The 57,671-nt window shown below is 50.9% G+C and carries 53 protein-coding genes and 1 tRNA gene; 29 read left to right on the top strand and 25 right to left on the bottom strand.

Going from position 1 to position 57,671, the window contains the following annotated elements; genetic code table 11:
- Positions 1–111: 111 nt before the first annotated feature.
- The 3 genes from SK36_RS13765 to SK36_RS13755 all read right to left on the bottom strand — a co-directional run bounded on the left by SK36_RS13765 (position 112) and on the right by SK36_RS13755 (position 4,513).
- Entirely contained in the window at positions 112–927 is an 816-nt protein-coding gene (locus tag SK36_RS13765; protein ID WP_048221789.1) for a Cof-type HAD-IIB family hydrolase, read from the bottom strand.
- Between the two features lie 248 nt (positions 928–1,175).
- Positions 1,176–3,608, bottom strand: a complete 2,433-nt coding sequence (locus SK36_RS13760; protein WP_048221788.1) for a glycyl radical protein — start codon at positions 3,606–3,608, stop codon at positions 1,176–1,178.
- A 5-nt stretch (positions 3,609–3,613) separates the two neighbouring features.
- Positions 3,614–4,513: a glycyl-radical enzyme activating protein gene (locus SK36_RS13755; RefSeq protein WP_048221787.1), complete on the bottom strand. Its 900-nt coding sequence runs from the start codon at positions 4,511–4,513 to the stop codon at positions 3,614–3,616.
- Between the two features lie 130 nt (positions 4,514–4,643).
- Here SK36_RS13755 and fsa point away from each other — a divergent pair, with 130 nt between their 5' ends.
- Both fsa and SK36_RS13745 read left to right on the top strand, forming a co-directional pair.
- Entirely contained in the window at positions 4,644–5,306 is a 663-nt protein-coding gene (fsa, locus tag SK36_RS13750) for a fructose-6-phosphate aldolase (RefSeq protein WP_048221786.1), read from the top strand.
- Between the two features lie 177 nt (positions 5,307–5,483).
- Complete coding sequence (locus SK36_RS13745) at positions 5,484–6,425, top strand: Rpn family recombination-promoting nuclease/putative transposase (protein WP_048221785.1); 942 nt, start codon at positions 5,484–5,486, stop codon at positions 6,423–6,425.
- Positions 6,426–6,475: 50 nt separating this feature from the next.
- Here SK36_RS13745 and moeB read toward each other — a convergent pair whose 3' ends face one another.
- Positions 6,476–7,225 carry a molybdopterin-synthase adenylyltransferase MoeB gene (gene moeB, locus SK36_RS13740; protein WP_045441205.1) on the bottom strand — a complete coding sequence of 250 codons (750 nt, stop codon included), beginning with the start codon at positions 7,223–7,225 and terminating at the stop codon, positions 6,476–6,478.
- A complete protein-coding gene (gene moeA / locus SK36_RS13735; protein ID WP_045441206.1) occupies positions 7,225–8,460 on the bottom strand; it encodes a molybdopterin molybdotransferase MoeA in 1,236 nt (411 codons plus the stop codon). Before moeA ends, moeB begins: the two co-directional genes overlap by 1 nt.
- 201 nt (positions 8,461–8,661) lie before the next feature.
- Between moeA and iaaA the strand changes: the two genes are divergently transcribed.
- The 5 genes from iaaA to gsiD are packed head-to-tail and all read left to right on the top strand — an operon-like array spanning position 8,662 to position 14,933.
- Positions 8,662–9,627: a beta-aspartyl-peptidase gene (gene iaaA / locus SK36_RS13730; protein ID WP_045441207.1), complete on the top strand. Its 966-nt coding sequence runs from the start codon at positions 8,662–8,664 to the stop codon at positions 9,625–9,627.
- Positions 9,614–11,485, top strand: a complete 1,872-nt coding sequence (gsiA, locus tag SK36_RS13725) for a glutathione ABC transporter ATP-binding protein GsiA (protein ID WP_048221784.1) — start codon at positions 9,614–9,616, stop codon at positions 11,483–11,485. The genes iaaA and gsiA overlap by 14 nt, the downstream gene beginning before the upstream one ends.
- A 27-nt stretch (positions 11,486–11,512) precedes the next feature.
- Positions 11,513–13,051 (top strand): glutathione ABC transporter substrate-binding protein GsiB, encoded by a 1,539-nt coding sequence (gsiB, locus tag SK36_RS13720; RefSeq protein WP_045441209.1) that lies wholly within the window; start codon positions 11,513–11,515, stop codon positions 13,049–13,051.
- A gap of 47 nt (positions 13,052–13,098) precedes the next feature.
- Positions 13,099–14,019, top strand: a complete 921-nt coding sequence (gene gsiC, locus SK36_RS13715; RefSeq protein ID WP_045441210.1) for a glutathione ABC transporter permease GsiC — start codon at positions 13,099–13,101, stop codon at positions 14,017–14,019.
- A 2-nt stretch (positions 14,020–14,021) separates the two neighbouring features.
- Entirely contained in the window at positions 14,022–14,933 is a 912-nt protein-coding gene (gsiD, locus tag SK36_RS13710) for a glutathione ABC transporter permease GsiD (protein WP_048221783.1), read from the top strand.
- Positions 14,934–15,028: 95 nt separating this feature from the next.
- Here gsiD and rimO read toward each other — a convergent pair whose 3' ends face one another.
- Positions 15,029–16,336, bottom strand: a complete 1,308-nt coding sequence (gene rimO / locus SK36_RS13705; protein WP_045441212.1) for a 30S ribosomal protein S12 methylthiotransferase RimO — start codon at positions 16,334–16,336, stop codon at positions 15,029–15,031.
- A 225-nt stretch (positions 16,337–16,561) separates the two neighbouring features.
- On the opposite strand from rimO, the gene SK36_RS13700 reads away from it, so the two are divergent.
- Positions 16,562–16,747: a glycine cleavage system protein T gene (locus tag SK36_RS13700; protein WP_231593081.1), complete on the top strand. Its 186-nt coding sequence runs from the start codon at positions 16,562–16,564 to the stop codon at positions 16,745–16,747.
- Positions 16,748–16,800: 53 nt separating this feature from the next.
- Positions 16,801–19,251: a glycogen phosphorylase gene (glgP, locus tag SK36_RS13695; protein WP_048221781.1), complete on the top strand. Its 2,451-nt coding sequence runs from the start codon at positions 16,801–16,803 to the stop codon at positions 19,249–19,251.
- 10 nt (positions 19,252–19,261) lie between these two features.
- On the opposite strand, the gene SK36_RS13690 is transcribed toward glgP, so the two are convergent.
- A complete protein-coding gene (locus SK36_RS13690; RefSeq protein WP_048221780.1) occupies positions 19,262–20,209 on the bottom strand; it encodes a LysR family transcriptional regulator in 948 nt (315 codons plus the stop codon).
- 239 nt (positions 20,210–20,448) lie between these two features.
- On the opposite strand from SK36_RS13690, the gene bssR reads away from it, so the two are divergent.
- Together bssR and SK36_RS13680 are read left to right on the top strand one after the other, a co-directional pair.
- On the top strand, positions 20,449–20,832 hold the full coding sequence (bssR, locus tag SK36_RS13685; RefSeq protein WP_045441216.1) for a biofilm formation regulator BssR: 384 nt from the start codon (positions 20,449–20,451) through the stop codon (positions 20,830–20,832).
- Positions 20,833–20,934: 102 nt separating this feature from the next.
- Positions 20,935–22,044 carry a PQQ-dependent sugar dehydrogenase gene (locus SK36_RS13680; RefSeq protein WP_045441217.1) on the top strand — a complete coding sequence of 370 codons (1,110 nt, stop codon included), beginning with the start codon at positions 20,935–20,937 and terminating at the stop codon, positions 22,042–22,044.
- 20 nt (positions 22,045–22,064) lie between these two features.
- Here SK36_RS13680 and SK36_RS13675 read toward each other — a convergent pair whose 3' ends face one another.
- Positions 22,065–22,691, bottom strand: coding sequence for a glutathione S-transferase family protein (locus tag SK36_RS13675; protein ID WP_048221779.1), 627 nt, complete (start codon positions 22,689–22,691; stop codon positions 22,065–22,067).
- 319 nt (positions 22,692–23,010) lie between these two features.
- Here SK36_RS13675 and dacC point away from each other — a divergent pair, with 319 nt between their 5' ends.
- Positions 23,011–24,213: a serine-type D-Ala-D-Ala carboxypeptidase gene (dacC, locus tag SK36_RS13670; RefSeq protein WP_048222747.1), complete on the top strand. Its 1,203-nt coding sequence runs from the start codon at positions 23,011–23,013 to the stop codon at positions 24,211–24,213.
- Positions 24,214–24,258: 45 nt separating this feature from the next.
- On the opposite strand, the gene deoR is transcribed toward dacC, so the two are convergent.
- The gene (deoR, locus tag SK36_RS13665; protein ID WP_045441219.1) at positions 24,259–25,017 is read right to left on the bottom strand and encodes a DNA-binding transcriptional repressor DeoR; all 759 of its coding nucleotides are present in this window, start codon (positions 25,015–25,017) and stop codon (positions 24,259–24,261) included.
- 66 nt (positions 25,018–25,083) lie between these two features.
- Complete coding sequence (gene ybjG / locus SK36_RS13660) at positions 25,084–25,692, bottom strand: undecaprenyl-diphosphate phosphatase (RefSeq protein WP_045441220.1); 609 nt, start codon at positions 25,690–25,692, stop codon at positions 25,084–25,086.
- A gap of 319 nt (positions 25,693–26,011) precedes the next feature.
- On the opposite strand from ybjG, the gene SK36_RS13655 reads away from it, so the two are divergent.
- Positions 26,012–27,244, top strand: coding sequence for an MFS transporter (locus SK36_RS13655; protein WP_048221778.1), 1,233 nt, complete (start codon positions 26,012–26,014; stop codon positions 27,242–27,244).
- A gap of 44 nt (positions 27,245–27,288) precedes the next feature.
- Here SK36_RS13655 and SK36_RS13650 read toward each other — a convergent pair whose 3' ends face one another.
- The 3 genes from SK36_RS13650 to SK36_RS13640 form a co-directional block, all read right to left on the bottom strand.
- Positions 27,289–27,570, bottom strand: coding sequence for a hypothetical protein (locus SK36_RS13650; protein WP_045449517.1), 282 nt, complete (start codon positions 27,568–27,570; stop codon positions 27,289–27,291).
- A gap of 107 nt (positions 27,571–27,677) precedes the next feature.
- Positions 27,678–28,493: a Cof-type HAD-IIB family hydrolase gene (locus SK36_RS13645; RefSeq protein WP_045441222.1), complete on the bottom strand. Its 816-nt coding sequence runs from the start codon at positions 28,491–28,493 to the stop codon at positions 27,678–27,680.
- Complete coding sequence (locus tag SK36_RS13640; RefSeq protein WP_048221777.1) at positions 28,493–29,701, bottom strand: MFS transporter; 1,209 nt, start codon at positions 29,699–29,701, stop codon at positions 28,493–28,495. The genes SK36_RS13645 and SK36_RS13640 overlap by 1 nt, the downstream gene beginning before the upstream one ends.
- 85 nt (positions 29,702–29,786) lie before the next feature.
- Here SK36_RS13640 and SK36_RS13635 point away from each other — a divergent pair, with 85 nt between their 5' ends.
- Positions 29,787–30,335, top strand: coding sequence for a TetR/AcrR family transcriptional regulator (locus tag SK36_RS13635; protein ID WP_045441224.1), 549 nt, complete (start codon positions 29,787–29,789; stop codon positions 30,333–30,335).
- A 5-nt stretch (positions 30,336–30,340) separates the two neighbouring features.
- On the opposite strand, the gene SK36_RS13630 is transcribed toward SK36_RS13635, so the two are convergent.
- On the bottom strand, positions 30,341–31,255 hold the full coding sequence (locus tag SK36_RS13630; protein ID WP_045441225.1) for a LysR family transcriptional regulator: 915 nt from the start codon (positions 31,253–31,255) through the stop codon (positions 30,341–30,343).
- A gap of 102 nt (positions 31,256–31,357) precedes the next feature.
- Between SK36_RS13630 and SK36_RS13625 the strand changes: the two genes are divergently transcribed.
- A complete protein-coding gene (locus SK36_RS13625; protein WP_048221776.1) occupies positions 31,358–32,272 on the top strand; it encodes a DMT family transporter in 915 nt (304 codons plus the stop codon).
- A 15-nt stretch (positions 32,273–32,287) separates the two neighbouring features.
- Here SK36_RS13625 and SK36_RS13620 read toward each other — a convergent pair whose 3' ends face one another.
- Together SK36_RS13620 and SK36_RS13615 are read right to left on the bottom strand one after the other, a co-directional pair.
- On the bottom strand, positions 32,288–33,085 hold the full coding sequence (locus SK36_RS13620; RefSeq protein WP_048221775.1) for an SDR family NAD(P)-dependent oxidoreductase: 798 nt from the start codon (positions 33,083–33,085) through the stop codon (positions 32,288–32,290).
- Between the two features lie 277 nt (positions 33,086–33,362).
- A complete protein-coding gene (locus SK36_RS13615; protein WP_045441228.1) occupies positions 33,363–35,048 on the bottom strand; it encodes an aspartate:alanine antiporter in 1,686 nt (561 codons plus the stop codon).
- 270 nt (positions 35,049–35,318) lie between these two features.
- Between SK36_RS13615 and SK36_RS13610 the strand changes: the two genes are divergently transcribed.
- Positions 35,319–35,699 (top strand): inner membrane protein YbjM, encoded by a 381-nt coding sequence (locus SK36_RS13610; RefSeq protein WP_045441229.1) that lies wholly within the window; start codon positions 35,319–35,321, stop codon positions 35,697–35,699.
- Between the two features lie 34 nt (positions 35,700–35,733).
- On the opposite strand, the gene SK36_RS13605 is transcribed toward SK36_RS13610, so the two are convergent.
- Positions 35,734–35,997, bottom strand: a complete 264-nt coding sequence (locus tag SK36_RS13605) for a GrxA family glutaredoxin (RefSeq protein ID WP_045441230.1) — start codon at positions 35,995–35,997, stop codon at positions 35,734–35,736.
- A gap of 263 nt (positions 35,998–36,260) precedes the next feature.
- Here SK36_RS13605 and SK36_RS13600 point away from each other — a divergent pair, with 263 nt between their 5' ends.
- The 10 genes from SK36_RS13600 (at position 36,261) to rlmC (ending at position 45,124) form a co-directional block, all read left to right on the top strand.
- A complete protein-coding gene (locus tag SK36_RS13600) occupies positions 36,261–36,551 on the top strand; it encodes a DUF1418 family protein (RefSeq protein WP_048221774.1) in 291 nt (96 codons plus the stop codon).
- Entirely contained in the window at positions 36,535–37,257 is a 723-nt protein-coding gene (gene nfsA, locus SK36_RS13595) for a nitroreductase NfsA (RefSeq protein ID WP_045441232.1), read from the top strand. Before SK36_RS13600 ends, nfsA begins: the two co-directional genes overlap by 17 nt.
- A 59-nt stretch (positions 37,258–37,316) precedes the next feature.
- A complete protein-coding gene (gene rimK, locus SK36_RS13590) occupies positions 37,317–38,219 on the top strand; it encodes a 30S ribosomal protein S6--L-glutamate ligase (protein ID WP_045441233.1) in 903 nt (300 codons plus the stop codon).
- A 90-nt stretch (positions 38,220–38,309) separates the two neighbouring features.
- Positions 38,310–38,786: a type III secretion system chaperone family protein gene (locus tag SK36_RS13585; protein ID WP_045441234.1), complete on the top strand. Its 477-nt coding sequence runs from the start codon at positions 38,310–38,312 to the stop codon at positions 38,784–38,786.
- Between the two features lie 430 nt (positions 38,787–39,216).
- Positions 39,217–40,329 carry a spermidine/putrescine ABC transporter substrate-binding protein PotF gene (gene potF, locus SK36_RS13580; RefSeq protein ID WP_045441235.1) on the top strand — a complete coding sequence of 371 codons (1,113 nt, stop codon included), beginning with the start codon at positions 39,217–39,219 and terminating at the stop codon, positions 40,327–40,329.
- Between the two features lie 140 nt (positions 40,330–40,469).
- Positions 40,470–41,603 (top strand): putrescine ABC transporter ATP-binding subunit PotG, encoded by a 1,134-nt coding sequence (potG, locus tag SK36_RS13575; RefSeq protein WP_048221773.1) that lies wholly within the window; start codon positions 40,470–40,472, stop codon positions 41,601–41,603.
- A 9-nt stretch (positions 41,604–41,612) separates the two neighbouring features.
- Positions 41,613–42,566 carry a putrescine ABC transporter permease PotH gene (gene potH, locus SK36_RS13570; protein WP_045441237.1) on the top strand — a complete coding sequence of 318 codons (954 nt, stop codon included), beginning with the start codon at positions 41,613–41,615 and terminating at the stop codon, positions 42,564–42,566.
- Positions 42,563–43,408, top strand: a complete 846-nt coding sequence (potI, locus tag SK36_RS13565; RefSeq protein WP_045441238.1) for a putrescine ABC transporter permease PotI — start codon at positions 42,563–42,565, stop codon at positions 43,406–43,408. The genes potH and potI overlap by 4 nt, the downstream gene beginning before the upstream one ends.
- A 20-nt stretch (positions 43,409–43,428) precedes the next feature.
- A complete protein-coding gene (locus SK36_RS13560; protein ID WP_136345464.1) occupies positions 43,429–43,956 on the top strand; it encodes a YbjO family protein in 528 nt (175 codons plus the stop codon).
- A gap of 40 nt (positions 43,957–43,996) precedes the next feature.
- On the top strand, positions 43,997–45,124 hold the full coding sequence (rlmC, locus tag SK36_RS13555) for a 23S rRNA (uracil(747)-C(5))-methyltransferase RlmC (RefSeq protein WP_048221771.1): 1,128 nt from the start codon (positions 43,997–43,999) through the stop codon (positions 45,122–45,124).
- Between the two features lie 286 nt (positions 45,125–45,410).
- Here the strand turns inward: rlmC and SK36_RS13550 are convergent.
- From SK36_RS13550 to SK36_RS13540, 3 genes are all read right to left on the bottom strand, one after another.
- Positions 45,411–45,498, bottom strand: a tRNA-Ser gene (locus SK36_RS13550).
- 148 nt (positions 45,499–45,646) lie between these two features.
- Complete coding sequence (locus SK36_RS13545; protein WP_048221770.1) at positions 45,647–46,324, bottom strand: hydrolase; 678 nt, start codon at positions 46,322–46,324, stop codon at positions 45,647–45,649.
- A 16-nt stretch (positions 46,325–46,340) separates the two neighbouring features.
- Positions 46,341–47,201, bottom strand: coding sequence for a pirin family protein (locus SK36_RS13540; RefSeq protein ID WP_045441242.1), 861 nt, complete (start codon positions 47,199–47,201; stop codon positions 46,341–46,343).
- 108 nt (positions 47,202–47,309) lie between these two features.
- Between SK36_RS13540 and SK36_RS13535 the strand changes: the two genes are divergently transcribed.
- Positions 47,310–48,221: a LysR family transcriptional regulator gene (locus SK36_RS13535; protein WP_045441243.1), complete on the top strand. Its 912-nt coding sequence runs from the start codon at positions 47,310–47,312 to the stop codon at positions 48,219–48,221.
- Between the two features lie 78 nt (positions 48,222–48,299).
- On the opposite strand, the gene infA is transcribed toward SK36_RS13535, so the two are convergent.
- From infA to trxB, 5 genes are all read right to left on the bottom strand, one after another.
- A complete protein-coding gene (gene infA / locus SK36_RS13530) occupies positions 48,300–48,518 on the bottom strand; it encodes a translation initiation factor IF-1 (protein WP_002211347.1) in 219 nt (72 codons plus the stop codon).
- Positions 48,519–48,803: 285 nt separating this feature from the next.
- Positions 48,804–49,508 carry a leucyl/phenylalanyl-tRNA--protein transferase gene (gene aat, locus SK36_RS13525; protein ID WP_048221769.1) on the bottom strand — a complete coding sequence of 235 codons (705 nt, stop codon included), beginning with the start codon at positions 49,506–49,508 and terminating at the stop codon, positions 48,804–48,806.
- Between the two features lie 44 nt (positions 49,509–49,552).
- Positions 49,553–51,274, bottom strand: a complete 1,722-nt coding sequence (gene cydC, locus SK36_RS13520; protein ID WP_048221768.1) for a heme ABC transporter ATP-binding protein/permease CydC — start codon at positions 51,272–51,274, stop codon at positions 49,553–49,555.
- Entirely contained in the window at positions 51,275–53,041 is a 1,767-nt protein-coding gene (cydD, locus tag SK36_RS13515; RefSeq protein WP_048221767.1) for a heme ABC transporter permease/ATP-binding protein CydD, read from the bottom strand.
- Between the two features lie 114 nt (positions 53,042–53,155).
- The gene (gene trxB, locus SK36_RS13510) at positions 53,156–54,124 is read right to left on the bottom strand and encodes a thioredoxin-disulfide reductase (protein ID WP_045441247.1); all 969 of its coding nucleotides are present in this window, start codon (positions 54,122–54,124) and stop codon (positions 53,156–53,158) included.
- Positions 54,125–54,671: 547 nt separating this feature from the next.
- Between trxB and lrp the strand changes: the two genes are divergently transcribed.
- Together lrp and SK36_RS13500 are read left to right on the top strand one after the other, a co-directional pair.
- On the top strand, positions 54,672–55,166 hold the full coding sequence (gene lrp / locus SK36_RS13505) for a leucine-responsive transcriptional regulator Lrp (RefSeq protein WP_002439523.1): 495 nt from the start codon (positions 54,672–54,674) through the stop codon (positions 55,164–55,166).
- A gap of 134 nt (positions 55,167–55,300) precedes the next feature.
- Positions 55,301–57,671 (top strand): DNA translocase FtsK 4TM domain-containing protein (locus SK36_RS13500; protein ID WP_048221766.1); only part of this gene is annotated, 2,371 nt, incomplete at its 3' end.

Below are 57,671 nucleotides of genomic sequence, written 5' to 3'. Positions count from 1 at the left end.
TACATATGACAATATAAGTTATAAATAAGTTAATGCAAGTTTAATAATTTGATGAGGGGCGCAGAATGCAAAAAGAGAGAAAACCGGAGTGGAGTACTCCGGTAGACAGGCTCAGGCGTTAAAGGGGGAGGTGTTATCCAGCACGGCCTGAATCACGTTCAGAGCACCCTGATGGTTGTTATCACTGGTCTGATAACGGGCAATGGATTTGATGCTCTCGGCTGCGTTTGCCATGGCGAAAGAGTAGCGTGCCATTTTCAGCATTTCTGCATCGTTGCCGCTGTCGCCAATTGCTACCACGTTCTGCGGAGACAGGTTCCAGCGTTTTAGCAGGCGGCTGATACCATTCGCTTTGTGCAAACCTGGAATAATCAGGTCAATAAAGCCAAAGCCGCTGGTGACGGGCTTCATAATGCCGTCCAGCGAGGTATGCAGATGGTCAATTACCAACGGGATTTGCTGATCGGGCAGATTTAGTGAGAACTTAAACAGCACATCATCGATATCCTGATAATCTTTTACCGGTTTCAGCCGGTGATAGTGTTTCGACATCAGGGAGACAAAGGCGTCCGGCGCATTTTCACTGACGTAGGCGCTTTGCAGACCGCAGGCTACGAAGTTGAGCTGTTTATCTTTTAGGAGCTCGCCAATGACGATACGGGATTCATGGCGGGTAAGCTCGCCGTGAAACAGCTGTTTACCATGCTCATACACCAGCGCACCGTTCTCTGCGACAAAAGAGATCTCATCTTTGAGTTCCGGGAAAAAGGAAATGAGCTGGTAATACTGGTTACCGCTGGCGACAACAAATTCAATGCCTTGTTTTTTCAATTGCTGATACTGCGCCATAAATCGTTCACGATCGTATTGCTTGGCGTCGTCGAGAAAAGTTCCGTCCATATCGGTGACGATAACTTTGATGGTCATAAATGCTCCTGGCTTTCACTGCAACCAGCAACATTCTAATAACAATGTGACCTACAGCACAAATTTAATTTCGAATGAAAGCTTCCACATCGTCTTTCACGCCACAGGTGCGTTGGCAGTGGTGGTTCGCCCCAGTCGCTTACTGATGTAAGCGGCTGGAGACGTACCGCCTTGCCGCGTTCCTGCAACTTGAAATCCATTGGGGAATGGTTCAAGACTGGATAAACACGGTAGTTATCCGAGTGGTGCTACAGCATATGTTCCGTACGGGCGATGATATCGTCCTGCGCATCCGGAGACAGGGCGGTGAAGAAGGCGGAGTAGCCAGCGACACGCACCACCAGGTCACGATACTGATCCGGATGTTTTTTGGCTTCCAGCAGCGTTTCACGGGAAACGATGTTGTACTGAATATGCCAGCCTTTGTGCTCTTCAAAGAAGGTGCGCAGCAGGATCATTAGTTTCTGCTTATCAGACTCATTCTCCAGCGTCGCTGGATTCAGTTTCTGATTGAGCAGTACGCCGCCGAGAATCGAGCCGGTAGGCAACTTGCCAACCGAACCAATAACCGCAGTCGGACCGAGATGATCGGTGCCGGAGGCCGGGCTCGCGCCTTCCGCCAGCGGAGTATGGGCTTTACGGCCATCCGGCGTCGCCATAGTTGCTGCACCAAACGGCACGTTTGCGGAGATGGAAGAGGTACCGGCATAGTAATTGCCACCAACCGGGCCACGGCCGTAACGTGGGTTATGGTACTGTTTCAGTTCGTCGATATAGGTCTGATAAGCGCGGGCCAACAGAGTATCGACGCTGTCATCATCATTACCGTATTTTGGCGCACCGTTGATCAGACGCTGGCGTAACTGCTCATGAGTCAGACCGTCAAAGTCATCTTCCAGTGCGGCAGCCAGCTGTTGCTGACCAATAACCCCCTGTTCGAAGACTAACTTTTTCACTGCCGCCAGACTGTTGCCGAGGTTAGCAATACCGACCTGCAAGCCAGATACCCAGTCATACTTTGCGCCGCCTTGCTTAATGCTTTTTGCACGCTCAATACAATCGTCTACCAGTGCGGAGCAGAGAATGTCATGGACATTTTCCTCCAGCATGGTATCGACTACGTACTCAATCTCGATGGATTTACGTGTGTAATAGCGGATCTGCGTATCCCAGGCAGCCATTACTTCGTCGAAATTATCGAAGTTACCCGCGGAGAGTGCTTTTTCCTGTGGCAGGAACACTTTCCCGCTGGTGGCATCACGACCACCTTCCAGTGCAGCCAGCATTACGCGGGCAAAGTTGATAAAGCTCATTCCGGTGCAGCGGTAGCCCCACTTACCGCCAACGGCGGTTTCGATGCAGCCAATCGCCGCATAGTCGTAAGCGTCCTGAGGTTCAATACCGAGCTTAATGAATTCCGGGATGACGATTTCATCATTGTTAAAGGCCGGCATCCCGAAACCGCAGCGAATTACCTGTACGCAGGCATCAAGGAAATCGTTACTCATTCCCGCGTGATAGCGCACGCTGAGGTTTGGCTGAGTTGAACGAAGACGACCGCAAGATTCCAGAATGGCATAAGAGAGCGGATTGACCGCATCTGTTGGTTGACCGTTAAGCAGATTTTGCCCGCCAATGGTAACGTTTTGATATAACGGGCTGCCTGCTGACGCTTTTGAGTGGGATCCGGAGCGGATTTTGTTCACTTCCAGCAGTTTCAGCCAGCAGCTGTGCAGCAGTTCAATGGCATGCTCACGATCCAGTGACTGGTTCAGCTCCACGTCACGACGATAGAACGGATAGAGATACTGGTCCATGCGACCAAACGATACCGAGTGACCGTTTGATTCAATTTGCAGAATCAACTGGATGAAGTAGCACAATTGCAGCGCTTGCCAGAAGGTCTGCGGTGGCTGGTGGGCAATAACATCGCAGTTTTCCGCTATTGCCAGCAGTTCATCGCGGCGACTTTCGCGGGTCTCTGTGGCCGCCATTTCACGCGCCAGGTCGGCAAAACGCTCAATGTGCAGACTCACCGCATCGAGGACGATATCAATGGCTTTCAGGAACTGATCGCCATGCAGGTCTTCCAGGCAGGTGAGGTTAATGCGGGCACGACGCTCGTCGACTTTGTGGCGCAGACCATCAAGACCTTTTTCCAGCACCAGCGGGAAGTTTACCGCCAGATGCGCATCACCAGAGGTCATGTTGCCTTCGGCTTTGATAATACCGGTTTCCAGCAAACCTTTTTGTTCGTCGGTGAACATACCGTAGCAGCGATCCTGCACGGTCTGACCACGCCACCACGGGCAAATTTCATGCAGTACCCGCTTGTTTTCTTCGCTAACCGCAAAGCCTGCGCCCGGGCGATCCGCCAGGTCGTCGATCTCTTTTTCAATCCAGGAAACGGTATATTCCGGGAAGATAGGCGCGGCGCGCACTTCGCTTGCCTGGTTACCTATAATCAGCTCGTCATGCTTGATCCAGATTGTTCGTTCCGCCAGATGATGCGCTAGTGCCAGCGCGCGCCGAACCGGGACAGGCTTATCCAGATGTTGCTGATACATCTCGGTGTAGTGTTGGGCGCGCTCAGTACAGACTGGCGGTTTCACGATGTGGATCAGGGCCGTTTTGTGCGCTTTGATACGATCGCTGAGTATATCCAGTTTCAGTGTGGTCATGGCGGTTATCCTCGTAGGGTCGCGGTTAAACCTTTATGGCAGGCATACTGCTCGGCAAATTCAAGCAATGCAGGCGCATCAAGCGGTTTATCCGGGGCGTTGTAGGGTTGACTGAGTAAGTGGTATTTGTTGATGCCCAGGGTGTGGTAGGGCAAAAAATGAATCTCACCGACGTGAAGTTCATCGGCGGCAAAATCGGTAATGGCTTTGATGGCTGCTTCGTCAGCGTTGAATCCCTGAATTAACGGCACGCGGATAATCATTTTTTTACCGGCCGCGGCCAGTTTTTTCAGATTTTCCAGTACGCGTGCGGCGCTACCATCGGTCCACTGTTTAAACGGCGCATCGGCCACATGTTTTAGATCGGCAAGAAACAGATCGATGTCTGGTAATGAAGGTTCAATATACTTCCAGGGTACATGCAGACAGGTTTCGACTGCCGTGTGAATACCTGCGTCGTGGCTGGCTTTCAATAATTCTGCTGCCAGTTCCGGCTGCATAAACGGTTCGCCGCCGGAAAGCGTTATCCCGCCACCGCTGCGATCGTAAAACGGTTTATCGCGCAGCACGGTGGACATGATTTCTTCCACACTTTTGACTTCGCCGCAAACGGTCAGTGCCTGAGTTGGGCAGCAGTGGGTCAGTGCAGTGATCGCTTCATCACTTAGTTTTTCGCGATGGATTAACAGTCCGTTCAGCGCACGTTCAATCACCGCGGGTGCGGCCTGAGCACACAGGTCGCAGCCGTCCAGGCACAGACGCGCGTCGTATAACAGATCCTGTGTACGGGCGCGACTCTCTGGATTCTGGCACCAGCGACAGCCCAGGGAGCATCCTTTAAGGAACACTACGGTACGGATACCGGGACCATCGTGAGTGGAATAGCGCTGAATATTGAAAATCATAAGCGGCCTCTTTTCTTTCATATAAAGATTAAATTACTTTCGAATGAAAGTTATATTGACGTGCGTCAACTAACTGCGAGGTTTTGCCGTGCTACCTTTTATCCAGGCAAATATTCGTTGAGGAAAGGTTATGGAACTCTATTTAGATACGTCTGACATTGACGCGGTGAAAGCCCTGGCGCGTATTTTTCCGCTGGCAGGAGTGACCACAAACCCGAGCATTGTGGCAGCAGGCAAGAAGACGCTGGAGGTGTTACTACCGGCTTTGTATGACGCGATGGGAGGCCGGGGGCGTCTGTTTGCTCAGGTAATGGCGACGACCGCTGAGGGTATGGTTAGCGATGCGCGTAAACTTCGGGCCATTATTCCTGATATCGTGGTGAAAGTGCCGGTCACAGCAGAAGGTCTGGCGGCGATTAAGTTACTGAAGGAAGAAGGGATCCCGACGCTGGGCACGGGAGTATATGGTGCGGCACAGGGATTGTTAGCTGCGCTGGCGGGAGCAGAATACGTTGCACCTTATGTTAACCGCGTGGATGCGCAGGGGGGCGATGGGATTCAGATGGTGGCCGATCTGCAGAACTTACTGAAAATGCACGCTCCGCACGCCAAAGTTCTGGCTGCCAGCTTTAAAACGCCACGTCAGGCGCTGGATTGCCTGCTGGTCGGCTGCGAAGCCATCACACTGCCGTTGGATGTTGCTCAGCAGATGATAAGTTCCCCAGCTGTTGATGCCGCTGTAGCCAAGTTTGAGCACGACTGGCAGGGGGCGTTTGGTCGGACATCTCTTTAAGCCGAATATGCCGGGTTGGCCCGGCATTTCTGCGTACACTATCCCGCAAAAATGAATCCGTTACAGTTGAGGCGGTTTATCTCCGAACTGTGTTCGTATATCCGATAAAGTCTGGGTGTTATCCGTCATGATGGCGAGTACAGTCGCGTCATTATGTGAATCAGGTGACGGACCACCATGAAGAAATCGCCCACTTCCACACCGCACGATGCGCTATTTAAAACATTTTTAAAGTATCCGGAGACTGCCCGCGACTTTATTGAAATTCATCTTCCCTCCAGGTTACGTACATTATGCGATCTCACGACATTAGAACTGAAACCCGCCAGTTTCATCGAAGAAAACTTGCGCGCCTATTATTCCGATGTGCTCTGGTCGATGGAAACCAGTGAGGGTGATGGTTATATCTATGTGGTGATTGAACATCAAAGTAGTCCCGATATTCATATGGCGTTTCGCCTGATGCGTTATGCGATAGCGGCAATGCAAAGCCATCTCGACGCTGGGCATGACACGTTACCGTTAGTGGTACCGATGCTGTTTTATCACGGCATCGACACGCCTTACCCTTTCTCGTTGTGCTGGCTGGATGAGTTCGATAATCCGGCGTTGGCACATCAGCTTTACCTGTCGGCATTTCCATTAGTGGATATCACAGTCGTTCCGGATGATGACATCATGCAGCACCGACGCGTAGCGCTTCTGGAGCTGATGCAAAAACATATTCGTCGGCGTGATCTGATGGGGCTGGCAGACAAAGTGGCCTCGCTCCTGACTACTGGAACCACTAATGACAGCCAGCTAAAAGCGCTGTTTAATTACCTGCTTATCCAGCACGGACACAAACCGAGATTTAGTCGATTTATGCGTAAACTGGCGCAGCAGGTACCCGGATACAAGGAGAGTACAATGAATATTGTAGAAAAAATACGCAGGGCGGGACAAAGGAAAGGGCTGCGGGAAGGTATGCAACGTGGTCTTGAAAAAGGTTTAGCCGAAGGGCGCCGTGAGGAAGCGTTGCGTATTGCTGGCTCAATGCTGGAAGACGGTCTTCCACGGGAGTTGATCGTCAGAATCACCGGGCTTTCTGAGGATGATGTTAAATCACTGAGGCATTGAACACTGGCTTTATGCAGCCCCGGCGAGCGTGTGTCACCGGGGGCTACATATTACTGCCCGCACACCTCGCAGCCTGGGTTACGCATTAGCTTCATTTCGCGAAACTGGCAGGTCATTGCATCGTACATCACGATCTTTCCTGTCGCTGGTTTACCGTAGTTTGCCAGTAACTTAATTGCTTCCATTGCCTGCAATGAACCGATCACGCCAATTAGCGGAGACATCACCCCGGCTTCCACACAGGTTAAGGCGTTTTCGCCAAACAGTCGGCTCAGGCAGCGATAGCAGGCCTCTCCGTCCTGCCAGGTAAATACGCTGATTTGCCCTTCCATGCGAATTGCCGCACCGGACACAAGTGGAATCTTAGTGGCAAAACAGGCGGCATTTAGCTGATTACGCACCGCGACATTATCGGTACAATCCAGCACCAGATCATGCTCAGCAATTAGCGTATGAATAGCGGCATCATCCAGCAGCGCATTGATTGGAGTAATCGTAATATGTGGATTGATCCGCGCCAGTGCGTCTCGAGCAGACTCTACTTTTGGCATCCCTACCGTAGCATCGCTGTGAAGCGTCTGGCGCTGGAGGTTAGAAACTGAAACGGTATCAAAGTCGAGCAGGGTCAAATGCCCGATACCCGCACCCGCCAGGTACTGGGTAGCAGCACAACCAAGTCCTCCCAGACCAACGACCAGTACCCGCGCCTCTTTAAGCGCTTCCTGACCTTCAAAATCAAAGCCGCGCAGGATGATTTGCCGGTTATAGCGCATCATCTCCTGGTCGCTGAGTTCTGCCATTACAGGCCTCCAAACAGTGCGTTAAACGGTTCGACCTCTACCCACTCTCCGGCCTCCACGTTACCGCGGTCGCGCTCCAGTACAATAAAACAGTTACCCTGGCTGAAGGAGCTAAAAATATGCGAGCCCTGATGACCGGTGGTGGTGACCTCCAGTTCGCCCTCTGCCGTGCGCTGCAATACTCCGCGTTGGAAATCCAGGCGCCCTGGTGTTTTTTTCAGGCGTGATGCGGTGCGCACGCGCTGGCGAGGTGGAAGCCCGCTGGCCGTATTACCACTGAGTTTCGCTAAAAGTGGCTGCACCAGTTGATAGAAGGTGAGGGCTGCAGAAACCGGGTTGCCCGGCAGGCCGCAAAACCAGCTATTGCTTAGTTTACCGAAAGCAAATGGCTTGCCTGGCTTGATCGCCAGCTTCCAGAACGCGATCTCTCCCAGTTCTTCCAGTATGGTTTTGGTGTAGTCTGCTTCACCCACAGAAACACCGCCGGAACTGATAACCACATCGGCCTGGCTGTCAGCTTCGATAAACGCCGCGCGTAACGCATTTGGATCGTCGCGGATAATGCCTAAGTTGATTACTTCGCAGCCCAACTGTTGCAGCATGAGATGCACGGTCAGGCGGTTGGTGTCATAAATTTGTCCGTCGCCCAGCGGTTGGCCTGGCAACTGCAATTCATCACCGGTGGAGAAGAGTGCTACGCGCACTTTGCGAACCACCTGGACCTCAGCTATACCCAGCGATGCCAGCACGGGGAGTTCAGCCGTCGTCAGGCGAGTTCCTGCGGGAAAGACAACAGCGCCGTTGGAAATATCTTCGCCGCGCCGACGGATATTTTGCCCGGTGCGGACATCCGCAGTAAAACGGATGCCGCCGTCAGTTTGTTCGGTTTGTTCCTGCATCACCACCGCTTCACAACCGGCAGGAACCGGTGCGCCAGTCATAATACGAATGCAGGTTCCCGCTGGCCATTCACCATGGTAAGGCTGACCGGCAAAGGCTTTACCTGCAACAGTGAGCGGCTGACCGGATTGTAGATCCTCTACACGTACCGCGTAGCCGTCCATTGCCGAGTTATCAAATCCCGGTACATCACAAGGGGAGACTACGTCAGTTGCCAGAATACGACCGAAGCATTGAACCAGGGGCAACGTTTCGACTGCGGTGAGTGGGGTAATAGACGACAGCATCTGAGTGAGTGCCGTTTCGAGCGGCATCAGTCCGGTGGTAAATTCCATGAGAAGACTCCTGCGAGGCAAAATCGAATCTGGCCATTATGTCAGAAAACAGGCGTCGACAGTATGCCACCTCAGTCTTAGGTGCGGGGCTTTATCTTTACATGACGTCTGCATCTTTCTATATTCAAAAATCGAATCAATAACTCACAGAATTTCTGATATTTATAACCCCGATACCAGCCACCTTAATGGACGATAAAAATGAGCAAAGCAGTCATTGCAATTCACGGTGGTGCTGGCGCAATAACCCGCTCACAACTGAGTCAGGAGCAGGAGTTACGTTATATACAGGCGCTGTCAGATATCGTTGAGGTGGGGCAACGGATGCTTGAAGCGGGTCAAAACGCGCTGGATGTCGTCACCGAAGCCGTACGCCTGCTTGAAGAGTGCCCTCTGTTCAATGCCGGAATTGGTGCGGTGTTTACCCGTGATGAAACCCATGAGCTGGATGCTTGCGTTATGGACGGTAATACGCTGAAGGCGGGAGCTGTTGCCGGGGTTAGCCACCTGCGAAACCCGATCCTTGCTGCTCGTCTGGTGATGGAGCACAGTCCGCATGTCATGATGGTGGGGGAAGGGGCGGAAAATTTTGCCATTGCGCAGGGAATGACGCGCGTTGCTGCCGATATTTTCTCTACACCAGAGCGTTTTGCACAGCTTGTGGCGGCGCGTACGGCGGATGAGACGATACTTGATCATAGTGGTTCGCCATTGGACGAACGCAATAAAATGGGGACCGTCGGTGCGGTAGCGCTGGATCAGTACGGCAATCTGGCTGCTGCGACATCAACGGGTGGTATGACCAACAAATTGCCGGGGCGCGTCGGTGACAGTCCGCTGGTCGGTGCGGGGTGTTATGCCAATAATGCCAGTGTTGCTGTCTCCTGTACGGGAACTGGCGAAGTATTTATTCGTGCGCTGGCTGCTTATGACATTGCGGCGCTGATGGATTATGGCGGTCTGAGCTTATCAGAGGCGTGCGAACGCGTGGTGATGGAGAAATTACCGGCGTTGGGCGGCAGCGGTGGGCTAATCGCCGTCGATCATGAAGGTAACGTCGCTTTACCGTTTAATAGTGAAGGCATGTACCGTGCATGGGGATATGCCGGCGATACGCCAACTACCGGTATTTACCGGGAGAAAGGAGATACCGTTGCCACACAGTGATGAGCTTGATGTCAGCGATGTGCTGGCGGTCAGCAACCTGAATATTGCCTTTGAGCAGGAGCAGCAACGTATCAGCGCGGTGCGTAATCTGTCATTTCGCCTGAAGCGTGGAGAAACGCTGGCGATTGTTGGCGAATCCGGTTCAGGGAAATCAGTAACTGCTTTGTCACTAATGCGTCTGATAGAACAGGCGGGCGGTGAAGTAAGTTGCGATGAGATGCTGCTTCGGCGACGTAACCGACAGGTAATTGAGCTCGGTGAACAAAGCGCCTCGCAGATGCGTCATGTACGCGGTGCGGATATCGCGATGATCTTCCAGGAGCCGATGACGTCACTCAACCCGGTGTTTACCGTTGGCGAACAGATTGCCGAGTCTATTCGCTTACATCAGGGCGCAAATCGTGAAGATGCGATGGCGGAGGCCAAACGAATGCTCGACCAGGTGCGTATTCCCGAGTCGAGGGCCATTTTATCGCGCTACCCGCATCAGCTTTCCGGCGGCATGCGTCAGCGGGTGATGATTGCGATGGCGCTCTCTTGCCGTCCTGCGGTATTGATTGCTGATGAGCCGACAACTGCGCTGGATGTCACTATTCAGTCACAGATCCTTCAGCTGATTAAAGTGTTACAGCAGGATATGTCCATGGGGGTGATATTTATCACCCACGATATGGGGGTTGTTGCCGATATAGCCGATCGTGTGCTGGTAATGTATCAGGGGGAAGCTGTAGAAACCGGCAGCGTTGAACAGATTTTTCACGCCCCCCAACATCCCTACACTAAAGCGCTTCTGGCAGCCGTACCGCAGCTTGGAGCGATGAGCGGGCATGACCTTCCGCGTCGGTTTCCGCTTATTTCCCTGCATGATCCTGACCATATTGAACCAGAGACTGAACAGGACACCGTGGTTGAGGGGGAGCCGATTTTGCGGGTACGCAATCTGGTGACGCGTTTTCCATTGCGTAGCGGCATTCTTAATCGCGTAACTCGCGAAGTTCATGCAGTAGAAAACGTCAGCTTTGATCTCTGGCCCGGTGAAACGCTATCGCTGGTTGGGGAGTCAGGCTGCGGTAAGTCCACCACCGGGCGCGCGTTGTTGCGTCTGGTGGAGTCCCAGCGTGGGGAGATAACGTTCAACGGCCAACGTATTGATACGCTGGCGGCCAGCAAGCTGCAGCCGCTGCGCCGGGATATACAATTTATCTTCCAGGACCCTTATGCATCACTGGATCCTCGCCAGACGGTGGGATATTCGATTCTGGAACCGCTGCGGGTTCATGGTTTACTGCAAGGCGATGCAGCGGCAAAACGCGTGGCATGGTTGCTGGAGCGTGTTGGGTTGCTTCCTGAGCATGCCTGGCGTTATCCGCATGAATTTTCGGGCGGGCAGCGTCAGCGTATTTGCATTGCCCGGGCGCTGGCGCTGAATCCGAAAGTGATTATCGCCGATGAGTCTGTTTCCGCACTGGATGTCTCAATTCGTGGACAGATTATCAACCTGTTGCTCGACCTGCAGCGCGAAATGGGTATTGCATACCTGTTTATTTCTCACGATATGGCGGTAGTAGAGCGTATCAGTCACCGTGTGGCAGTGATGTATCTGGGACAAATTGTAGAAATTGGGACCCGGCGGGCGGTGTTTGAAAATCCTCAACATCCCTATACCCGAAAATTGATGTCGGCAGTACCAGTCGCCGACCCATCTCATCACCGGCCGCAGCGCGTACTGCTGTCGGATGATATCCCCAGCAATATCCGCAAACGCGGTGAAGAAATCTTCCCCGTCTCACTCCAGTTAGTTGGGCCGGGGCATTATGTTGCGCGTTCGCAAGCGGATAATGCGCTTTCGCGTTTATAACAGGCAGGCAGGGTTCAGGAGAATAACATGACAAAAATTGTTGCTCGAAAATGGCTGGTTGCTCTGGGGGTAGCCTCTGCACTGGCTGCGTCTCCTTCCTGGGCTGCCAAAAATGTGGTGGTGGCGGTAGGGTCTAATTTCACTACGCTCGATCCGTATGATGCGAACGATACGCTGTCACAGGCGGTGGCGAAGTCGTTTTATCAGGGATTGTTCGGTCTTGATAAAGAGATGAAACTGAAAAACGTGCTGGCGGAAAGCTACACCGTTTCCGCCGATGGCCTGACGTACCTCGTCAAACTGCGCCAGGGCGTGAAGTTTCAGGATGGGACCGACTTCAATGCCGCTGCGGTAAAAGCCAACCTTGATCGAGCCAGTAATCCGGAAAACCATCTTAAACGCTACAATTTGTATAAGAATATTGATAAAACCGAGGCCGTCGATCCGTCTACGGTGAAGATCACGCTAAAACAACCGTTCTCTGCATTTATCAATATCCTGGCGCATCCGGCAACGGCGATGATTTCACCAGCAGCACTGGAAAAGTACGGCAAGGATATTGGTTTCCATCCTGTTGGTACCGGCCCTTATCAACTGGATACCTGGAATCAGACCGATTTTGTTAAGGTGAAGAAGTTCCCAGGCTACTGGCAGCAGGGATTGCCAAAGCTTGATACGATTACCTGGCGTCCGGTAACGGACAACAATACCCGTGCGGCAATGTTGCAGACGGGTGAAGCCCAGTTTGCTTTCCCGATCCCTTACGAGCAGGCTGCGTTACTGGCGAAGAACAAAAATCTGCAACTGGTTGCCAGCCCGTCAATAATGCAGCGTTATATCAGTATGAACGTCACGCAAAAACCGTTCGACAACCCGAAGGTGCGTGAGGCGCTGAATTATGCCATCAACCGTCAGGCGCTGGTGAAAGTAGCTTTTGCCGGTTACGCGACGCCAGCGACAGGTGTTCTTCCTCCGGCGATTGCCTACGCACAAAGCTATACGCCGTGGCCTTACGATCCGGCAAAGGCACGTGAATTGTTAAAAGAGGCGGGTTATCCCAACGGGTTTACCACCACACTGTGGTCGTCGCATAACCACAGCACCGCGCAGAAAGTTCTGCAATTTACGCAGCAGCAGTTAGCGCAGGTGGGCATTAAAGCACAGGTCACGGCGATGGATGCCGGACAGCGAGCCGCCGAAGTTGAAGGGAAGGCGCAGAAAGAGAGTGGGGTGCGGATGTTCTACACCGGCTGGTCAGCGTCTACGGGCGAGGCTGACTGGGCGCTGTCGCCGCTGTTTGCTTCACAAAACTGGCCGCCAACCTTGTTTAATACGGCGTTCTACAGTAACAAGCAGGTGGACAGCGATTTATCGGCAGCATTGCAGACCAACGATCCGGCGCAAAAAGCGCAGTTGTACAAAGACGCGCAAGATATCATCTGGAAAGAGTCGCCGTGGATCCCGTTAGTGGTGGAAAAACTGATCTCTGCGCACAGTACAAATTTGACCGGATTCTGGATTATGCCGGATACCGGATTTAGTTTTGATGATGCGGATTTGCAATAAGCTATTCATTTGGCCCCTGAACAACGGGGGCCGCCGAAGGGAGTCTGATGCTTAACTATGTTTTCAAGCGCCTGCTGGGGCTAATTCCAACCCTGTTGATTGTCGCGGTGCTGGTGTTTTTATTTGTCCACCTGCTGCCAGGCGACCCGGCCCGACTGATTGCCGGGCCGGAGGCCGACGCTGAGGTTATTGAACTGGTGCGCCAGCAGTTGGGTCTGGACCAGCCGCTGCATGTTCAGTTCTGGCATTACATCACTAACGTTTTGCAGGGCGATTTCGGGACATCAATGGTCTCCCGTCGGCCGGTGGCTGAAGAGATTGCCAGCCGCTTTATGCCGTCCCTGTGGCTGACGATCGCCAGTATGGCGTGGGCGGTTTTATTTGGTATGACGGCGGGGATCATCGCCGCCGTATGGCGCAACCGTTGGCCGGACAGGGTGAGCATGGCGCTGGCGGTAACGGGGATATCTTTCCCGGCCTTTGCGCTTGGTATGCTGTTGATGCAGATATTCTCCGTTGAGCTGGGCTGGTTACCGACCGTTGGCGCAGACACCTGGCTGCATTATATCCTGCCTTCCATCACTCTCGGTGCAGCGGTGGCGGCGGTGCTTGCACGTTTTACCCGCGCCTCGTTTGTCGATGTGCTTAGCGAAGATTACATGCGCACTGCTCGTGCGAAAGGGGTAAGTGAAACCTGGGTGGTGTTAAAACACGGTCTGCGAAACGCAATGATTCCGGTCGTTACGATGATGGGATTGCAGTTCGGTTTTTTGCTTGGTGGCTCAATTGTGGTTGAGAAAGTGTTCAACTGGCCCGGGCTTGGGCGATTGTTGGTAGACTCTGTTGAAATGCGAGACTATCCGGTGATTCAGGCCGAGGTTCTGTTATTTTCTCTGGAGTTTATTCTTATTAACTTAGTGGTGGATGTGCTCTATGCCGCCATTAATCCCGCTATCAGGTACAAATAAGGATGCGATTTTTTAACTGGCGCCGGCAGGCGATTTTAAATGCGATGCCCCTCGTGAAGCCTGAACAGATCCGTACGCCATGGCATGAGTTCTGGCGTCGTTTTCGTCGCCAGCACGTGGCGATGATCGCCGGGATATTTGTGCTGGCCTTGATCCTGGTCGCGATATTTGCCCGCTGGCTGACGCCGTTTGATGCCGAGAATTACTTCGATTATGACCGTCTGAATGACGGCCCGTCGATGATGCACTGGTTTGGCGTCGATTCACTGGGTAGAGATATTTTCAGCCGCGTGTTGGTCGGTGCGCAAATCTCGCTGGCTGCGGGAGTCTTTGCCGTCTTTATTGGCGCGGCGATAGGGACGGTATTGGGACTGGTGGCGGGCTATTACGAAGGCTGGTGGGATCGGCTGATTATGCGCATCTGCGATGTGCTGTTCGCCTTTCCTGGTATTTTGCTGGCAATTGCGGTGGTGGCGGTGCTGGGAAGTGGCATTGCTAACGTCATCATTGCTGTCGCAGTCTTCTCCATTCCGGCCTTCGCCCGTCTGGTGCGAGGGAATACGCTGGTACTTAAGCAACAGACGTTTATTGAGTCGGCGCGTAGCATCGGCGCCAGCGATACAACTATCATCTTCAACCATATTCTGCCGGGAACCGTCTCCTCGATTGTGGTCTTTTTTACCATGCGTATCGGGACATCGATTATTTCAGCCGCGAGTTTGTCATTTCTTGGGTTAGGTGCTCAGCCGCCAACGCCGGAGTGGGGGGCTATGCTTAACGAAGCGCGGGCAGATATGGTGATCGCGCCGCACGTGGCGATTTTCCCGGCAGTAGCTATATTCCTGACGGTACTGGCGTTTAATATGTTGGGAGATGGCCTGCGCGACGCGCTGGACCCTAAGATAAAGGGATAAACCGTAGGCCTGATAAGATGCTTTAGCATTGCTATCAGGCATTGCCAGATGTCAGCATAAATGGCTTATCCGGCCTACGGTTCTGTTACGTGTGTTTAGACGCGGGAGCCCCACAGATCGTATTCGTCTGCGTTTTCAACTTTCACGCGGATGATATCGCCTGGTTTCACGTTGGTTTCCCCATTCATGTACACCGCGCCGTCGATTTCAGGTGCGTCTGCCATGCTACGGCCAATGGCGCCTTCTTCGTCAACTTCATCAACGATGACCATAATTTCGCGACCTACTTTTTCCTGCAAACGTTCAGCAGAGATCTGCTGCTGAAGTTGCATAAAGCGGTTCCAGCGCTCTTCCTTCACCTCTTCCGGGATTTGATCCGGCAGATCATTTGCGCCAGCACCCTCAACTGGGCTGTACTTAAAGCAACCAACGCGATCCAGGCGAGCTTCTTTCAGGAAGTCGAGCAGCATCTGGAAGTCTTCTTCTGTTTCACCCGGGAAGCCGACGATGAATGTCGATCGCAGAGTCAGCTCAGGGCAGATTTCACGCCATTGTTTAATACGCGCTAATTGTCTGTCCACAGAGCCAGGTCGCTTCATCAGCTTGAGAATACGCGGGCTGGCATGCTGCAGTGGGATGTCCAGATACGGCAGGATTTTACCTTCCGCCATCAGTGGAATTACGTCGTCAACGTGCGGGTACGGGTAGACATAATGCAAACGGGTCCAGATACCCAGTTTTGACAGTTGCTCACACAGGTCAACCATGCTGGTTTTTACTGGTTCGCCGTTATGAAAACCAGTGCGATGCTTCACATCCACGCCGTAAGCAGAAGTATCCTGGGAGATTACCAGGATCTCTTTCACACCAGCATCAACCAGGCGTTTAGCTTCGCTGAGTACGTCGCCGATCGGACGGCTCACCAGATCACCACGCATAGATGGAATAATGCAGAATGTGCAGCGGTGGTTACAGCCTTCTGATATTTTCAGATAGGCGTAGTGACGCGGTGTCAGTTTGACGCCCTGCTCAGGTACCAGGCTCTGGAAGGGGTTATGCTTCGGCTTTGGCACATAGTGGTGAACATGCTCAAGAACCTGTTCGTAGCTATGTGGCCCGGTGATTTCCAGCACCTTCGGGTGAACTTCACGGATCTGATCGACTTTCGCGCCCAGACAGCCGGTGACAATCACCTTGCCGTTTTCGTTCAGCGCTTCGCCAATCACTTCCAGTGACTCTTGTACCGCACTGTCGATAAAGCCGCAGGTGTTAACGATAACCATATCCGCGTCGTCGTAGCTCGGTACAACATCATAACCTTCAGTACGAAGTTCAGTCAGGATGCGTTCGGAATCGACGAGGTTTTTCGGACAACCTAGTGATATAAAACCAATTTTTGCCATTTTCTTATACTGTACATTGCTCGTAATCGGGGGATTATACAGATGCCTTCACGCTACATCTATATCTGATAGCGAGAAGACGAACAGAATAAAGGGGAATTAATAGAATATCTGCTGGTGAAAGGTGTTTAGAGAGTCTAATTCCGGCTTTAAGTGCTACTTCTTGGCTATAGAAACGCATTGGCGTAAATTTTATTCCGTCGAGCGTTATCAATGAGGTTAAATTTGAAAGATATTGTTTTGCAGGCCAAACTTGAAATGGCTAAAACACTTTATGCTAATGGCGTGAGTTTATATTATATCTCTCTCGCGACAGGTCTAACCTGGCGTATTTTAATGGCAGAATTAAGTTTTATTACTCGCCACGAAGTTATCCTGCAAAAAAGTAAAACTCGAAAACCTGAGCTTTAAATAATTCGCCTGTCGATGTCTCATCCTACAATATTCTGAAAGGTAATGTTGATATGTATATTTCGCCACTTCCGGTCGCTGCAGATTCTGATGTTGATAAACTTAGAGATGATATTGCGAATAAACTCTTATTTACGATTGGTAAGGATCCCGCAATCGCGACAAAACGGGAGTGGCTAAATGCAACGTTATACGCCGTGCGCGATCGAATGGTCGAACGCTGGCACCGCTCTAACCGGGCCCAGTTTTCTCAGGATGCCCGCCAGGTTTACTATTTATCGATGGAATTTCTGATTGGACGCACTCTTTCCAACGCGTTGCTTTCTTTAGGTCTGTACGATGAAGTGAACTGCGCGCTTGAAGCTATGGGGCTGGATCTGGAAGAACTGATCGATGAAGAAAATGACCCTGGGTTAGGTAATGGCGGTCTCGGACGTCTGGCTGCCTGTTTCCTCGATTCGCTGGCGACGCTTGGGCTGCCGGGATGCGGATATGGTATTCGTTATAATTACGGTATGTTCAAACAAAATATCGTAAATGGAGTGCAAAAAGAGTCTCTGGACTATTGGCTGGAATACGGGAATCCGTGGGAATTCAAACGACATAATACGCATTATAAAGTGCGTTTCGGTGGTCGCATTCAGCAGGAAGGGAATAAAACCCGGTGGATTGAAACCGAGGATATTCTGGCTGTGGCGCACGATCAAATTGTGCCCGGCTACGCGACAGACACCACCAATACATTACGCTTGTGGAATGTGCAGGTTAACAGCGAGGTTAACTCTGGCAAACTGAATCTGAATGATGATTTTTCTATTGAAGTGGAAAACAAATACCACTTTGAGAGGATCTCGCGGGTGCTATACCCGGACGACTCTACCGATGCTGGCCGTGAATTACGCTTACGACAGGCTTATTTCCTGGCGTCCGCAACAGTTCAGGATATTCTGAGTCGTCATTATCAGTTGCACAAAACCTACCATAATCTGGCAGATAAAATCGCAATCCATCTTAATGATACTCATCCGGTACTGGCGATCCCTGAACTGATGCGTTTATTGATCGATCAGCATCAGTTTTGCTGGGAAGATGCGTTTGATGTGACCTGTCAGATCTTTTCCTATACCAATCATACCCTGATGAGCGAAGCGCTGGAGACATGGCCGGTGGAGATGCTGAGCAGACTCCTGCCTCGTCATTTGCAGATTATTTTTGACATTAACGATCGGTTCCTGAAATCGGTGAGCGATAAATATCACGATAATAGTGAGTTACTAAAACGTGTATCGCTGATTGATGAATCTAATGGTCGCGTGGTGCGTATGGCCTGGCTGGCCGTAGTTGTCAGCCATAAAGTCAATGGCGTGTCGGCATTGCATTCAAAACTGATGACGGAATCCTTGTTTGCTGATTTCGCACGTATTTTCCCTATGCGTTTTACTAATGTAACTAATGGTGTTACGGCCAGGCGTTGGCTGGCCCTGGCGAATCCTCCACTTGCCAGCGTGCTGGATGAGCATATTGGTCATACCTGGCGTACCAAACTTATTCAGCTTGGCGAATTGAAGCAGTACATCGATTATCCGTCCGTGAATGAGGCGGTGCATCGGGCGAAGCGGGAAAATAAACAGCGGTTGGCACACTACATTGCCACACAATTTGGTGTGGTAGTGAATCCTGATGCTTTGTTTGACGTGCAAGTAAAGCGTATCCACGAGTACAAGCGGCAATTACTGAATGTGCTCCACATCATCACCCGTTATAACCGCATTAAAGCTGCGCCGGATGCCAATTGGGTACCTCGTGTGAATATTTTTGCGGGAAAAGCCGCTTCGTCGTACTACATGGCGAAACAAATTATTCGCTTAATTAACGATGTGGCGCAGCGGGTCAATAACGATCCGCAAATTGGTGGCAGGTTGAAAGTGGTGTTTATACCGGATTACAGCGTCAGTCTGGCGCAATTGATCATTCCGGCCGCAGATCTGTCTGAACAGATTTCGTTGGCCGGTACTGAGGCTTCCGGGACCAGTAACATGAAGTTTGGGCTTAATGGCGCGTTAACAATCGGTACGCTGGACGGGGCGAACATTGAGATGCGGGAGTATGTCGGCGAAGATAACATCTTTATCTTTGGGAATACGGCACAAGAAGTAGAAGCCTTACGACAAAGCGGTTATAGCCCCAGAGCTATTTTTGAGAACGATATTGAGCTGCACCAGGTACTGACTCAAATAGGTACTGGCATGTTCAGTCCACAGGAACCAGGGCGATATCAGAATATACTGGATTCGTTGATTAACTTTGGCGACCATTATCAGGTTTTAGCGGATTATCGTAGCTATGTAGATTGCCAGGATGCGGTGGACGATTTGTATTGTAATCCTCGTGAATGGACGACAAAAACGCTGCATAATATTGCCAATATGGGTTACTTTTCTTCAGACAGAACGGTACAGGAATATGCTGATAACATCTGGCGTATTACCAAAATACACGTTTAACCTTTAATGACTACAGGTGCCCTTCCAGGTTTTCAGGACCGGGAGGCGCTTGTAATTCAGCCAGAATGGGAGCCAGTATCTTATGGGTACTGGTTTCTTTACGCGATGAAGCATAAATACTAAATTGCGGTAACGGGAATGGTGTGTTTATTTTTTTTAACCCGTAAAGTTTTGCGTGAGTGTTAAATACTTTTTCCGGGATCACGCCTACACATTGTGTATTAGATACAATGGTGAGTATTGCTGTAAAAGAAGAGGTTAGCAGGCAGCGCTCTCCAGTTCTGAATTTCTTATCAACGATGCTTCTGTGGTAAATAATCTTTTCATTTTTTGTGTTATAGCCGACGAGATTTGCGCGTCGGAACATTTCTTCACTAATCGAATTCTCATACAACGTATTATTCTGTGAAGCGGCCAGTACCAGGCGCATATCACATATTTTTTGGCAGGAGATCCCCCCTGATTCAACCGAAAAGGTTGAAAAAACAACATCCGCCTGCCGCATGTTTAACAACTCAATAATGCTTTGCTCATTTAAATCGGCGGTAAGATGCAGGAGGCTAATATCAGCGTCAGTGTTGATTATTTTGGCTGTGACATCGGGAATAACGATCGGAGAAATAAAAGATTCAGTGTACAGAGTGAGTCTTTTTTTTGTTGCCGGGGACGAATGTGGCATCAGCAGTGAGAGTTTGTCGATAATTGGGATCGTATTGTCATAAAGCTCGTCGGAATAGACTGTCGGCAACAGAGCATTGCCGCTGCGGACAAATAAGTTATCCCCCATTAATTCGCGTAGCTTCCTTAATGATTGGCTGACGGCAGAGGGCGAAATATTCAGCATGTCAGCGACCCTGCTGATACTGCCTACGCTATAGATCAAACAGAAAATCATCAGCAGATTGAGGTCTATCTTTGATAGCGTGCGTATTTTTTCTGCATCATTTGCTTTTGACATAGTCCCCTCATGCTAAGCGTCGCGCAGTAATCCCACAGGTATAGCAAAAAATGACCGGTAAGTCAGAGATCTGAGGGAGGTTGTCTCTCCGTGAGCACAACGACTCTGTCCGCAGCTACAGGTTGTAACATTGTAAATTATGTTAATCAATTAGGGTTTATTGATATAGAGCATCAATTTGTTCAAAAAACAACCATACTATTAAGTTGCACTATGGTTGGAAAGAGGAGGAACAAAGTATGGTTGTTGACAGACTGAGAACCGATCTTCTCAACAAGTTGATAAACGCCCGCATCGACCTCGCCGCTTATCTGTTGTTGAGGAAGGCGAAAGGCTACATGTCAGTCAGCGAGAACGATCGTCTGCGTGATGGTTTTTTTGCACTGAATCGCGAACTACACGATCAATCACAGCTCCACGGTATGCATCTTGATCAGGAAGAGTGGAATGCCCTTCATCGTGCTGAAGGGGCGTTAGCCGCCGCCGCTGTTTGTCTTATGAGTGGACATCATGACTGTCCAAATTTTATTGCTGTTAACGCAGAGAAACTTGAAAACTGCCTGACAACGCTGACGCTGAGTATCCAAAGCTTGCAGAGCTACTCAACATTGGAACACGTCTGAACCAGGGGGAGGGTGCTCCCCCTTTTCGTTAATATTATGTAAAAGTAGCAGGATATCTCCTCCTGCTGGCTACGCTTTATGCAGAGCCATTAAGGAGGTGTTATGCGTCGACTCTTTCTCTGTGTTGCCTCGTTTGCGTTACTTTCCCCTTTTGCCGGTGCTGAACTGTCTGCTGTGAAGGTTGAAGTGTTGCAAACCAAACTTGACCATCCCTGGTCACTTGCTTTTTTACCTGATAATCGCGGCATACTCATTACGCTTCGGGGAGGACAACTTCGACTCTGGCAACCCGGTAAGGGGCTTTCAGATCCGCTGACCGGTGTGCCAAAGGTTTGGGTAAATGGCCAGGGAGGATTACTCGACGTGGTGTTAGCGCCGGATTTTGAACACTCCCGGCGGGTTTGGCTCAGTTATGCTGAAGCCAACCATGAAGGGAAAGCAGGGACAGCCGTAGGCTACGGACGACTGAGTGATGACCTCAAGCATCTGGAGGGATTCAAGGCGATTTTTCGCCAAATGCCTAAACTCTCAACCGGAAACCATTTTGGCGGACGCATGGTGTTTGATGGCAAAGGTTATCTGTTTATTGGACTGGGAGAGAATAATCAGCGTTCTACCGCTCAGGATCTGGATAAGTTGCAAGGCAAGGTTGTGCGTCTGACCGAGCAGGGCAAAATTCCGTCAGACAATCCCTTTGTGAATCAGGCTGGTGCTCGTCCTGAAATTTGGTCGTACGGCATTCGTAATCCGCAGGGCATGGCGATGAATCCCTGGAGTGAGGTGTTGTGGTTAAATGAGCATGGTCCACGCGGAGGCGATGAAATTAATGTCCCCGAAAAAGGTAAAAACTATGGCTGGCCGATAGCGACCTGGGGTGTTAACTACAGTGGTTTTAAAATTCCGGAATCACAGGGCGAAATAGTCGACGGTACTGAACAACCCGTCTTTTACTGGGAAAAATCTCCCGCAGTCAGCGGAATGGCTTTTTATAACCGCGATACCTTCCCGCAGTGGCAGCAGAAACTGTTTATTGGCGCGTTGAAAGAACAGGACGTGATCGTGTTAAGCGTCAACGGGAATAACGTGACGGAGGACGGACGCATTTTGCGGGAAAGGGGGCAACGGATCCGTGATGTGCGTGTCGGACCAGACGGTTATTTATATGTGTTAACCGACGAGTCCGACGGGGAATTACTTAAGGTGAGTCCCTGAACATTGCATCATTGACGCTATTAGCTGACTGGGATCATGACCACTTTCTGGAATGCCGGACGCTCGGTGAGCTGCTGATACCAGCGTTCAAGATGAGGTCGGTGGGTCCAGCTCAGGCCGACGTTAAACAGGTTATAGATGAACGGTGCGACGGCAATATCGCCGGTACCAAATTCAGCCCCGGAGAACCATGGTTGGTTTGCCAGCGCGTCGTCAAGAATGCTAAGCAGGTTATCGCAAACCTTCGCCCCTGCGTCGATGGCTGCCTGGTCACGTTGTTCAGCCGGTGTTCTGACCAGACCGAATAAAATCACCCGGTGTGCAGGACTCAACGTCTGGTTAGCCCAGTCCATCCATTTTTCGCCTTCAGCGCGCTTTGCCGGAGCATCAATCCACAAACGCTTTTGCCCGTACTGGGCAGCCAGATAGCGGACAATGGTGTTGGATTCCCACAGTAATACGTCGGTTTCATCATCGCGCAGTAGCGGAACCAGGCCGTTGGGATTCATTGCCAGATAGTCCGCATCGTGGTTAATGCCATGCTGCCCGCCCGCCAGGATTTGGGTATACGGTAGTTCCAGTTCTTCGAGCGTCCACAACACTTTCTTTACGTTGGTCGAGTTATTTCGACCCCACAGTGTAATCATAGTAACTCCGCAAATTAATTGAGCAGCTTTATGTCTGCATTCAGCATCTGACAGGTTCACATGGTGGGGTAAACCTAATATTTACGCAACAAGGTGTAAAAAAATCGTGATGGGGGCAGCGCAGCGCAATGTTATTGCATAAACTTTAAAAACTTTACCAACTTACGGTTTCTTTAAGCTCGTTAGTGCGTTATTACTCACCGCACTTATTTTACACGTCATCCATCAGGCCTCTTCTGCGTTGGTTGGGCCGATGCAGTTTGTGTAAACACGGTGTGTTATGACGTGGTTTTTTGGAATGGATACTCGGGTGGCATTTATGACGCAATACTTCTCTTCCCTTCGCAGCCTGGCTGCAGGTTCAGCACTCTTATTCCTTTTTGCACCAACCGCACAGGCGGTGGAGCAACCAACGGCCCCGCCGAGCGTGGATGCGCGGGCGTGGATCTTAATGGATTACGCCAGCGGCAAGGTTCTGGCGGAAGGCAATGCTGACGAGAAACTGGACCCAGCCAGTCTGACTAAAATTATGACCAGCTATGTGGTTGGTCAGGCGCTGAAGGCGGGGAAAATTAACCTGACTGACATGGTGACCGTGGGGAAAGATGCCTGGGCGACGGGCAACCCGGCCCTGCGTGGATCTTCGGTGATGTTCCTGAAGCCTGGCGATCAGGTAGCGGTGTCCGATCTGAATAAAGGCATTATCATCCAGTCCGGTAATGATGCCTGTATCGCTCTGGCAGATTACGTGGCCGGTAGTCAGGAATCCTTTATTGGTTTGATGAACGGTTACGCGCAAAAACTGGGACTGACCAACACCACTTTCCAGACGGTACATGGTCTGGATGCGCCAGGGCAGTTCAGTACCGCGCGTGATATGGCGTTGCTGGGCAAAGCGTTAATCCACGATGTGCCAGAAGAGTACGCCATCCATAAAGAGAAAGAGTTTACCTTCAATAAAATTCGTCAACCGAACCGCAACCGCCTGTTGTGGAGCACCAACCTGAATGTTGATGGTATGAAAACGGGTACCACTACAGGTGCAGGATATAACCTGGTGGCCTCCGCAACGCAAGGTGATATGCGCCTGATCTCCGTGGTGTTAGGGGCGAAAACCGATCGTATTCGTTTCAATGAGTCAGAAAAACTGCTCACGTGGGGCTTTCGTTTCTTTGAAACCGTTACACCGATCAAGCCGGATGCAACTTTCGTGACCCAGCGCGTCTGGTTTGGTGATAAGAGTGAAGTCAATCTGGGGGCTGGAGAAGGCGGATCTGTGACTATCCCACGTGGTCAGCTTAAAAACCTGAAGGCCAGCTTTACTCTGACTGAACCGCAATTAACCGCTCCGTTGAAGAAAGGCCAGGTTGTCGGAACTATCGACTTCCAGCTTAACGGGAAATCTATTGAACAGCGTCCGTTGATGGTGATGGAAGCGGTTGAAGAGGGCGGATTCTTTAGCCGGATGTGGGACTTTGTGATGATGAAGTTCCACCAGTGGTTTGGTGGCTGGTTCTCTTAATTTCAGTCATTGCCGGATGGCGTTATCGCTGTCCGGCAAACCCCATCAATACATCAGCTTAATATGCTGTGCTTTAGCGTAATTAACAAATTCATCGTCAGGACGGTTATCACTGATGATGGTATTAAAGCGTTTTAATTCTCCCATCCGTGCGGGACGCACCTTGCCAAATTTACTGTGATCTACCACCAGAACGTGATATTGCGCCATCGACATCGCCCAATGTTTAACCGGTAACTCTTCCAGGTTAAAACAGGTCGCGCCCTTGTCAATATGAACGCCAGCGGCGGAGTAAAAGGCAATATCCGGGCACAGGTTATTCAGTGTTTCCTGGAAATCGAGTGGTTTGAAAATCGCATTGCTGGCATGGAATTCACCCCCACACAGGATGACGCGACACTGTGGTTTTTCCTGTAGTGCCAGAAACGTATTCAGCGAGTAACAGATAGCTGTGAAGGGCAGTTCATTATCTATCGCTTCGATGATCCACGGCGTAGTTGTACCGCAGTCAAAAAAAATTGTCTGATGCGCCTGAACGAGGCTTGCAGCCTGCTGCGCGGCGCGCCGTTTTTCATCCACCAGGCGGGATTTTTGGTCGCTGATTAGGTAGTGGCTGGCGCTACGGGGTTCCAGAACAATATAACCCCCAAGCAATACCACAGGGGCATTGTTATTGTTCAGATCGCGACGGATGGTCATCTCAGATACGCCCAACAGCGTCGCGGCTTCTTTAAGGTGTAATTTATCGCTGCGTTTCAGTGCCTGCAGCAATTGACCAATACGCTCGTCGCGTCGTGTTTCCATATTTCCCCTGATGAGTAGAGTATGCGATCAGTATCGCGCGCCTAATACTACTCTTTTTACCAAGGGTTAGTCACGCACCCAGCCCTTACGGATGGGCAGGGCGAAGCAGGTGCGATAGCACGCTTGCAAACCGTTATACAGAGGGTCGCCAAATCGTTGCCAGATCATCTGTGCACTCAGGCAGCCGATCAGGCCTGCCAGCAATCCGCCCAGCATATCCAGCGGCCAGTGTACGCCGAGGTAAACCCGCGACCAGGCAATTGCGACAGCGATGACCATCAACAGTGCGCCAGACCAGAGGCGATGCCAGAACAAAAACGCCAGCGCAAAGGTAAAAATGACCGTACCGTGATCGCTTGGGAAAGAGTCATCAGGCGCATGGTGCAGGAAGTTGTAACCGATATGGTTAACGAACGGACGATCGTGCGGGAACAGATGGCCCATCAGCCACGAAATGGTTAAACCGACGATCAGCGCGATCGCCATTTTTATAACCAACTGACGCTGAATGATAACACGGCTACGCGGGCCCCAAAGCCAGAGTACAACGGCTAATATCGGTACGATATTGATCAGATCTTTGGCGATAAAAATGGCAAGCGAGATCGCCCACTGCGCAGAGTCTGGCGTGGCGTTGATCAGGTAAAAAAGCGAGTTATTCAGATTTTCCAGCATAACATCCAGACTCAGTACAGTGTTTAAAAAAAGGGCGAGCAATGCGCCTCATATCCGTATCAGACAGATCATAAAATCGCGGCCACCTGAGAAAAAGTGGTTTTGTCTTATTTATCTGTTAAATGAAGAGTTTTAATACAGCTATTGAGATTTAATCACCATGATAACGACTTCAACTTAAATTAACCTTAACGCGGGAGGATATTGTGAAAACGAGTGTAAAAATGTGCGCATTTTGCTTTCAATTCACATAATTCACTATCACCAGTTCGGCGCATTTATTACACTTTGCGCGTTTTTTCATTTGTTAAGAGACTGCATGCAGAACCGTTTATCTTCAGGCGCCCGTTTGGGGCGTCAGGCATTACTTTTCCCTCTCTGTCTGGTGCTTTACGAATTCTCTACTTATATCGGTAACGATATGATCCAGCCCGGAATGTTGGCAGTAGTGGAGCAATATCAGGCTGGATTAGATTGGGTTCCAACTTCCATGACTGCTTATCTGGCTGGTGGCATGTTTTTGCAATGGCTGCTTGGGCCGCTGTCGGATCGCATAGGCCGTCGCCCGGTGATGTTAACCGGTGTTGTCTGGTTCATTATTACCTGCCTGGCGACGCTGTTTGCGCAGAATATTGAGCAATTTACCTTCCTGCGTTTTTTGCAAGGGATCAGCCTGTGCTTTATTGGCGCGGTGGGCTATGCCGCAATTCAGGAATCCTTTGAAGAGGCGGTCTGTATTAAAATTACCGCACTCATGGCGAATGTGGCGCTGATTGCACCTTTGTTGGGGCCGTTAGTCGGAGCCGCCTGGGTGCATGTTCTTCCGTGGGAAGGGATGTTTGTTCTGTTTGCGGCACTGGCGGCCATCGCCTTTTTTGGCTTACAGCGCGCGATGCCTGAAACGGCAACCCGGCTGGGTGAAAAGCTATCCATTAAAGAGCTTGGCAAAGATTACAAACTGGTGCTTAAAAACGTGCGTTTTGTCGCCGGAGCACTGGCGCTGGGCTTTGTCAGCCTGCCGTTACTGGCCTGGATTGCGCAGTCCCCGATTATCATTATTAGTGGTGAACATCTCAGCAGCTATGAATATGGTCTGTTACAGGTGCCGATTTTTGGTGCGCTGATTGCCGGGAATCTGGTGCTGGCTCGTCTGACGTCGCGGCGCACAGTACGATCGCTGATTATTCTGGGCGGTTGGCCAGTTGCTGTGGGGTTGATTATCGCTGCGGCAGCCACGGTGGTTTCTTCCCATGCTTATCTGTGGATGACGGCAGGTTTGAGTATTTATGCTTTTGGTATAGGTGTGGCGAATGCAGGTCTGGTGCGCCTGACACTGTTTGCCAGCGAAATGAGCAAAGGGACTGTTTCAGCCGCAATGGGCATGCTACAGATGCTGATTTTTACCGTCGGTATTGAGTTGAGCAAACATGCGTATCTGATCGGTGGAAACGGCTTGTTTAGCCTGTTTAATCTGGCAAGCGGTATAATTTGGCTGGTCCTGATGTTTATCTTCCTGAAGGATAAACGGGTCGGAGATTCCCGGGAAGGATAGGAATTCAATGCCTGATAGTTGTTCGCTATCAGGCATTCAAAGCGTTAGTGATGGTCGTCGATTTGATGTTCGATAATCATCCCTTCGCCAACGCTGGCAACATGACGTGCATAAGGATGCGCACGATAAACGGGAGCAGGTGCGGGGGCCGGTGCAACATAGACCGTTTGCGGTGCGGTCGTGACGCTTACCGCCTGTGGAACACTCACGGAAGAAGGGACCACCACCACTTTATACCCGTCTGGCACATCAACGGTTACGCTCTGCGCCATTGTCGTTCCCGCAACCCCCAGCAACAATGCTGCCATCAGTACACTTTTCTTCATCATCAGTTCACCTGAAATGTTCACTGGAGGTAATTATCCAGCGGGTTAATTTGATGCGGATTATGAAGAGATCATCCCAACGTTTTGTTGCCGTCCGTGCTAAGAGATTATTGTGTAAACGGCGCTTCGTTTTTGAGCACACGATCGATAATATCCAGCACGCCTTCTTCGTTATTTGAACCCGCGCGATATTTTGCCGCCGCGACCACCGTGTCTTTGGCGTTTGCCATCGCAAAACTAAAGCCCGCCTGGCGCAGCATCTCAATATCATTTCCACCATCGCCAAATACCACGACTTCATCGTCGGTAATATTCCAGCGTTTTTGTAGCAGACGCAGACCGTTTGCCTTATGCACTCCTGGAATAATTAAATCAATGCTGCCGTAGCCCGTATGAACCGGAACCATAATATCGCCAATTGCGTTATGGAGGTCCGCCTGAACCTGGGGGATACGATCGTCTGAGATATTCAACCCGAATTTGAAGAATACGTCGTTGATGTTGTCAAAGTTATCTACAAATTCAAGACGATGATAGTACATAGCCGCGACCGATTTTAGTTCATCACTGTATTGCTTCAGTGTGTAGGCGCTGCTTTTCCCGCAGGCAATAATGTCGATGTCCGTTCGCGTCAACAAATGTTCCACGACGACATCAAAATCATCCTTTGCCAGCTCACCGTTAAATACATCTTCCTCTTCGCTGACCACCCAGCCGCCGTTTTCCGCCACAAATGAGATTTCGTGAGCCAGTTCGGGGAAAAAGGAGATTAACTGGTAATACTGGTTACCGCTGGCGACAACAAAGCGGATCCCTTGTTTTTTCATCTGATGATACTGCGCCATGAACCGCTCACGGTTGTAGGTCTTTTGGTCACTTAAAAAAGTACCGTCCATATCTACCGCAATTAACTTGATACCCATTAGCCGTTCTCCATCGCAGTTTGAGTTTTTGAATCTGGTTTGGCGACAGCTTTCGCCACGATAGCCGCTACCAGCACCAGTGCCAGCACGACTAACATTGCGTTGCGTAATCCGTAGTGTTCACCCAGATAGCCCAACAGCGGCGGTCCAACCAGGAAGGCCAGGTAGCCGGTAGTCGCAACCACGCTCACGCGGGTTGGGGCATCGGGACCGGTATCACTGGCCGCCGAAATAGTCAGTGGGAAGCCAAGCGATGCGCCAAGTCCCCACAGGATGACGGAAACGCCCGCTAACCACGAGCTATCAACAAAAATAATCAGGCTAATCCCAAGCGCCCCCATTAGCGCGCTGGCACGCACGACAGCGACGCGGCTGTAACGGTCGATAAACCAGCCGCCAGTGAACCGTCCGACGGTCATTCCCAGCGTAAAACCGGCATAAATCAATGAACCGGATGTCGGGCTAAAGCCATGTCCGTCCACCATCAATAGAGGAAGCCAGTCGTTGGCGGAACCCTCGGCAAAAGCCATTGCCAGAACCACTACGCCGATGAGCAACAACTGGATATCACGGTAAAAAGGTAGCCCCTTTTCGCTCGAATGAGATCCGTCGGTGGCATTTTTGCCCGTGCCGTCAGGAATGGCTTTTATGGCGATGAATATTGGGGTAATCGTGACTACCGCCGCCAGCAGAATATGTACAGTCGCCGGTATGCTAAGGGCGGTAAGAATCATCCCGACGCCGGCACCGGCAAGAGTTCCCAGACTGTAAAAGCCATGCATCATCGGCAGAACGGTTTTGTTCATTTCGCGCTCAACTGCCGCGCCTTCAACGTTAATGGCAACTTCTGCGGCACCAAAGCTGGCACCAAATACGGCCAAACCAAATGCAAAAAACCATGGTGAGTGCAACCATAGCGCCAGGCTGAGGACCATCATTCCTGTGACTGCGCAAGACATGGTGGTGCGAATCACCTTTCGTGTGCCAAATCGTTTCACCAGCCAGGCCGAACATAGAATGCCACTCATCGAACCAATAGAGAGTCCAAACAATACTGCGCCCATTTCCGCAGTGGAAATGGAGAGGATATCTCTGATGGCTGGGGTACGCGTTGCCCAGGAAGCCATTAATAATCCTGGTAAAAAGAAGAATGTGAATAGCGCCCAGGTACGGCGTCTTAGGGCTTTGCGTGATGAGATGCCTGTCATGAATTCGAGCCAAAGAGAAGAGGAAAGAAGACAACATTAGCAAGGTTGTGTACATTTGTACATAAATGTACTCAGAGGAAATACAGTGCGACGCGCGAACGATCCGCAACGGCGGGAAAAAATAGTTCAGGCTACTCTGGAAGCGATAATAACCCATGGTATTCATGCGGTTACACACCGCAAAATCGCAATAATTGCTCAGGTACCCTTGGGTTCTATGACTTATTACTTTTCGGGAATGGATGAGCTTTTAATGGCGGCATTTGGTCGTTTCACTGAAACCATGTCGCAGCAATATCAGGCATTCTTTGATGACGTTTCAAATGCGTCGCAGGCCTGTCATGCCATTACCAGTATGATCTACAGTTCACAGGTCACCACGCCGGACAATATGGAGCTAATGTACCAGCTTTATGCTTTTGCCAGCCGAAAACCAGCACTGAAAATGGTGATGCAAAACTGGATGCTACGCAGTCAGCAAACGTTAGAGCAGTGGTTCGATCCGGCCACGGCTCGGGCTCTGGATGCGTTTATTGAAGGGATGACTCTGCACTTTGTGACGGATAAAACGCCACTGCGTCGAGAAGATATTCTGGTTATGGTTGAACGTATTGCAGGGCTGCCGCAGGCGTGATTTTCTTAAAACGAACTGTCGAGGCGGGTAATCGCCTGACGTAAAAAGTCGATGACTCTCCGGGTTTCTGTTGTCAGCGGTTGATTCGCATTTGTCACGGTCCCGACATCCATATACGTAATAAAATCATCAATCGTTCTGCGCATGACGCGTAATCCGTCCAGCGACCAGGGGCGATATACCAGATCTGATAAAATAGTTATTCCTCTGCCTTTGGCGACCAGGCTGCGTATCGCCTCAAAAGAATTACTGCGAAAACAGATGTCAGGCGCGTAGCCACGCTGTTGCCAGTAGTCTGTGATGACGTCGGGATACTTGTCGGTTTCCAGCAGTAAAAACGGTAGCTTCACGACATCTTTCAGACGGATTGCTGGCTGGCTTTGCAACGGGTGCCCGATTGAGCTCCACAGGCGTCGTTGTGAGCGAATGAAGGTTTCGATTTTCAGGTCAGCGTCGTGGCTGATATTCGAAGTCAGTAGCAGGCAAAAATCAACGTTCTTTTGTCGCAGCGCCTGAACTAACTCTGGCGCTGTATCTTCATGAAAAATGATCTCCAGCAGCGGAAAACGGCGTTCAATGTCATCAAGTATATCCGGGATAAGATAGGCGGAGAGTGTTTCGGCAACCCCAATACGCACCGTACCGCAGAGGAGATCACTCCTGTCATGCAGGGCGTCAACGGCGGCCCGGCTACTGTTGATGATGTTACAGGCATGAGCCAGAAAGCGCTCGCCCTCAGCGGTTAGCTTCACACCTTTGGGATATCGTACAAATAATTGTGCATCTAATGCTTCTTCCAGGTTCCGCATGGCGATGGTCATCGATGACTGAGAGATATGACAACGTGCTGCTGCTTTGGAAATTTGTAATGTTTCGGCGAGCGCGATGTAAAACTCAAGTTGCCTTAGCGTGAATTTCATAGTTTTAATCTATGCACATGGATGAAAACGTTATATTAGCATTCATTCGGACACCGCCGTAGCCTTGTTGTTATACCGTGAATGTAACAAAAAGGCTTATTTATGCCCTATATTTTACTCAGTCTGGCAGCCTGTTTTTGGGGCGGGAATTATGTAATCGGCCACATACTGGTCGCTGACGTTAATCCTGTTGTTTTATCTGCGGTGCGCTGGATAGCTACCGCACTATTATTGATGACGCTTTATTTTCGCCAGGTTACAGAGCAGTGGCCGGCGATGAAAAAAAACATGAGTACTATCGTTTTCCTCGCGTTATGTGGTCAGGTCCTTTTTCCGTTGACCTTGTACATCGGCCTACAATATACGACATCTCTGAATGCGGCGATTTATATGTCGACCACACCAGCAATAGTCCTGCTAATCAATAAACTCTTTTTCAAGGAGAGGATCTCTTTGCGTAATATTGCTGGTGTGATACTCAGTACTGTTGGCGTTATCTGGCTAATATTGCAGGGTAATCTGATGCATCCGGAGGTGTTTAGTCATCTGAACCAGGGCGATATATGGACTATGGGCTCAGCGCTTAGTTGGGCTGTCTACTGTGCTTTTCTGCGAATTAAACCTCGTGAGGTTAAGGGAAATGCATTCGTCGCTGTGAGTGCACTGATAGGCGCAATTGTTCTTCTTCCGGTGCTAGCTATAGAACTGATGCGTGATGGTGTTCCGGACTGGAGTGGTTATGTGAATTCTGCAGTTATTTCCGGGGTCATGTACCTTATTATTTTTCCGTCCTGGCTGTCGTATTTACTCTGGAACAAAGGCATTAGCGCCATCGGGGCCACGCGTGGAGAAATATACTCACACCTGATCCCTTTGAGTGGAGGATTATTTAGCGTGGTATTTTTGCATGTGACGCTACATTCGTATCATCTGGTCAGTGCGCTGGTTATCGTCTTCGGTATTGCGCTCTGTTCACGCCCGGCAGTGCACAGGATAACGGAGCAACATACGGTGTGAGGGGGAAGAGCTACATTAGCTGACGGTGGCGCCACTTGTTACATTCACCACCGTAGCAGTCATTGCACTAGCATGATCTGATGCCAGAAATGTTATAACTTCGGCGATTTGTAACAGAGTGGGCAGGCGCTTGAGCATAGTGCTTTGTGCGGCGCCACCCAGCCATTGTTCCACGGTTAACCCCATTGACTGAGCTTTTGTGGTGAATATTTCCTCTGTGTAAGAGCCGGCCTGTATCGCATCCACAATTGCATGCGATCGCACGCCGAGGACTCGAATATTCTGTGGGCCAAGTTCACTGGCGAGCGCTTTAATAAAGGCTTCGGTTCCCGCGCAGCCAACGATGTGGCCCAGATGTCCTGGCATTGCCATCGGTGCCGCAGGAGCTACGACGGTGATAATACTGCCTGCACGTTCACCGCCCATATACGGAGTGACGGCCTTTGATATATTGAATTGTGCGGAGAGAAAAGGGGTGATGCCACTCATAAACTCAGCCAGAGATAACGCTTCTATTCTTTTGCCCTGTTCGTGTAAAAAGCCAGTTGCGTTTACCACCACGTCAATACCACCGGCTTGCTGAGCCAGTTGCGCAATATGTTGAGTTGTGGACTGTTCGTCAAGTACATCGACGATGAAGATTTCAGCCGTGCCATCGGCCATGCGGATGCTGTCGGCAGCGCAGTCTAGCTTTCCCTTGCTACGTGCACCAAGGAACACATTCGCCCCTTCACGCGCCATAGTGCGTGCAACCGTACTACCGGTCGCGCCACTTCCGCCGAAGATCACTACGTTTTTGCCTGAAAGCAACATTATGAATCTCCATCACCAGAAAGCATCAATCAAAAGTATGTGCCATAAACGGCATGCTGCAAATTGCGCGGATTATGGGGGGAATGTGGTATTTGAGGGGCGGGAGCTGAATTTCAGACAACAAAAAACCCATCAACCTTGAACCAAAACGGCGGGGTTGATGGGCTCCACAAATTGGGGACATCAAAGAAAAGCAGTGGCAATAGTTATGACTGACACCTTGAAGAAAAGTTCTGCTTACCTGCAAAAAATTTTCACTTAAGGATAATTATCAGTCTTAACCGAGGCCTGGCCAGACAATGACAATAAGTGTCCCTGCCAGCGTCAGCAGGACGTTAGCAATTGCATAAGTGCCCGCATAACCTAAGGCCGGAATGTTACTGCGCGCCGTGTCGCTGATGATTTCCATTGCCGGAGCACAGGTACGCGCCCCCATCATGGCCCCAAACAGCAGGGCGCGGTTCATTCGCAATACGTAAGCACCAAACAAGAAGCAGATAACAACCGGAACCAGACTGACAATCAAACCGGCAATCAGCATTTGACCACCCACGGCACCGAGGCCGTTGCCAATACCGCTGCCAGCGCTTAAACCGACGCCTGCCATAAATACCATCAGGCCAAACTCTTTCACCATATTCAGCGCACCCTGCGGAATATAGCCAAACGTAGGATGGTTGGCGCGCAAGAAGCCAAGCATGATCCCGGCGAACAGTAATCCGGCTGCATTCCCAATGCCGAAGCTGAAATTACTGAACTGGAAGGTGATCATCCCGATCATCAGACCGATGATAAAGAAGGCGCAGAAGGCAAGGAGGTCGGTCACCTGACTATGGATTGAAATAAAGCCGATACGATCAGCAATGGTTTTGACACGACGGGCATCACCGCTGACCTGCAATACGTCGCCTTTATTGAGTACAACGTTGTCATCGATTGGCATCTCAATCTGGCTGCGGATCACGCGGTTAAGGAAGCAACCGTGATCGGTTAGTTTCAACTGTGCCAGACGACGGCCGACGGCATTGTGGTTTTTGACAACAATCTCTTCGGTGACGATACGCATATCGAGCAGATCGCGATCGAACACCTCTTTGCCATTACGAAAACTTGGGTCGAGACGGGCATGCGCATCCGGGTAACCCACCAGGGCAATCTCATCACCCATTTGTAGCACTGCGTCACCATCAGGATTCGCCAAAATGCCGTTGCGACGGATGCGTTCAATATAACAACCAGTCTGGCGATAGATGCCCAGCTCACGGAGATTTTTACCGTCAGCCCATGCGACCAGTTCCGGACCGACACGATAGGCCCGAATCACGGGCAGATATACCTTACGGTTAGCGTCAGTGTCCAGACCGCGTTCACGTGCGATTTGTTGTGCGCTGGTTTGCAGATCCTGATGTTGCAGTTTCGGCAGGTAGCGTGCGCCGACGATCAGGCTGACCAGTCCAATAAGATAGGTGAGGGCGTAACCCAGACTCAGATTATCAAGGGCACTTGAAAGCTGAGTACCTGCCATTCCTGAATGCCGCAATGTGTCGCCTGCGCCTACCAGCACAGGTGTAGAGGTCATTGAGCCAGCCAGCATACCGGCTGTCAGGCCGATGTCCCAGCCAAATAGCCGACCCAGCCCCAGGGCGATCAGCATTGCACTACCGACCATTACCAGAGCAAGCATTAGGTAATTTTTACCATCGCGAAAAAAAATGGAAAAAAAGTTGGGACCCGCTTCCACTCCGACACAAAAAATAAACAGCATAAAGCCGAGATTTAATGCATCAGTGTTAATACTAAAGTGCTGCTGCCCTAATAATAGGGAGACTACCAAAACGCCAATGGAATTACCGAGTTGGACTGAGCCCAGACGTAATTTACCCAGACACAGGCCCAGCGCCAGGACCACAAATAATAACAGGATGTAATTCCCATTTAACAAATCTGCGACGTTTATATTCACGGAGGCTAACTTCTTGTTTACTAGTAAGCTATTGAAAGAAATGGCAATTTACGCTAATGTTTTTGCCAGAAATTAAGGGGCGACAGCTTCGTATACAGCCCCAAATAAAAGCAGCATAACAATATATGTGGCTAGTTTAATCTCATTACGTATCAACGGCTATAAGAATCGTGTGGGTGTGTTTTTGGCATGGAATGCCGAGTAACTTTATCTGACTGGACGCCTTTGGGCGAAAAGAGTGTTCGATAGAGAAAAAGTCAGGAGGAACGGTTGAAACATAAGCAAGGTTGGGCGGGTGCGATCTGCTGCTTTGTGCTTTTTATTGTGGTGTGTCTTTCATTAACGCTAAACGTGAAAGGGGCATTTAAAGCGGCTGGACATCCTGAAGTCGGGTTGTTGTTTTTTATATTGCCAGGTGCAGCGGCAAGCTTTTTCTCCCACCGTCGGGAGGTGCTCAGACCTCTTCTTGGTGCAATGTTGGCGGCACCATGTTGCCTGTTGCTGATGCGGTTCGTCTTTATGCCCACGCGTTCGCTGTGGCAAGAACTGGCATGGCTGTTTAGTGCGGTGTTTTGGTGCGCGCTTGGCGCATTGTGTTTTTTATTTATCAGTAGCTTATTTAACCAACATCAACGACGTAAAAAAAACTAACGACGCCCTCCAGCGGAGGGCGTTGAAACACTAATCAGGCGAACAGGTTCGCATTTTCTTTTGCCCACGCTTCAAAATCCGTGCAGCCGCCGATGTGTTTTTGATCGACAAAAATCTGCGGTACGGTTTCAACAGGCTTACCTACCGTTTTTTCCAGATCCGCTTTGGTAATACCTTCAGCGTGGATATCAATGTAGCGGTAGTTAAAATCGTCATGCTCATTGCTCAATTTTTCTGCTAATTCTTTTGCGCGCACGCAATACGGGCACCCTGGGCGACCAAAAATAACAGCAAACATCTCTTTCTCCTCGAACTTATCAGGCCGGATGGCGAATTACCGTTATGATGCCGCGATTTACGATAGATGGAAAGCAGGTTGAGCCTGTTGCTTTGATATCCTTAGTCTATACCCTTTGTCTTTCAGGCTACATTTTGTGGTCTGCATCCGTTCACACCTGCCATAGAGTTATCTATGCTGCTGGAGATCACGGGCTTGCCGCTTCAGTACAACCCGAAATTCATAGTGTATACACTAAGTACCACTTCACCGGGAGGCCACTTATGCGCACAATTGGTGTGTTACCCAGGAGCGTATTGATTCTGGAAATGATTGGTATGGTATTGTTAGCGCTGGCGTTGCTGTCGCTTAACGATTACCTCACCTTACCCGCGCCGTTTAACAGCTCAGTAGCCTGCGTCGTGATGATCTTTTTGGGTGTATTGCTGATGCTTCCTGCGGCGGTGGTGTTGATGTGGCGCATTGCACGACTGCTTGCGCCGCAGTTGATGTCGCGTTCATCCGACGCGACTTCCCATTCAATCAGAGATAAAAGAGATGACTCCAACCATTGATTTAATTCGCGGTCACCGCTCCATTCGCCATTTCACCGACGAGTCGATTTCGGATGCACAACGAGATGCGATTATTGCTGCTGCCCAGGGAACTTCAAGTTCCAGCTTTTTACAATGCAGTACGATAATTCGGATTACCGATAAAACTCTGCGCGAATCGCTGGTTACCTTGTCTGGAGGGCAAAAACATGTCGCCCAGGCTGCTGAGTTCTGGGTGTTTTGCGCTGATTTCAATCGTCATTTACAGATCTGCCCGGATGCTCAGTTAGGGCTGGCGGAACAACTGCTGCTGGGCGTGGTTGATACGGCTATGATGGCGCAAAATGCGCTAACGGCCGCGGAATCGTTGGGACTCGGAGGCGTCTATATTGGTGGCCTGCGCAATAATATTGAGGCAGTCTCCGAGCTCCTGAAACTCCCGCAGCACGTCTTACCGTTGTTTGGTCTTTGTCTCGGCTGGCCTGCCGATAACCCGGACATCAAACCGCGATTGCCTGCTGCAATCGTCGTGCATGAAAATCAGTACCAACCGCTCGATAAGGACATTCTGGCGCAATATGATGAACAGCTCGCGCAGTACTATCTGACCCGTGGCAGTAACACGCGTCGCGATACCTGGAGCGATCACATCCGCCGTACCATCATTAAAGAAAGTCGCCCCTTTATCCTGGAATATTTGCATAAACAAGGTTGGGCGACGCGCTAAAGATTCTAACCCGGTGTATGATACGTCAGCTTTTACCAGGTCTTTCAGAGAGGTGCAGGGTGAAAATTGCCATTTTGTCCCGGGACGGAACGCTCTATTCGTGTAAACGCCTGCGTGAAGCGGCGATGCATCGCGGCCACCTGGTAGAAATTATCGATCCCCTTTCTTGCTATATGAACATTAGCCCGGCGGCTTCTTCTATTCATTATAAGGGCCGCCAGCTACCCCATTTTGACGCAGTCATCCCAAGGATTGGCTCGGCCATTACTTTTTATGGAACTGCTGCGTTACGTCAGTTTGAGATACTGGGCAGCTATCCGCTGAATGAATCGGTAGCAATTACCCGTGCGCGCGATAAGCTGCGTTCGTTACAACTGCTGGCGCGCCAGGGGATAGATCTCCCCATCACCGGGATTGCACACTCGCCGGATGATACCAGCGACATGATTGATATGGTCGGTGGGGCACCGTTGGTGGTGAAGTTGGTCGAAGGCACACAGGGCATCGGTGTAGTGCTGGCCGAAACGCGTCAGGCTGCAGAGAGCGTCGTGGATGCGTTTCGTGGGTTGAACGCTCATATACTGGTTCAGGAATATATTAAAGAAGCGAAAGGCCGCGATATTCGCTGTTTCGTTGTAGGTGACGAGGTTGTGGCCGCCATTGAGCGTCGGGCGAAAGATGGTGATTTTCGTTCTAATCTCCATCGTGGCGGAGTTGCCAGTATTGCAAATATCACGTCTCGCGAAAGGGAGATCGCCATCAAAGCCGCTCAGACAATGGGGCTGGATGTGGCGGGGGTTGATATTCTGCGCGCAGATCGCGGGCCACTGGTCATGGAAGTCAACGCTTCTCCTGGATTGGAAGGCGTGGAGAAAACTACAGGGATAGATATTGCTGCGCGGATGATCCAGTGGATCGAACGTCACGCAACACCTGAATTCTGTCTTAAAATCGGCGGTTAAGCGCAATATCGATTGCGATCGTGGTATGACACGGTCTTTTTGCGTAAGCTGTGCCGGTAATTTTTTCATCGTAAGAGGTCGCACATTATTATGACATCACTGGTCGTTCCCACTCTGGATACGTTGCGTCAATGGCTCGACGACCTGGGCATGAGTTTTTTTGAATGCGATACCTGTCAGGCGCTGCATTTACCACACATGCAGAACTTCGACGGCATCTTTGATGCGAAAATTGATTTGGTAGATAACGTCATTCTGTTCTCTGCAATGGCGGAAGTCAGACCTTCTGCACTGCTGCCGCTTGCGGCCGATCTGTCTGCTATTAATGCCAGTTCGCTGACGGTGAAAGCGTTTTTAGATATGCAGGATGATAATCTGCCAAAGCTGGTGGTTTGCCAGTCTTTATCCGTTATGCCTGGCGTGACTTTCGAGCAGTTTGAATGTTTTGTTCGTCAGAGTGAAGAGCAGATATCGATGGTGATCCTTGAGGCCGGGGCACACCAGCTGTTGTTTAACGCCGAAGAAGATGCGCAAAATAGCAGCACCGAAAACCATTTCCTCCATTAATTCTTTCTTAGCAGTGACACATTTAACGCAGCCGCTGCCATAGCGGTTGCGTATTGCATTTTTTTATTCTGCATTTAACCTTTTATTAAAGAATTATTCACTTCAATTCTTTGCCTTCCGCTTTATGTCATAGACAAAACCTGCATAAAAAATTGATAAAAGACGTTTTTTAATCTGAGCTATATCCTTGAATCCTGGCTAAAGTTATTCTTGCGAGGCTCTTAAACGTCATCCTTCATCTGCCCCTGTGAGCTGACTTATAGCCACTATGCATAGTGAATGATTTCGCGTTGATCAGCGAGCCATAGCGGCATGGGGAGAAGCCCTTCTTCTCATCGGTGCCCAATGAAAAAATATGCACATTTCTTGCATATCGTGGAGTGTGACTTTTTTGTTCGTTTGTTAACGAACTTTCAGAAGGAAAGAGATTATGACCGCCTTAAATAAAAAATGGTTATCAGGCCTGGTTGCGGGTGCTCTGATGGCTATCTCTGCCGGCACGCTCGCTGCTGAACAAAAAACACTGCATATTTATAACTGGTCTGATTATATCGCTCCGGATACGGTGGCGAATTTTGAAAAAGAGACCGGGATTAAAGTGGTTTATGACGTATTCGACTCCAACGAGGTGCTGGAAGGTAAGCTGATGGCTGGCAGCACCGGTTTTGATCTGGTGGTACCTTCAGCCAGCTTTCTTGAGCGTCAACTCACTGCGGGAGTATTTCAGCCGCTGGATAAAAGTAAACTTCCTGGCTGGAAGAACCTCGATCCCGAACTGCTGAAACTGGTAGCGAAACACGATCCTGACAATAAGTTTGCCATGCCGTATATGTGGGCAACCACCGGTATTGGTTACAACGTGGATAAAGTTAAAGCGGTGCTGGGGGCTGATGCTCCGGTTAATAGTTGGGATCTGATCCTTAAACCGGAAAATCTTGAAAAACTTAAAAGCTGCGGTGTTTCTTTCCTGGATGCGCCCGAAGAAGTATTTGCCACTGTGCTGAATTATTTGGGGAAAGATCCAAACAGTACCAAAGCAGATGATTACACCGGGCCGGCGACGGACCTGCTGTTGAAGCTGCGTCCGAACATTCGCTACTTCCACTCTTCTCAATACATTAACGATCTGGCTAACGGCGATACCTGCGTAGCAATCGGCTGGGCAGGGGATGTATGGCAGGCCGCTAACCGTGCTAAGGAAGCGAAAAATGGTGTCAATATTTCCTTCTCAATTCCAAAAGAAGGGGCGATGGCGTTCTTCGACGTTTTTGCGATGCCTGCGGATGCTAAAAACAAAGATGAAGCATATCAGTTCCTCAACTACCTGCTGCGTCCGGATGTGATTGCCCATATTTCCGATCACGTGTTCTACGCGAATGCTAACAAAGAAGCGACGGCGTTGGTCAGCCCTGAGGTTCGGGACAATCCGGGTATCTATCCACCTGCGGATGTAAGAGCCAAGATGTTCACGCTGAAAGTGCAGGATCCGAAGATCGATCGTGTACGTACCCGTGCCTGGACGAAGGTGAAAAGCGGGAAATAACCCGATGTTTGGGACATGACCCGGCGGTACTTGTGCCCGCCGGGGCTGCATTGATACCCGAACACGTATAACCCGGCAATACGCACCATTGTGGTGCGTTATTTGCACCGTTTTTTTGTTTTATGCCGGAGAGCACTTGAGTGAATGATGCAACCTCCCGCCCACAGGCGAAGACCCGTAAAGCGCTGACCCCGCTCCTTGAAATTCGTAACCTGACCAAGTCATTTGATGGCCAGCACGCCGTCGATGATGTCAGCCTCACAATCTATAAAGGTGAAATATTTGCCCTGCTTGGCGCATCCGGCTGCGGCAAATCGACCCTGCTACGCATGCTGGCGGGGTTTGAACTGCCGACTACCGGGCAAATTATGCTGGATGGTGTTGATTTAGCGCATGTCCCGCCTTATCTGCGCCCGATAAATATGATGTTTCAGTCCTACGCGCTGTTTCCGCACATGACGGTGGAGCAGAACATTGCCTTTGGCCTTAAGCAGGACAAGTTGCCGAAAGCTGAAATTACCAGTCGCGTGAACGAGATGTTAGGCCTGGTGCATATGCAGGAATTTGCCAAACGCAAACCGCACCAGCTTTCCGGCGGTCAGCGTCAGCGTGTGGCGCTGGCGCGAAGCCTGGCAAAACGTCCGAAGCTGTTGCTGCTGGATGAGCCGATGGGGGCTCTGGATAAGAAACTACGTGACCGTATGCAACTGGAAGTGGTTGATATCCTCGAGCGTGTAGGGGTTACCTGCGTGATGGTGACACACGATCAGGAAGAAGCCATGACGATGGCGGGTCGCATTGCGATTATGAATCGTGGCAAGTTTGTACAAATCGGCGAGCCTGAAGAAATATATGAGCATCCGACCACGCGTTACAGCGCGGAATTTATCGGCTCAGTAAACGTTTTTGAAGGTCTACTGAAAGATCGTCAGGAAGATGGTCTGGTTATTGACTCCCCAGGGTTGGTTCATCCGCTGAAAGTGGATGCCGATGTTTCCATTGTTGATAACGTGCCAGTGTATGTTGCGCTGCGCCCGGAAAAAATCATGCTCTGTGAAGCCCCTCCGGCTGATGGCTATAACTTTGCGGTGGGCGAAGTCGTACACATTGCCTATCTCGGTGATTTGTCTGTATACCACGTACGTTTAAAAAGCGGCCAGATGTTGAGCGCCCAGTTACAAAACGAACATCGCTATCGCAAGGGGCTACCGACCTGGGGCGATGAAGTACGTTTGTGTTGGGATGCGGACAGCTGTGTGGTGTTGACGGTTTAAGGAGTGAAGATGAGTACACTTGAACCTCCGGCTCGTGTGGACAAAGCGGGCCGTTTCACGCTGTTTATGTCGCGGATGCAGATGAAGCACGGGCGCAAGCTGGTGATTGCGCTGCCGTATGTTTGGCTGGTGCTCCTGTTTTTGTTGCCGTTTTTGATTGTTTTTAAGATCAGCCTGTCAGAGATGGCGCGGGCTATTCCCCCGTATACTGACCTTGTAGGCTGGGCTGATGACCAATTATCCATTACGCTCAATCTGGGCAACTTCCTGCAGCTAACGGATGATCCGCTCTATTTTGATGCTTATCTGCAGTCTTTGCAGGTGGCGGGGATTTCGACGATCTGTTGCCTGTTGCTGGGCTATCCATTGGCATGGGCCGTGGCGCACAGTAAACCGTCAACGCGTAATATTTTGCTATTGCTGGTGATCCTGCCGTCCTGGACCTCTTTTTTGATTCGCGTGTATGCCTGGATGGGGATCCTGAAAAATAACGGGGTATTGAATAATTTCCTGATGTGGCTCGGCGTTATCGATCAGCCACTGACGATCCTGCATACCAATCTGGCAGTTTATATTGGGATTGTTTATGCCTATTTGCCATTTATGGTGCTGCCAATATACACCGCATTAACGCGCATTGATTATTCGCTGGTGGAAGCTGCGCTGGATTTGGGAGCCAGACCGTTGAAAACCTTCTTTAGCGTGATTGTGCCGTTGACCAAGGGAGGGATCATCGCCGGATCAATGCTGGTGTTTATTCCGGCGGTGGGAGAGTTCGTGATCCCTGAGCTGCTTGGTGGCCCGGACAGCATTATGATTGGTCGCGTGTTGTGGCAGGAGTTTTTCAACAATCGTGACTGGCCGGTGGCATCCGCTGTCGCCATTATTATGCTGCTGTTACTGATTGTGCCGATCATGTGGTTCCATAAATATCAGCAAAAAAGCGTGGGGGAACACGGATGAATAACTTACCGGTCGTTCGCTCGCCGTGGCGTATTTTTATTCTGGTGTTGGGATTTACCTTCCTGTACGCACCGATGTTGATGTTGGTTATCTATTCGTTCAACAGCTCCAAACTGGTGACGGTATGGGCTGGTTGGTCAACGCGCTGGTACGGCGAGCTATTCCACGATACTGCGATGATAAGTGCAGTCGGTATGAGCTTAACGATTGCAGCTTGTGCTGCGACGATGGCGGCGATCCTCGGTACTATTGCCGCTGTTGTGATGGTGCGTTTTGGTCGTTTCCGTGGATCTAATGGTTTTGCCTTTATGATTACCGCACCACTGGTTATGCCGGATGTCATTACCGGTTTATCGTTGTTGTTGTTGTTTGTGGCAATGGCACATGCGATTGGCTGGCCAGCGGATCGTGGCATGTTGACCATCTGGCTGGCGCACGTCACGTTCTGTACGGCGTATGTTGCGGTGGTTATCTCTTCGCGTTTGCGCGAACTGGATCACTCAATTGAAGAAGCGGCGATGGATCTTGGTGCGACGCCGGTGAAGGTCTTTTTTGTCATCACGTTGCCGATGATTATGCCAGCGGTAATTTCCGGTTGGTTGTTGGCCTTCACGCTGTCGTTGGATGATCTGGTGATCGCCAGTTTTGTGTCTGGTCCGGGAGCGACGACCCTGCCAATGCTGGTGTTCTCCAGCGTACGTATGGGGGTCAATCCGGAGATTAACGCGTTGGCTACGCTCATCCTTGGTGTGGTAGGAATTATCGGATTTATCGCGTGGTATCTGATGGCGCGAACAGAAAAACAGCGGTTACGCGATATCCAGCGTGCAAGACGCAGCTGAAAAAACTAAAATCTGCCAACCTGTCTACACGGTGCAGCGTTTCCCGTTGCACCGTTTTCACGGAAGACGACGCGTTGGGATTTTTTAAGAAATCATCCACATCACATGCACGCCTGAACGTACCTGCTCTGGTGCAGGTGGCGGCGCTTGCTATTATCATGATCCGTTGCCTCGATCTGTTGATGATTTTAAATACGCTTGGTGTTCGCGGGACGAGCGAGTTTATTCATCGCAGCGTGCAGACCTGGGATTTGACGCTGGTATTTTTGAGCAGCCTGGTGCTGGTTTTTATTGAAATTTACTGTGCATTCTCCCTGGTGAAAGGACGTAACTGGGCACGCTGGCTCTACTTGCTTACCCAGGTGATTGCCTCAGGTTACCTGTGGGCGGCGTCACTCGGTTACGGGTATCCGGAACTGTTCAGTATCGCAGGGGAGTCTAAGCGCGAAATATTCCACACGCTGGTGATGCAAAAATTGCCGGATATGCTGGTGTTGCTGCTTCTCTTTGTTCCTGCGTCCAGTCGGCGGTTCTTCCGTTTGCAATAACGTGTATAATCTTCGCCCCTGTTAATTTGAAGGTTTCCGTATGCAGTGCGCACTTTATGACGCCGGACGCTGTCGTTCCTGTCAGTGGATAACACAGCCAGTTGGCGATCAACTCTCCACTAAAACAGCCGATCTCCAGAATTTGCTGGTCGATTTTTCGGTCGGGGAATGGTGCGCACCGGTCAGTGGTGCGGAAAGCGCTTTTCGTAATAAAGCTAAAATGGTGGTCAGCGGCAGCGTGGAAAAACCGCTGTTGGGTATGCTGCATCGCGACGGCACGCCAGAGGATTTGTGCGATTGCCCGCTCTATCCCACTTCATTTTCCCCGGTATTTGCAGTGTTAAAGCCCTTCATTGCGCGCGCAGGGCTTACTCCTTACAACGTTGCACGCAAGCGGGGAGAGCTCAAATATATTCTGTTAACCGAAAGTCAGTTCGATGGCGGCATGATGCTGCGTTTTGTCTTACGTTCAGACGCTAAACTGGCACAGTTACGCACGGCGCTGCCGTGGCTGCAGGAACAACTGCCACAGTTGAAGGTGATTACGGCCAATATTCAGCCGGTGCATATGGCGATTATGGAAGGGGAGATAGAAATCTTCCTGACAGAACAGCAGGCGTTGGCAGAACGCTTCAACGATGTTCCGCTGTGGATACGTCCGCAGAGCTTCTTCCAGACCAACCCAGAGGTGGCCAGTCGTTTATATGCCACGGCCCGTAACTGGGTCCGTCAGCTTCCGGTTAACCATATGTGGGATCTATTTTGCGGTGTCGGGGGCTTTGGTCTGCATTGCGCTACGCCACAGATGAAACTGACGGGTATTGAAATCGCGCCAGAGGCGATCACCTGTGCAAAACAGTCTGCCCAGGAACTCGGGCTACAGAACCTGCATTTCCAGGCGCTGGACTCGACTCAATTTGCCACGGCGCAGGAAGAAGTGCCTGATCTGGTGCTGGTTAATCCGCCGCGTCGTGGAATTGGAAAACCACTGTGTGATTTTCTCTCCAGAATGGCGCCACGTTTTATTGTGTATTCCAGCTGTAATCCGCAAACGATGGCAAAAGATATTCGCGAGCTGTCGGAATACCACATTGAACGCGTGCAGATATTCGATATGTTCCCTCATACCGCCCATTATGAAGTGTTAACGTTGCTCAGCAGACGATAATTCATTTTCATCAACGAGAATGCCGGATGCGCTGCTTGCATCGTATCTGACATGCGCAACAGGCGAAAAAAAGCCCGTACTTGCGTACGAGCTCTTCTTCAAATATGGCGGTGAGGCGGGGATTGACGCGCTTCGCTCGCCCGTCTGGGGCAGCCCACTCTCTGCGTTCGCGGTCTGTCCAACTGGCTGCGACAGTTGTCGAACACCGGCCGGGGATTCTCATCCCCCTGGACGGGTCACAGGCGAAAAAAAAGCCCGTACTTGCGTACGAGCTCTTCTTCAAATATGGCGGTGAGGCGGGGATTCGAACCCCGGATACGTTGCCGTATACACACTTTCCAGGCGTGCTCCTTCAGCCACTCGGACACCTCACCATATTGTATTGCTGCCTGACCGCTTGGGGGGCAACGGGGCGCTACTATAGGGAGTTGCGCTAAAACGGTCAAGCAGAATTTACGCGTTCATACTCGTTTGGTCACGCAATGTACATATTCTTCGCTCTGACAAGCACGGAGAATATTATTAGCGCTGAGAGTCCAGTTTTTCGCCGTTTGTCACGACCTCCTGGGCTTTGCTGTAGCTTTCGATCAGTAACTGATAAGCCGGGAATACTTTTGTATACACTTCCGCCCATTCTGCGGCGTCTTCACGGTTCCATGTACCCTGCAGTTCGGAGGCGACTGCTGCGGTATCCATTGGTACGACACCAGCCTGAACAATACGCGCGAGGGTGATTTCCTGCGCCATTTTACTGTATGTACCCGATGCGTCGATCACGGCGAAGACTTTATAACCCTCCGCAACCGCGCTGATGGCCGGGAAAGCCATGCATACGCTGGTAATGGTACCGGCGATAATCAGAGTCTTACGCCCCGTCGCTTTTACAGCATTAACAAAGTCTTCGTTATCCCAGGCGTTGATCTCACCTTTACGCGCCACGTATTGGGCATGTGGCGCGTTGGCGTGGATCTCCGGTATCAATGGACCATTGGGGCCTTGTGGGACAGATGCGGTTGTAATCACTGGCATCTTCGCCAGAGTTGCCATTTTCGCCAGCGCGGCGGCACGAGCGCGAAGTTCCGGCATTGGCATATCGCCTACGGTCTGGAAGAGTCCACTCTGGTGATCGATAAGCAGCATGATCGAATCATTCACATCAATGACCGGGCGTGAACCATTAAAATTTGCAGGACTGGACATCGTATTCTCCTTCGATTCAGATTTGGCCAAAGCGGCCGGAGTTAAAATCGCGTACGGCTTCAGCGATTTCTTGTTTCGTGTTCATCACAAACGGGCCGTAACCTACAATCGGCTCATTCAACGGTTCGCCAGATAGAAGCAGCACGCTGGCATCGCTGCTGGCTTCAATGTGTACTGTTTTACCTTGCTGGCTTAATACCACTAGCTGCGCTTCACTCGCGGGCGTGGTGCCGTTGACACTAATATTTCCTTTCAGTACGACCAGCGCGGTGCTCCATCCTTCAGGCTGGGGCAACATGACCTGATGGTTGCGTTGCAGGTGCATATCCCAGACATTTAACGGGGAGAACGTATGTGCCGGACCTTTTATGTCCTGATAGCTACCCGCAATAACGCGAACAGTACCAGCATCATCTGGCAGGGTGACCGTAGGGATGACGTCGCTGCTGATACCCTGGTAACCCGGCGCAGTCATTTTGTCTTTTGCTGGCAGATTCACCCACAGCTGTACCATTTCCAGCTCGCCGCCTTTACGGGTAAATTCAGGCGAATGGAACTCTTCGTGTAAGATCCCGGCCCCCGCCGTCATCCACTGCACGTCACCCGGGCCGATAACGCCGCCGCGACCCGTTGAATCGCGATGTTCAACTTCACCACTGTAAACAATGGTCACCGTTTCAAAGCCACGATGAGGGTGCTCTCCCACGCCGCGCTTTTCGCTACCCGGTGTGAATGTATGCGGACCGGCATAATCCAGCAGCAGGAAAGGGCTTAACTGCTCACCATGAGACTGGTAAGAGAACATTGAGCGAACCGGGAATCCATCGCCAACCCAGTGTGGGCGAGGTGCTGTGTAGACGCCTGTTACTTGTTTCATATTTGTCTCCTCATGGGCATTAGCTTGATGTGAATAAGCTTATATTCATGACAGCGAGCTGAGTAGTCGCTAAAATAGTCTTCACAGTCTCATTAATAGGACAATGCGATGGCGAAGCTGGATCTCAATGATTTCGCGTGGTTTGTTCATGTAGTCGAAGAGGGGGGATTCGCTGCTGCCGGGCGAGCGCTGGATGAACCTAAATCAAAACTCAGCCGACGAATTGCGCAACTGGAGGAGAGACTGGGCGTCCGTTTGATTCAACGAACTACCCGGCAATTTAATGTCACTGAAGTTGGACAGACATTTTACGAGCATTGTAAGGCGATGCTGGTGGAAGCGCAGGCGGCACAGGATGCTATTGCCGCGTTGCAGGTTGAGCCGCGTGGAATTGTAAAACTGACCTGTCCGGTCACTTTGCTGCATGTGCATATTGGTCCCATGCTGGCCAGGTTTATGGCGCGTTATCCGGATGTGTCGGTACAGCTTGAGGCCACGAACCGACGGGTTGATGTCGTAGGGGAAGGCCTGGATGTTGCGATTCGCGTCAGGCCACGCCCTTTTGAGGACAGCGATCTGGTCATGCGGGTGCTTGCGGACAGGGGACATCGGCTGTATGCCAGCCCGACATTAATAGCTCAAATGGGCGCTTTACACTCTCCAGCAGACCTGACTCGCTGGCCGGGCCTGAGTCTGGCATCCGGTAAACATGTTCATCGCTGGGAGTTATTTGGCCCACAGGGCGCGCGTGCGGAGGTTCATTTTACGCCGCGTATGATTACTACTGATATGCTGGCATTACGCGAAGCGGCGATAGCGGGAGTTGGTGTTGTTCAACTTCCGCAACTGATGGTAAAAGATCAATTAGCGGCGGGTGAACTGGTGGCATTACTGGACGGGTGGGAACCTAAGCGAGAGATTATTCACGCAGTCTTTCCATCACGCCGGGGATTATTGCCGTCGGTACGCGCATTGGTGGATTTCCTGACAGAAGAATATGCGCGAATGATCGAGGATTAAATACTTAACCCCGATCCACAAAAAAGGTCGGCTAAACCGACCTTTTATTATCTGGACGCCGGTCTGGCGTGAAAACAATCAGCGACTACGGAAGACAATGCGGCCTTTGCTCAGGTCGTACGGGGTCAGCTCAACAGTCACTTTGTCGCCCGTCAGGATGCGGATATAGTTTTTACGCATTTTACCGGAGATGTGTGCAGTAACCACGTGACCGTTTTCTAACTCTACGCGGAACATGGTATTAGGTAACGTATCGAGAACGGTACCCTGCATTTCAATATTGTCTTCTTTGGCCATCTAATCCTCTGGGGTATCACTACCGTAATTTGAACCGGCAAGATAATGCCGAAGTTCTTTTAATAAGTAAAGATTTGCGCGTTTAAAACACAGCAAATCAGGTTTGGCGCATTACTCTAACCACACACGGCAAAGCCGCACTAAAAGCGCAACGTGTAAGGGAACGATGAGATAAACGATAGGCGTTGCCTGACGCGAACTGTTCCTTAACGGCGGCGGGGTAATGGGCTAAACCAACTCTGCGGCACAATTATAACACCCCGACAAAAAATGTGCCGAAAACATTCACACCTGAGGTGAAAATAACGTTCTCGGCACCCAAAAATGGCTGGGTAGCCGCTGTTGGCGCAGTTTGCTCAGGTGTTCAAGGTACTCCCGCCGGGGAGTTTCAACTGCGCCCAGCGACGCTGTATGGCTATTTAACACCTGGCAGTCGATGAGTTTTCCACCCTGACGTATAAATTCAGCGCAAAATACAAGCAGTGCGGTCTTGGACGCATTTTCCTGACGACTGAACATCGATTCGCCACAGAAAAGTGTACCTTGTGATACGCCGTACATACCGCCAACTAATTCGTTTTGCCGCCATACCTCAATAGAATGAGCATGGCCCAGTTCATGGAGTCGATGGTATGCGTCAACCACATCATGCGTTATCCAGGTGCCTTCTTCCCGGTCATTTGCACAGCCTTCAATAACCTGGCCAAATGCATAATTGAGAGTTACGCGATAAGGTGAATGTTTATGAAAACGTTTCATGCTGCGGCTAATATGAAATGTCTCAGGCCACAAAATAGCTCGCGGATCGGGTGACCACCAGAGGATCGGGTCGCCAGGTGAAAACCACGGGAAAATCCCGCGCTGGTATGCCATGAGCAAGCGGGCAGGGCTGAGATCGCCGCCAAGCGCCAACAAACCGTTAGGTTCGCGTAAAGCGCCTTCCGGCGACGGGAAGGCGATAGAATTACGAGAAAGTTGCACCAGGCGCATGACAGCGAAACTCCACTACGCGAGTCGGATCGTTCAATAATAGCTTACAGACGTTGCTTAAACTGGTAATAACGACCCTGCCGGGCTAACAGATCTGCGTGATTACCTTGCTCAATAATGTGTCCGTTGTCCATCACTATTATTTGATCAAAACGTGACAGCCCGCGCAGACGATGCGTAACCATCAGTACGGTTTTATCTCGCATCACATCGCCAATTAATTCAAGCATTTGGCTTTCTGTTGTGGCATCCAGCCCTTCGGTGGGTTCATCCAGCAGCATCAATGGGGCATCGTGCAACAATGCACGAGCGATGGCCAGACGGCGGAGTTCGCCACCTGAAAGTTGACGACCACCTTCACCTAACCAGGCGTTAAGTCCATCATCCGCCAGCAGCTTTTCCAGACCGACCCGGCTGAGCATTCCGGACAATACCTCATCACTGGCGTGTGGTGCGGCCAGCAGCAGGTTATCGCGTAATGTCGCGCTGAACAGATGCACGCGTTGCGGCACAACGCTGATGCTTTGACGCAGACTGGATTCACTTAAGGCCGAAATTGGCTGATCGTTGATCAGAATTTCGCCGCTTTGTGGGTCCCAGGCACGCGTCAGCAATTGCAGAAGCGTTGACTTTCCGCAGCCGGTACGACCAAGAATCGCAATATGCTCACCGGGTTTAGCCTGCAAGGAAAGAGTATCTAGCGCGTTTTGCGCCTGTCCAGGGTAGCTGAAAGAAACGTCGCGCAGCGTGAGCGTTATTTGTTCAGTGACCGAGGAGCCCACCTCAGGGAAGGTGACTTCCGGCTGCTGTTCGCTCAGTTCAGTGATACGCAGAGCCGAAGCAATCACCTGGCCAAGATGCTGAAACGCCCCGGTGACAGGCGCCAGAGCTTCAAAAGCAGCCAGCGCGCAGAAGACAAACAGGGCAATCAGTGCACCCGGTTGGGTATTTCCGCCCACACCGCCAGAGGCCATCCATAACATCATTATTACGGCCAGAGCGCCAACGAGTAGCATGACAGCCTGGGACAGCGCGGTTAATTCAGACTGACGACGCTGAGCTTCATGCCACTGCATTTCCGTCGCTTCCATTTGTGCACGATAGCGTTCGCTGGCACCAAAAATGGTGAGTTCAGCCTGCCCCTGCAACCATGAAGTTAACTGCTGACGATATTGACCGCGCAGATGCGTCAGACTTTGCCCGGTGCTTTTTCCGGCCTGATAAAAGATTGGGGGCAAAATAAACAAGGTGAGCAGCATAATGCCGCCAAGTGTGATCGCCAGAGTTAGATCGAGAACGCTAAGTCCCAGCGTCACTACCACGATGACCACAAATGCCCCTGTTAGCGGGGAGAGCACGCGTAAATAGAGATGATCGAGCGTGTCGACATCAGCAACCACACGGTTAAGCAACTCCCCCTGGCCATACCGGGCCAGACCAGCAGGAGAAAGCGGCAGCAGTTTACTAAAGGTATAAATACGCAGGTGCTGCAGCACGCGGAATGTCGCGTCGTGGCTGACCAGACGCTCAAAATAACGGCCTGCGGTTCGGGTGATTGCTGCTCCCCGAACGCCTGCCGCCGGGAGCATGTAGTTAAAACTGTAAATCCCGGTCACGCCAACAACTGCGGAGGCGGAAAGGAACCAGCCTGACAGGGTCAGCAAACCGATACTTGCCAGCAGCGTGATTATCGCCAGAACAATGCCTAGCGTTAACATCCATTTGTGACGTTTATACAGCGTCAGATAGGGTAGCAAGGCGCGCATTCAGATATCCTCCTGACGGTGAGCCAGCAATGTCGCAAAAGCGCCGTTGGTTGCGCTAAGTTGAGCATAAGTGCCTTGCTCGACGATTTGTCCATCCTGCATGACCCAGATAGCATCCCAGTCGGCAAGATCTTCGAGCTGATGCGTCACCATCAGCGTGGTCTGGCGGCGTGATGCGGCATTCAATGCCTGCATTACGCGTTGTTCACTGTGAGCATCAAGGCTGGCAGCGGGTTCGTCGAGCAGCAGTAACTGACACGGATTAAGCAGAGCGCGGGCAACGGCAACGCGTTGTGCTTGTCCGACAGAAAGTCGAGCCGCCTGATCGCCTACTGGCGTATCTACACCCTGAGGAAGCAAAGGTAAAAACTCGCTTACCCAGGCACTGTCGAGCGCGGCCTGAAGCTGTTGTTCACTGGCATCAGGACGTGCCAGCAGCACATTATCTCGTAACGTCGCGGCGGGAAGTTGCGGGTTTTGACCAACCCATGAGAGCTGTTTACGCCAGGAGTCAGGCGATAAATCGCGAAGCTCAAAGCCGTTAATCCGCAATGACCCCTGATAAGAGAGAAAACCGGACAGAACGTTCAGAAGGGAGCTTTTACCTGAGCCACTACGACCAACCAGCACCGCACGTTGACCTGCTGGCAGAGAAAAATTGAGTGGCCCAGCCAGAACTTTGCCTTCCGGCGATGTAATGACCAGATCTTCCGCTTCAATCGAAACGGCTTCTTTTGCTGCTAACTCAATGTCACCACGCTCAGGGTGAGCAAGCGGCGTTTCCATGAATGTTTTCAGACTATCTGCAGCACCTACCGCTTGTGCTTTCGCGTGGTAAAACGTACCCAGATCGCGCAAAGGCTGGAAAAATTCTGGGGCAAGGATCAGAGCCAGGAAACCAGCAGCCAGCGTTACGCCAGTTCCGTAATGACCGAAGTTGAGTTCGCCGAGGTAAGAAAAACCGAAATAAACCGCCACCAGGGCGATCGACAGTGACGTGAAAAACTCCAGTACACCCGAGGAAAGGAACGCAAGACGCAGGACTTCCATGGTGCGCTGACGAAAATCTTGCGATGCGGCGCGAATGCTTTCTGTTTCAGCTTCTCCGCGACCAAATATTCTCAGCGTCTCCATGCCCCTTAAGCGGTCGAGGAAATGGCCACTGAGTCTGGCAAGTGCCTGAAAATTACGACGGTTAGCATCTGCTGCTCCCATACCGACCATTGCCATAAAGAGCGGGATCAGCGGTGCGGTGCCCAGCAGGATAAGGGCGGCTACCCAGTTTGAAGGGAAAATTGCTGCCACAATCAATATAGGTACACAGACGGCAAGCGCCATTTGCGGCAGATAACGCGCATAGTAATCATGCATATCGTCAATCTGTTCCAGCACCAGGGTAGCCCAACTCCCGGCGGGTTTACCTTGTATCCATGCCGGACCTGCCTGCTGCAGGCGGTCCAGAACTTGACGGCGAATTTCAAAGCGAATGTGTTGTCCCGCATGGAAACCGACTCGCTCACGTAACCAGACAACCCAAGCACGCAGGATAAATATCAATACCAGCACGATGAAGGGGAGGAGAAGGGCCTCTCGGGGAATGTTGTCCATGATCATATGCTCAAGAATACGAGCCATGAGCCAGGCCTGAGCGACAATTAACAGCCCGCTCACGAATCCCAGCAGACGTGAAATATTTAGCCAGCGTTGTGAAATGACACTTTGCTGTTTTAACCAGTGGGTTAGCTCTTTTTGACGGGTTTTATTCATTGCTCGCTTAGCAGGTGAGTTATTGGAATTTTTGGGCAGGACAATGTTACAACGAGGCAAAAATAAAGGCGACTTATAGTCGCCTTTTTTACTTTTGTTACTGATTTGTAAAAACTATTTGCAGGCGTCAGCCAGACCATCAAGATAGCGTTCAGCATCGAGGGCAGCCATACACCCCGTACCTGCCGAGGTAATCGCCTGACGATAGATATGATCCATTACGTCGCCGGCTGCGAATACGCCAGGAATGCTGGTTTGCGTTGCATTGCCATGAATGCCGGACTGGACTTTGATGTAGCCGTTTTCCAGTTCAAGCTGACCGTCGAAAATGGCGGTGTTCGGGCTGTGGCCGATAGCGACAAATAATCCTGCGACGTCGAGAGACTCAACGTTGTCAGTATTCTGGGTATCACGCAGACGCAGTCCGGTCACACCCATTTGATCGCCGGTAACTTCTTCCAGAGTGCGGTGAGTGTGCAGCACAATGTTGCCGTTCTCGACTTTATCCATCAAACGTTTGATGAGGATTTTCTCAGCACGGAAGCTGTCGCGACGGTGGATCAAATGAACCTCAGAAGCGATATTCGCCAGGTACAATGCTTCTTCTACAGCGGTATTACCACCGCCAATAACCGCAACCTTTTGGTTACGATAGAAGAAACCGTCACAGGTCGCACAGGCGGAAACGCCGCGGCCTTTAAATGCCTCTTCTGAAGGTAAACCAAGATAGCGTGCTGAAGCGCCAGTGGCGATAATCAGTGCATCGCAAGTATATTCGCCGCTGTCACCGGTCAGGCGAAACGGACGATTTTGCAGATCAACTTTACTGATGTGATCAAAAATGATTTCGGTTTCAAATTTCGTCGCGTGTTCATGCATACGCTCCATCAGCAACGGGCCAGTGAGATCGTGCGGATCGCCAGGCCAGTTTTCCACTTCTGTCGTTGTGGTCAACTGACCACCTTTTTCCATACCGGTAATCAACACCGGTTGCAGGTTTGCACGCGCAGCATAGACCGCGGCGGTGTATCCCGCAGGGCCTGAGCCCAGAATAAGAAGTTTACTGTGTTTGGTCGTGCCCATGAGATCCCCATAGTTGTTGGCAGGCAATGAGCAGGATTGTAGGGAATTTACGAACGTAAAAAAAGAGTATGGCGATTTTGTTAACAATATGTGTAATAGCAGAAACCGATGATTGCTAAAAACGACGGTAATATTATAACGATTTCTACTTAAAATCGGTCAGTTATAAGGTGATAAAATGACGATTTTCCATCACTCCCAATGAATAACTGGCATGTTGTACTAAAAATCGATGTTTTGCTTTGACAATCCCCTGCTGTTTTGCGAAAACATTCAAGGAAGAAAAAAACTGTGTCATGTATATGCTGCATAATCATGCATGTAGATAACATGTTTACCGAGTTAGCGAAATCTACGCATGGCGTGGACAGATGCCATTCGTGATGTCGATAGCCGCCGACAGGCAACGGTCTTCTCACCGTAAACCCAGGCATTGCGCACCGTAAATCCCTCTGGGTTTCGGGTTATTATGATGGGTAGCGGCTCTAAACAGTGATGTTTGTAGAGTCAGGCAGGAGTAGGGAAGGAATACAGAGAGACAATAATAATGGTAGATAGTAAGAAGCGCCCTGGCAAAGATCTCGACCGTATCGATCGTAACATTCTTAATGAGCTGCAAAAGGATGGGCGTATTTCTAACGTCGAGCTTTCTAAACGAGTGGGACTTTCACCAACGCCCTGCCTTGAGCGTGTGCGTCGGTTGGAAAGACAGGGTTTTATTCAGGGCTATACAGCGCTGTTGAACCCGCATTATCTGGATGCATCACTTCTGGTTTTTGTTGAGATTACTCTGAATCGTGGCGCCCCGGATGTGTTTGAGCAATTTAACTCTGCAGTACAAAAACTTGAAGAAATTCAAGAATGTCATTTGGTGTCCGGTGATTTCGACTACCTGCTGAAAACACGCGTACCGGATATGTCAGCTTACCGTAAGCTGTTAGGGGAAACCCTGCTGCGTCTGCCTGGCGTGAATGACACACGTACTTACGTGGTTATGGAAGAAGTAAAACAGAGCAATCGTCTGGTTATTAAGACGCGCTAACACGGAACAGGTGCAAAATCGACTCAGTTTGATTACACTCCTGTTAATCCATACAGCAACAGTGCCGGGGTAACCCGGTGCTGTTGTCCGTTTTAGCATCGGGCAGGAAAAGCCTGAAACCTGGAGAGCCGTTTTTGAGCCAGGAATACACTGAAGACAAAGACGTCACATTGACGAAGTTAAGCAGCGGGCGCCGACTTCTGGAAGCGCTACTCATCCTTATTGCCCTTTTTGCCGTCTGGTTGATGGCTGCCTTACTCAGCTTTAACCCTTCGGACCCCAGCTGGTCGCAAACCGCGTGGCACGAGCCTATTCATAATCTGGGGGGAATACCCGGCGCATGGCTGGCGGACACGCTGTTCTTTATTTTCGGCGTCATGGCCTACACCATTCCCGTAATCATTGTTGGCGGCTGTTGGTTTGCCTGGCGGCATCAGGCCAGTGATGAATACGTTGATTATTTTGCCGTGTCGCTTCGCATTATCGGCGTTCTGGCGCTGATTCTTACTTCTTGCGGACTGGCGGCAATCAATGCCGACGACATCTGGTATTTCGCCTCCGGTGGCGTGATTGGCAGTTTGCTAAGTACCACTTTGCAACCTCTGCTGCATAGCAGCGGGGGAACGCTCACACTGTTATGTATCTGGGCTGCTGGGTTAACTCTGTTTACCGGCTGGTCATGGGTGAGTATTGCGGAGAAATTAGGGGGCTGGCTGCTAAATATTCTGACATTTGCCAGCAACCGAACTCGTCGTGATGATACCTGGGTCGATGATGAAGAATATGAAGACGACGAGTTTGTCGACGCTGCCGAAGGAAAACCGCATGAATCGCGTCGGGCACGTATTCTTCGCGGCGCATTAGCGCGCCGTAAGCGCCTGGCTGAAAAATTTACCAACCCGCTTGGGCGTCACACCGATGCTGCGCTGTTCTCCGGCAAACGCATGGATGATGAAGATGAAATAGAATACAGCGCCCGTGGCGTCGTTGCCGATCCTAATGATGTCCTGTTCTCTGGAAATCGGGCGACGTTGCCAGAATATGATGAATTCGATCCGCTGCTCAATGGACACTCTGTAGCAGAGCCAGTGGCAGCTGCTGCGGCGGCCACTGCAGCAACGCAGGCCTGGAGCGCTCCCGTTGATCCATTGATGCAAACCCCGCCTGCATCGGGCACAGTTCCTGTTCAGCCTGCTCCTGCAGTTGCATGGCAATCTGCGCCGGGGCCACAGACTGGTGAACCGGCTATCGCGCCTGCACCAGAAGGGTATCCGCAGACAAATCAGTACGCACAGCCATCTGTACAACCTTATGAAGCGTGGCAACAACCGGCGCCTGTTGAGCCCCAGCCGCAATATGCCGTTCCTCCTGTGGCTGACGTTGGTTATGAGCAGCCGATGATGCCAGAATCGCAAATGCCCTGGCAGACGCAAGAGCCGGTAGCGGAACAAAGCTGGCAACCTGAACCGGTTTATCAGCAGAATGCTCCTCTCCAGCCACAGTCTGTCTATCAGCAGGAGACTATTCCATCGCAACCAGTTGTTCATCAGCAATCCATTGTTGAACCGCCACCTATTGTTGAGCCGGAACCGGTTGTTGAAGAGACTAAACCAGCTCGTCCTCCGCTCTACTATTTTGAAGAAGTGGAAGAGAAACGTGCGCGCGAACGTGAACAACTCGCAGCATGGTATCAGCCAATTCCGGAACCTGTGACAGAGCCAGAACGGGTGAAACCGTCTATGCCGACAACTGCCGCCATACCGCCAGTTGAGTCTGTCGTTGCCGCTGCACCAATGGCCACAGGGGCGAAAAATGCAGCTCTGGCTACCGGGGCTGCCGTTGCTGCCGCACCTGTGTTTAGTCTGGCTGGTGGTGCGCCACGTCCGCAGGTGAAAGAAGGTATTGGGCCGCAGTTGCCACGCCCGAACCGTGTCCGCGTGCCAACGCGTCGTGAACTGGCCTCGTATGGCATAAAATTACCGTCGCAGCGAATTGCTGAAGAAAAAGCGCGTGAAGAGCAACTTGATTCGGATACGCAATATAGTGACGATGAAATTGATGCAATGCATCAGGATGAGCTGGCACGTCAGTTCGCGCAGTCCCAACAGCATCGTTATGGGGAAGAGTATCAGGACGGTACAAACCAAGCTGAGGATGAAGATTCTGCTGCAGAAGCGGAGTTAGCCCGTCAGTTTGCATCTTCCCAACAGCAGCGCTATTCCGGCGAACAACCTGCGGGCGCTAATCCGTTCTCACTGGATGACTTTGCATTCTCACCGATGAAAGCTCTGGTCGATGACGGCCCGCATGAGCCGCTGTTTACCCCGAGCGTGATGCCGGAGGAGCCTGCACCAGCGCCGCATTATCAACAGCCGCCGCAGCCTGTAGCGCCGCAGCAGCATTATCAGCAGCCGCCGCAGCCTGTAGCGCCGCAGCAACATTATCAGCAGCCGCCACAGCCTGTAGCACCGCAGCAGCATTATCAGCAGCCGCCGCAGCCTGTAG

The sequence above is a fragment of the Citrobacter sp. MGH106 genome, assembly GCF_001037495.1.
Lineage (GTDB): Bacteria > Pseudomonadota > Gammaproteobacteria > Enterobacterales > Enterobacteriaceae > Citrobacter > Citrobacter murliniae.
Note: the sequence above shows the minus strand (reverse complement) of the source record. Positions and strands in the feature narration are given on the sequence as shown.

Coding starts and splice junctions, on each gene's coding strand:
- gsiC (WP_045441210.1), top strand. CDS start 13,099: ATGCTTAACTATGTTTTCAAGCGCCTGCTGGGGCTAATTCCAACCCTG.
- rlmC (WP_048221771.1), top strand. CDS start 43,997: ATGCAGTGCGCACTTTATGACGCCGGACGCTGTCGTTCCTGTCAGTGG.
- SK36_RS13650 (WP_045449517.1), bottom strand. CDS start 27,570: ATGAAGAAAAGTGTACTGATGGCAGCATTGTTGCTGGGGGTTGCGGGA.
- potF (WP_045441235.1), top strand. CDS start 39,217: ATGACCGCCTTAAATAAAAAATGGTTATCAGGCCTGGTTGCGGGTGCT.
- gsiB (WP_045441209.1), top strand. CDS start 11,513: ATGACAAAAATTGTTGCTCGAAAATGGCTGGTTGCTCTGGGGGTAGCC.
- fsa (WP_048221786.1), top strand. CDS start 4,644: ATGGAACTCTATTTAGATACGTCTGACATTGACGCGGTGAAAGCCCTG.
- SK36_RS13765 (WP_048221789.1), bottom strand. CDS start 927: ATGACCATCAAAGTTATCGTCACCGATATGGACGGAACTTTTCTCGAC.
- iaaA (WP_045441207.1), top strand. CDS start 8,662: ATGAGCAAAGCAGTCATTGCAATTCACGGTGGTGCTGGCGCAATAACC.
- cydD (WP_048221767.1), bottom strand. CDS start 53,041: ATGAATAAAACCCGTCAAAAAGAGCTAACCCACTGGTTAAAACAGCAA.
- SK36_RS13655 (WP_048221778.1), top strand. CDS start 26,012: ATGCAGAACCGTTTATCTTCAGGCGCCCGTTTGGGGCGTCAGGCATTA.
- aat (WP_048221769.1), bottom strand. CDS start 49,508: ATGCGCCTGGTGCAACTTTCTCGTAATTCTATCGCCTTCCCGTCGCCG.
- SK36_RS13620 (WP_048221775.1), bottom strand. CDS start 33,085: ATGTTGCTTTCAGGCAAAAACGTAGTGATCTTCGGCGGAAGTGGCGCG.
- nfsA (WP_045441232.1), top strand. CDS start 36,535: ATGACTCCAACCATTGATTTAATTCGCGGTCACCGCTCCATTCGCCAT.
- infA (WP_002211347.1), bottom strand. CDS start 48,518: ATGGCCAAAGAAGACAATATTGAAATGCAGGGTACCGTTCTCGATACG.
- SK36_RS13540 (WP_045441242.1), bottom strand. CDS start 47,201: ATGAAACAAGTAACAGGCGTCTACACAGCACCTCGCCCACACTGGGTT.
- SK36_RS13680 (WP_045441217.1), top strand. CDS start 20,935: ATGCGTCGACTCTTTCTCTGTGTTGCCTCGTTTGCGTTACTTTCCCCT.
- SK36_RS13645 (WP_045441222.1), bottom strand. CDS start 28,493: ATGGGTATCAAGTTAATTGCGGTAGATATGGACGGTACTTTTTTAAGT.
- dacC (WP_048222747.1), top strand. CDS start 23,011: ATGACGCAATACTTCTCTTCCCTTCGCAGCCTGGCTGCAGGTTCAGCA.
- SK36_RS13545 (WP_048221770.1), bottom strand. CDS start 46,324: ATGTCCAGTCCTGCAAATTTTAATGGTTCACGCCCGGTCATTGATGTG.
- SK36_RS13745 (WP_048221785.1), top strand. CDS start 5,484: ATGAAGAAATCGCCCACTTCCACACCGCACGATGCGCTATTTAAAACA.
- SK36_RS13605 (WP_045441230.1), bottom strand. CDS start 35,997: ATGTTTGCTGTTATTTTTGGTCGCCCAGGGTGCCCGTATTGCGTGCGC.
- ybjG (WP_045441220.1), bottom strand. CDS start 25,692: ATGCTGGAAAATCTGAATAACTCGCTTTTTTACCTGATCAACGCCACG.
- SK36_RS13640 (WP_048221777.1), bottom strand. CDS start 29,701: ATGACAGGCATCTCATCACGCAAAGCCCTAAGACGCCGTACCTGGGCG.
- lrp (WP_002439523.1), top strand. CDS start 54,672: ATGGTAGATAGTAAGAAGCGCCCTGGCAAAGATCTCGACCGTATCGAT.
- SK36_RS13600 (WP_048221774.1), top strand. CDS start 36,261: ATGCGCACAATTGGTGTGTTACCCAGGAGCGTATTGATTCTGGAAATG.
- moeA (WP_045441206.1), bottom strand. CDS start 8,460: ATGGAATTTACCACCGGACTGATGCCGCTCGAAACGGCACTCACTCAG.
- glgP (WP_048221781.1), top strand. CDS start 16,801: ATGTATATTTCGCCACTTCCGGTCGCTGCAGATTCTGATGTTGATAAA.
- potH (WP_045441237.1), top strand. CDS start 41,613: ATGAGTACACTTGAACCTCCGGCTCGTGTGGACAAAGCGGGCCGTTTC.
- SK36_RS13625 (WP_048221776.1), top strand. CDS start 31,358: ATGCCCTATATTTTACTCAGTCTGGCAGCCTGTTTTTGGGGCGGGAAT.
- SK36_RS13675 (WP_048221779.1), bottom strand. CDS start 22,691: ATGATTACACTGTGGGGTCGAAATAACTCGACCAACGTAAAGAAAGTG.
- moeB (WP_045441205.1), bottom strand. CDS start 7,225: ATGGCAGAACTCAGCGACCAGGAGATGATGCGCTATAACCGGCAAATC.
- SK36_RS13535 (WP_045441243.1), top strand. CDS start 47,310: ATGGCGAAGCTGGATCTCAATGATTTCGCGTGGTTTGTTCATGTAGTC.
- gsiD (WP_048221783.1), top strand. CDS start 14,022: ATGCGATTTTTTAACTGGCGCCGGCAGGCGATTTTAAATGCGATGCCC.
- rimO (WP_045441212.1), bottom strand. CDS start 16,336: ATGGCAAAAATTGGTTTTATATCACTAGGTTGTCCGAAAAACCTCGTC.
- potI (WP_045441238.1), top strand. CDS start 42,563: ATGAATAACTTACCGGTCGTTCGCTCGCCGTGGCGTATTTTTATTCTG.
- SK36_RS13755 (WP_048221787.1), bottom strand. CDS start 4,513: ATGATTTTCAATATTCAGCGCTATTCCACTCACGATGGTCCCGGTATC.
- SK36_RS13760 (WP_048221788.1), bottom strand. CDS start 3,608: ATGACCACACTGAAACTGGATATACTCAGCGATCGTATCAAAGCGCAC.
- SK36_RS13690 (WP_048221780.1), bottom strand. CDS start 20,209: ATGTCAAAAGCAAATGATGCAGAAAAAATACGCACGCTATCAAAGATA.
- deoR (WP_045441219.1), bottom strand. CDS start 25,017: ATGGAAACACGACGCGACGAGCGTATTGGTCAATTGCTGCAGGCACTG.
- cydC (WP_048221768.1), bottom strand. CDS start 51,274: ATGCGCGCCTTGCTACCCTATCTGACGCTGTATAAACGTCACAAATGG.
- SK36_RS13585 (WP_045441234.1), top strand. CDS start 38,310: ATGACATCACTGGTCGTTCCCACTCTGGATACGTTGCGTCAATGGCTC.
- SK36_RS13630 (WP_045441225.1), bottom strand. CDS start 31,255: ATGAAATTCACGCTAAGGCAACTTGAGTTTTACATCGCGCTCGCCGAA.
- bssR (WP_045441216.1), top strand. CDS start 20,449: ATGGTTGTTGACAGACTGAGAACCGATCTTCTCAACAAGTTGATAAAC.
- trxB (WP_045441247.1), bottom strand. CDS start 54,124: ATGGGCACGACCAAACACAGTAAACTTCTTATTCTGGGCTCAGGCCCT.